At 60.9% G+C, this 55,542-nt stretch carries 57 protein-coding genes and 3 tRNA genes (1 of these 60 cut by a window edge); 36 read left to right on the top strand and 24 right to left on the bottom strand.

The genetic code is table 11. The annotated features are described in order from the left end of the window. The first annotated feature begins 8 nt into the window (after positions 1-8). Complete coding sequence (locus tag ACYQ1P_RS11480) at positions 9-2,120, top strand: HD domain-containing phosphohydrolase (RefSeq protein ID WP_460020494.1); 2,112 nt, start codon at positions 9-11, stop codon at positions 2,118-2,120. Here ACYQ1P_RS11480 and ACYQ1P_RS11475 read toward each other — a convergent pair. The 4 genes from ACYQ1P_RS11475 to ACYQ1P_RS11460 form a co-directional block, all read right to left on the bottom strand. Further along, positions 2,117-2,779, bottom strand: a complete 663-nt coding sequence (locus ACYQ1P_RS11475; RefSeq protein WP_460020493.1) for a hypothetical protein — start codon at positions 2,777-2,779, stop codon at positions 2,117-2,119. The genes ACYQ1P_RS11480 and ACYQ1P_RS11475 overlap by 4 nt on opposite strands. 43 nt (positions 2,780-2,822) lie before the next feature. Continuing rightward, a complete protein-coding gene (locus ACYQ1P_RS11470; protein WP_460020492.1) occupies positions 2,823-3,512 on the bottom strand; it encodes a YkgJ family cysteine cluster protein in 690 nt (229 codons plus the stop codon). A 180-nt stretch (positions 3,513-3,692) separates the two neighbouring features. Then, positions 3,693-4,244 (bottom strand): phasin family protein, encoded by a 552-nt coding sequence (locus ACYQ1P_RS11465; protein WP_460020491.1) that lies wholly within the window; start codon positions 4,242-4,244, stop codon positions 3,693-3,695. 199 nt (positions 4,245-4,443) lie between these two features. Further along, a complete protein-coding gene (locus ACYQ1P_RS11460) occupies positions 4,444-5,121 on the bottom strand; it encodes a hypothetical protein (protein ID WP_460020490.1) in 678 nt (225 codons plus the stop codon). Between the two features lie 182 nt (positions 5,122-5,303). Here ACYQ1P_RS11460 and ACYQ1P_RS11455 point away from each other — a divergent pair, with 182 nt between their 5' ends. After that, positions 5,304-6,485 carry a serine hydrolase gene (locus tag ACYQ1P_RS11455; RefSeq protein WP_460020489.1) on the top strand — a complete coding sequence of 394 codons (1,182 nt, stop codon included), beginning with the start codon at positions 5,304-5,306 and terminating at the stop codon, positions 6,483-6,485. Here ACYQ1P_RS11455 and ACYQ1P_RS11450 read toward each other — a convergent pair whose 3' ends face one another. Next, a complete protein-coding gene (locus ACYQ1P_RS11450; RefSeq protein ID WP_460020488.1) occupies positions 6,486-7,049 on the bottom strand; it encodes a TadE/TadG family type IV pilus assembly protein in 564 nt (187 codons plus the stop codon). It lies immediately after the preceding gene. Then, positions 7,046-7,633, bottom strand: a complete 588-nt coding sequence (locus tag ACYQ1P_RS11445) for a TadE/TadG family type IV pilus assembly protein (RefSeq protein ID WP_460020487.1) — start codon at positions 7,631-7,633, stop codon at positions 7,046-7,048. The genes ACYQ1P_RS11450 and ACYQ1P_RS11445 overlap by 4 nt, the downstream gene beginning before the upstream one ends. Positions 7,634-7,804: 171 nt before the next feature. Here ACYQ1P_RS11445 and ACYQ1P_RS11440 point away from each other — a divergent pair, with 171 nt between their 5' ends. Continuing rightward, positions 7,805-8,650 (top strand): fumarylacetoacetate hydrolase family protein, encoded by an 846-nt coding sequence (locus ACYQ1P_RS11440; protein WP_460020486.1) that lies wholly within the window; start codon positions 7,805-7,807, stop codon positions 8,648-8,650. Position 8,651: 1 nt separating this feature from the next. On the opposite strand, the gene otnI is transcribed toward ACYQ1P_RS11440, so the two are convergent. Continuing rightward, entirely contained in the window at positions 8,652-9,443 is a 792-nt protein-coding gene (gene otnI / locus ACYQ1P_RS11435) for a 2-oxo-tetronate isomerase (RefSeq protein ID WP_460020485.1), read from the bottom strand. Positions 9,444-9,535: 92 nt separating this feature from the next. Between otnI and ACYQ1P_RS11430 the strand changes: the two genes are divergently transcribed. Further along, a complete protein-coding gene (locus ACYQ1P_RS11430) occupies positions 9,536-10,378 on the top strand; it encodes a phosphodiesterase (protein ID WP_460020484.1) in 843 nt (280 codons plus the stop codon). A gap of 281 nt (positions 10,379-10,659) precedes the next feature. Here ACYQ1P_RS11430 and ACYQ1P_RS11425 read toward each other — a convergent pair whose 3' ends face one another. From ACYQ1P_RS11425 to ACYQ1P_RS11410, 4 genes are all read right to left on the bottom strand, one after another. Continuing rightward, complete coding sequence (locus ACYQ1P_RS11425; protein ID WP_460020483.1) at positions 10,660-11,067, bottom strand: hypothetical protein; 408 nt, start codon at positions 11,065-11,067, stop codon at positions 10,660-10,662. A gap of 211 nt (positions 11,068-11,278) precedes the next feature. After that, positions 11,279-11,410, bottom strand: a complete 132-nt coding sequence (locus ACYQ1P_RS11420) for a hypothetical protein (RefSeq protein WP_460020482.1) — start codon at positions 11,408-11,410, stop codon at positions 11,279-11,281. 218 nt (positions 11,411-11,628) lie between these two features. After that, a protein-coding gene (locus tag ACYQ1P_RS11415; protein ID WP_460018929.1) for an IS3 family transposase occupies positions 11,629-12,758 on the bottom strand; the annotation gives its coding sequence in 2 pieces (ribosomal slippage) (positions 11,629-12,497 and positions 12,497-12,758; 1,131 coding nt in all). Positions 12,759-12,791: 33 nt separating this feature from the next. Then, a complete protein-coding gene (locus tag ACYQ1P_RS11410) occupies positions 12,792-13,892 on the bottom strand; it encodes a PDDEXK family nuclease (protein ID WP_460020481.1) in 1,101 nt (366 codons plus the stop codon). A gap of 775 nt (positions 13,893-14,667) precedes the next feature. Here ACYQ1P_RS11410 and ACYQ1P_RS11405 point away from each other — a divergent pair. From ACYQ1P_RS11405 to ACYQ1P_RS11385, 5 genes are all read left to right on the top strand, one after another. Continuing rightward, complete coding sequence (locus tag ACYQ1P_RS11405) at positions 14,668-15,633, top strand: hypothetical protein (RefSeq protein ID WP_460020480.1); 966 nt, start codon at positions 14,668-14,670, stop codon at positions 15,631-15,633. A 174-nt stretch (positions 15,634-15,807) separates the two neighbouring features. Then, positions 15,808-16,911, top strand: coding sequence for a polyamine ABC transporter substrate-binding protein (locus tag ACYQ1P_RS11400; RefSeq protein WP_460020479.1), 1,104 nt, complete (start codon positions 15,808-15,810; stop codon positions 16,909-16,911). Further along, complete coding sequence (locus ACYQ1P_RS11395) at positions 16,908-18,047, top strand: ABC transporter ATP-binding protein (protein ID WP_460020478.1); 1,140 nt, start codon at positions 16,908-16,910, stop codon at positions 18,045-18,047. The genes ACYQ1P_RS11400 and ACYQ1P_RS11395 overlap by 4 nt, the downstream gene beginning before the upstream one ends. Beyond that, positions 18,044-18,937, top strand: a complete 894-nt coding sequence (locus tag ACYQ1P_RS11390) for an ABC transporter permease subunit (protein ID WP_460020477.1) — start codon at positions 18,044-18,046, stop codon at positions 18,935-18,937. The genes ACYQ1P_RS11395 and ACYQ1P_RS11390 overlap by 4 nt, the downstream gene beginning before the upstream one ends. Beyond that, positions 18,934-19,731, top strand: a complete 798-nt coding sequence (locus ACYQ1P_RS11385) for an ABC transporter permease subunit (RefSeq protein WP_460020476.1) — start codon at positions 18,934-18,936, stop codon at positions 19,729-19,731. The genes ACYQ1P_RS11390 and ACYQ1P_RS11385 overlap by 4 nt, the downstream gene beginning before the upstream one ends. 22 nt (positions 19,732-19,753) lie before the next feature. Here ACYQ1P_RS11385 and ACYQ1P_RS11380 read toward each other — a convergent pair whose 3' ends face one another. Next, positions 19,754-22,303: an ABC transporter substrate-binding protein gene (locus tag ACYQ1P_RS11380; RefSeq protein WP_460020475.1), complete on the bottom strand. Its 2,550-nt coding sequence runs from the start codon at positions 22,301-22,303 to the stop codon at positions 19,754-19,756. Between the two features lie 167 nt (positions 22,304-22,470). Then, positions 22,471-22,545: transfer RNA gene (locus ACYQ1P_RS11375), tRNA-Val, on the bottom strand. Between the two features lie 165 nt (positions 22,546-22,710). Between ACYQ1P_RS11375 and ACYQ1P_RS11370 the strand changes: the two genes are divergently transcribed. The 12 genes from ACYQ1P_RS11370 to ACYQ1P_RS11315 all read left to right on the top strand — a co-directional run bounded on the left by ACYQ1P_RS11370 (position 22,711) and on the right by ACYQ1P_RS11315 (position 31,242). Further along, positions 22,711-23,598 carry an N-formylglutamate amidohydrolase gene (locus ACYQ1P_RS11370; RefSeq protein ID WP_460020474.1) on the top strand — a complete coding sequence of 296 codons (888 nt, stop codon included), beginning with the start codon at positions 22,711-22,713 and terminating at the stop codon, positions 23,596-23,598. 66 nt (positions 23,599-23,664) lie between these two features. Further along, a complete protein-coding gene (hisG, locus tag ACYQ1P_RS11365) occupies positions 23,665-24,333 on the top strand; it encodes an ATP phosphoribosyltransferase (RefSeq protein WP_460020473.1) in 669 nt (222 codons plus the stop codon). Further along, positions 24,317-25,621 carry a histidinol dehydrogenase gene (gene hisD, locus ACYQ1P_RS11360; protein ID WP_460020472.1) on the top strand — a complete coding sequence of 435 codons (1,305 nt, stop codon included), beginning with the start codon at positions 24,317-24,319 and terminating at the stop codon, positions 25,619-25,621. The genes hisG and hisD overlap by 17 nt, the downstream gene beginning before the upstream one ends. 1 nt (position 25,622) lies before the next feature. Next, positions 25,623-26,099 carry a UPF0262 family protein gene (locus tag ACYQ1P_RS11355; protein ID WP_460020471.1) on the top strand — a complete coding sequence of 159 codons (477 nt, stop codon included), beginning with the start codon at positions 25,623-25,625 and terminating at the stop codon, positions 26,097-26,099. Between the two features lie 6 nt (positions 26,100-26,105). Then, complete coding sequence (locus ACYQ1P_RS11350) at positions 26,106-26,531, top strand: arsenate-mycothiol transferase ArsC (protein ID WP_460020470.1); 426 nt, start codon at positions 26,106-26,108, stop codon at positions 26,529-26,531. A 137-nt stretch (positions 26,532-26,668) separates the two neighbouring features. Further along, a complete protein-coding gene (locus ACYQ1P_RS11345) occupies positions 26,669-27,361 on the top strand; it encodes a cytidylate kinase-like family protein (protein WP_460020469.1) in 693 nt (230 codons plus the stop codon). Positions 27,362-27,455: 94 nt separating this feature from the next. Then, positions 27,456-27,674 carry a translation initiation factor IF-1 gene (gene infA, locus ACYQ1P_RS11340; RefSeq protein ID WP_046023280.1) on the top strand — a complete coding sequence of 73 codons (219 nt, stop codon included), beginning with the start codon at positions 27,456-27,458 and terminating at the stop codon, positions 27,672-27,674. Between the two features lie 26 nt (positions 27,675-27,700). After that, complete coding sequence (locus ACYQ1P_RS11335) at positions 27,701-28,288, top strand: Maf family protein (RefSeq protein ID WP_460020468.1); 588 nt, start codon at positions 27,701-27,703, stop codon at positions 28,286-28,288. Further along, positions 28,289-29,662, top strand: coding sequence for a ribonuclease E/G (locus ACYQ1P_RS11330; protein WP_460020467.1), 1,374 nt, complete (start codon positions 28,289-28,291; stop codon positions 29,660-29,662). 4 nt (positions 29,663-29,666) lie between these two features. Then, entirely contained in the window at positions 29,667-29,888 is a 222-nt protein-coding gene (locus ACYQ1P_RS11325) for a DNA gyrase inhibitor YacG (protein ID WP_460020466.1), read from the top strand. Positions 29,889-29,956: 68 nt separating this feature from the next. Then, positions 29,957-30,032 (top strand) — tRNA-Phe (locus ACYQ1P_RS11320). A gap of 262 nt (positions 30,033-30,294) precedes the next feature. Then, complete coding sequence (locus tag ACYQ1P_RS11315; RefSeq protein ID WP_460020465.1) at positions 30,295-31,242, top strand: glycosyltransferase family 2 protein; 948 nt, start codon at positions 30,295-30,297, stop codon at positions 31,240-31,242. Here ACYQ1P_RS11315 and serA read toward each other — a convergent pair. Both serA and ACYQ1P_RS11305 read right to left on the bottom strand, forming a co-directional pair. Next, entirely contained in the window at positions 31,235-32,470 is a 1,236-nt protein-coding gene (serA, locus tag ACYQ1P_RS11310; RefSeq protein WP_460020464.1) for a phosphoglycerate dehydrogenase, read from the bottom strand. The two genes, ACYQ1P_RS11315 and serA, sit on opposite strands and share 8 nt — an antisense overlap. Before the next feature lie 80 nt (positions 32,471-32,550). After that, positions 32,551-34,413, bottom strand: coding sequence for an SLC13 family permease (locus ACYQ1P_RS11305; RefSeq protein ID WP_460020463.1), 1,863 nt, complete (start codon positions 34,411-34,413; stop codon positions 32,551-32,553). A gap of 144 nt (positions 34,414-34,557) precedes the next feature. On the opposite strand from ACYQ1P_RS11305, the gene ppk2 reads away from it, so the two are divergent. The 3 genes from ppk2 to ACYQ1P_RS11290 all read left to right on the top strand — a co-directional run bounded on the left by ppk2 (position 34,558) and on the right by ACYQ1P_RS11290 (position 36,161). Continuing rightward, positions 34,558-35,619 (top strand): polyphosphate kinase 2, encoded by a 1,062-nt coding sequence (gene ppk2 / locus ACYQ1P_RS11300; RefSeq protein ID WP_460020462.1) that lies wholly within the window; start codon positions 34,558-34,560, stop codon positions 35,617-35,619. Next, complete coding sequence (locus tag ACYQ1P_RS11295) at positions 35,616-35,990, top strand: Rap1a/Tai family immunity protein (RefSeq protein ID WP_460020461.1); 375 nt, start codon at positions 35,616-35,618, stop codon at positions 35,988-35,990. The genes ppk2 and ACYQ1P_RS11295 overlap by 4 nt, the downstream gene beginning before the upstream one ends. Before the next feature lie 95 nt (positions 35,991-36,085). Further along, a tRNA-Ala gene (locus tag ACYQ1P_RS11290) sits at positions 36,086-36,161 on the top strand. Positions 36,162-36,171: 10 nt separating this feature from the next. On the opposite strand, the gene ACYQ1P_RS11285 is transcribed toward ACYQ1P_RS11290, so the two are convergent. Then, on the bottom strand, positions 36,172-36,750 hold the full coding sequence (locus ACYQ1P_RS11285; RefSeq protein WP_460020460.1) for a histidine phosphatase family protein: 579 nt from the start codon (positions 36,748-36,750) through the stop codon (positions 36,172-36,174). A gap of 185 nt (positions 36,751-36,935) precedes the next feature. Next, positions 36,936-37,088 (bottom strand): hypothetical protein, encoded by a 153-nt coding sequence (locus ACYQ1P_RS11280; RefSeq protein WP_460020459.1) that lies wholly within the window; start codon positions 37,086-37,088, stop codon positions 36,936-36,938. Positions 37,089-37,298: 210 nt separating this feature from the next. Here ACYQ1P_RS11280 and ykgO point away from each other — a divergent pair, with 210 nt between their 5' ends. The 6 genes from ykgO to ACYQ1P_RS11250 all read left to right on the top strand — a co-directional run bounded on the left by ykgO (position 37,299) and on the right by ACYQ1P_RS11250 (position 43,921). Next, positions 37,299-37,424 carry a type B 50S ribosomal protein L36 gene (ykgO, locus tag ACYQ1P_RS11275; RefSeq protein WP_460020458.1) on the top strand — a complete coding sequence of 42 codons (126 nt, stop codon included), beginning with the start codon at positions 37,299-37,301 and terminating at the stop codon, positions 37,422-37,424. A 130-nt stretch (positions 37,425-37,554) separates the two neighbouring features. Continuing rightward, a complete protein-coding gene (locus ACYQ1P_RS11270) occupies positions 37,555-39,042 on the top strand; it encodes an FAD-linked oxidase C-terminal domain-containing protein (protein ID WP_460020457.1) in 1,488 nt (495 codons plus the stop codon). Between the two features lies 1 nt (position 39,043). Next, positions 39,044-40,237 (top strand): glycolate oxidase subunit GlcE, encoded by a 1,194-nt coding sequence (glcE, locus tag ACYQ1P_RS11265; protein ID WP_460020456.1) that lies wholly within the window; start codon positions 39,044-39,046, stop codon positions 40,235-40,237. A gap of 1 nt (position 40,238) precedes the next feature. Next, complete coding sequence (gene glcF / locus ACYQ1P_RS11260; protein ID WP_460020455.1) at positions 40,239-41,516, top strand: glycolate oxidase subunit GlcF; 1,278 nt, start codon at positions 40,239-40,241, stop codon at positions 41,514-41,516. Between the two features lie 60 nt (positions 41,517-41,576). Then, a complete protein-coding gene (locus ACYQ1P_RS11255) occupies positions 41,577-42,902 on the top strand; it encodes a UDP-glucose dehydrogenase family protein (protein ID WP_460020454.1) in 1,326 nt (441 codons plus the stop codon). A 17-nt stretch (positions 42,903-42,919) separates the two neighbouring features. Next, on the top strand, positions 42,920-43,921 hold the full coding sequence (locus ACYQ1P_RS11250) for an NAD-dependent epimerase/dehydratase family protein (RefSeq protein ID WP_460020453.1): 1,002 nt from the start codon (positions 42,920-42,922) through the stop codon (positions 43,919-43,921). On the opposite strand, the gene ACYQ1P_RS11245 is transcribed toward ACYQ1P_RS11250, so the two are convergent. Together ACYQ1P_RS11245 and ACYQ1P_RS11240 are read right to left on the bottom strand one after the other, a co-directional pair. Next, the gene (locus ACYQ1P_RS11245; RefSeq protein ID WP_460020452.1) at positions 43,918-44,937 is read right to left on the bottom strand and encodes an aldo/keto reductase; all 1,020 of its coding nucleotides are present in this window, start codon (positions 44,935-44,937) and stop codon (positions 43,918-43,920) included. The two genes, ACYQ1P_RS11250 and ACYQ1P_RS11245, sit on opposite strands and share 4 nt — an antisense overlap. Before the next feature lie 117 nt (positions 44,938-45,054). Then, positions 45,055-45,384 (bottom strand): TusE/DsrC/DsvC family sulfur relay protein, encoded by a 330-nt coding sequence (locus ACYQ1P_RS11240; protein WP_460020451.1) that lies wholly within the window; start codon positions 45,382-45,384, stop codon positions 45,055-45,057. A 203-nt stretch (positions 45,385-45,587) separates the two neighbouring features. Here ACYQ1P_RS11240 and ACYQ1P_RS11235 point away from each other — a divergent pair, with 203 nt between their 5' ends. Both ACYQ1P_RS11235 and ACYQ1P_RS11230 read left to right on the top strand, forming a co-directional pair. Then, positions 45,588-46,043 carry a DUF2141 domain-containing protein gene (locus ACYQ1P_RS11235; protein WP_460020450.1) on the top strand — a complete coding sequence of 152 codons (456 nt, stop codon included), beginning with the start codon at positions 45,588-45,590 and terminating at the stop codon, positions 46,041-46,043. A 244-nt stretch (positions 46,044-46,287) separates the two neighbouring features. After that, the gene (locus ACYQ1P_RS11230) at positions 46,288-47,244 is read left to right on the top strand and encodes a hypothetical protein (RefSeq protein WP_460020449.1); all 957 of its coding nucleotides are present in this window, start codon (positions 46,288-46,290) and stop codon (positions 47,242-47,244) included. Between the two features lie 166 nt (positions 47,245-47,410). Here the strand turns inward: ACYQ1P_RS11230 and ACYQ1P_RS11225 are convergent, their stop codons facing one another. Further along, positions 47,411-47,830, bottom strand: coding sequence for a rhodanese-like domain-containing protein (locus tag ACYQ1P_RS11225; protein ID WP_460020448.1), 420 nt, complete (start codon positions 47,828-47,830; stop codon positions 47,411-47,413). A gap of 102 nt (positions 47,831-47,932) precedes the next feature. Here ACYQ1P_RS11225 and trmFO point away from each other — a divergent pair, with 102 nt between their 5' ends. Continuing rightward, positions 47,933-49,300, top strand: a complete 1,368-nt coding sequence (gene trmFO / locus ACYQ1P_RS11220) for a methylenetetrahydrofolate--tRNA-(uracil(54)-C(5))-methyltransferase (FADH(2)-oxidizing) TrmFO (protein ID WP_460020447.1) — start codon at positions 47,933-47,935, stop codon at positions 49,298-49,300. A gap of 103 nt (positions 49,301-49,403) precedes the next feature. Then, positions 49,404-49,949, top strand: coding sequence for a response regulator (locus tag ACYQ1P_RS11215; protein WP_460020446.1), 546 nt, complete (start codon positions 49,404-49,406; stop codon positions 49,947-49,949). A 1-nt stretch (position 49,950) separates the two neighbouring features. On the opposite strand, the gene ACYQ1P_RS11210 is transcribed toward ACYQ1P_RS11215, so the two are convergent. The 3 genes from ACYQ1P_RS11210 to ACYQ1P_RS11200 are packed head-to-tail and all read right to left on the bottom strand — an operon-like array spanning position 49,951 to position 52,672. Continuing rightward, entirely contained in the window at positions 49,951-50,832 is an 882-nt protein-coding gene (locus ACYQ1P_RS11210; RefSeq protein ID WP_460020445.1) for an alpha/beta hydrolase, read from the bottom strand. Positions 50,833-50,868: 36 nt separating this feature from the next. After that, positions 50,869-51,654 carry a squalene/phytoene synthase family protein gene (locus tag ACYQ1P_RS11205; protein ID WP_460020444.1) on the bottom strand — a complete coding sequence of 262 codons (786 nt, stop codon included), beginning with the start codon at positions 51,652-51,654 and terminating at the stop codon, positions 50,869-50,871. A 46-nt stretch (positions 51,655-51,700) separates the two neighbouring features. Further along, entirely contained in the window at positions 51,701-52,672 is a 972-nt protein-coding gene (locus ACYQ1P_RS11200) for a calcium/sodium antiporter (protein WP_460020443.1), read from the bottom strand. A gap of 179 nt (positions 52,673-52,851) precedes the next feature. Here ACYQ1P_RS11200 and ACYQ1P_RS11195 point away from each other — a divergent pair, with 179 nt between their 5' ends. Further along, positions 52,852-54,582, top strand: a complete 1,731-nt coding sequence (locus ACYQ1P_RS11195; RefSeq protein WP_460020442.1) for a SulP family inorganic anion transporter — start codon at positions 52,852-52,854, stop codon at positions 54,580-54,582. Positions 54,583-54,760: 178 nt separating this feature from the next. Next, positions 54,761-55,360: a superoxide dismutase gene (locus ACYQ1P_RS11190; protein ID WP_460020441.1), complete on the top strand. Its 600-nt coding sequence runs from the start codon at positions 54,761-54,763 to the stop codon at positions 55,358-55,360. 67 nt (positions 55,361-55,427) lie between these two features. Here the strand turns inward: ACYQ1P_RS11190 and ACYQ1P_RS11185 are convergent, their stop codons facing one another. Then, positions 55,428-55,542: the 3' portion of an L-lactate MFS transporter gene (locus tag ACYQ1P_RS11185; protein ID WP_460020440.1), read on the bottom strand. The gene runs 1,280 nt beyond the window's last position; 115 of the gene's 1,395 nt are visible here — the last part of the coding sequence; its start codon lies off the right edge, out of view — the gene reads right to left on this strand; its stop codon occupies positions 55,428-55,430.

The raw sequence follows: 55,542 nt of genomic DNA, 5'->3' as shown, positions 1-55,542 counted from the left end.
ATCGATCCATGACTGAAACCGTTTCCGCACCCTCGCGGTCCGGCGGCACCCGCGCCGGGGTTTTTGTCGTCGGAGCCCTGGGATTGCTGGCCGTCTTGATGGTGGTCGGCCTGTTTGCCGTCAACAGGTTCATTGATCAGGAGCGGCAGCGGGATATCCAGGCCTGGCAGGTCCGTCTGGGGCTGATTGCCGACTCGCGCGCGGCGGCGGTGCAAAAATGGCTGGATTCGCATTTCGATCTCATGCGCGGTCTGGCAGAAAACGCCTCCCTGCAACTGTACATGACGGAAATGACCGGGACGACCAACGCTCAACCCGAGGCCGAATATTTGCAGAGTTTGTTGCTGGTCACCGCGCAACAAGGTGGCTTTCTGGCCGAGACTCCCGGCCTCGCGGTGCGCGCCAACGTGGCCCGGACGGGACAGGCGGGAATCGCCCTGACCGATGCCGAGGGGATCTATCTGGCCGCCACCCAGGACATGCCGCCGATGACGCCCCGACTGCGGGCGGCCATGGACGAGGCGGCACAGGGTCACCCGGTCCTGATCGACATTTACCAAGCCCCCGCCGGGCCGAGTCTCGGATTCGTGGTCCCCGTCTATGGTATTCAGGAGGAGGCCGCTTCGGCCAACAACCTGGGTTTCGTGGTCGGCATCAAGCGGCTCGGTTCGGACCTGTACGATGCCCTGGTGCAGCCCGGCGACGCCTCCACCAGCAGCGAGACGTTGCTGGTGCGCCGGAATGGCAACCTGATCGACTACCTGTCGGCCCTGAGTGATGGCACGCCGCCGCTGAAGCGCCAACTGGCTGCCGACACGCCCGATCTGGCCGCCGCCTTCGTGCTCCGGGAGCCGGGCGGTTTTGGTGAATATCGGGACTACGCCCAGACCCCGGTGCTGGTCACCGGACGCGCCATCTCCGGCACCCCCTGGGTGGTCCTGCGCAAGATCGCCAGCTCCGAGGCCCTGTCGGCCACCGACAGCCGCTTGCAGACCATGCTGGTGGTATTTGTCCTGTTGATCGTCGGCCTGGGCGTGGCGGTGATTGCCGTGTGGCGGCACGGCACCTCGGTGCGCACCGCCCGCGCCCTGGAGGAGATGAGCGTCGCCCTGGAGCGTTTCCAGAATTTCTCCAAATTCCTGACCGTGGTCACCGATGGCCATCCGGCGATGATCGCCGCCGTGTCCGGGGAAACCAAGTATACCTTCGCCAACCGCTGGCTGGCGGAGACGGCGGGCATTTCCAAGGAAGACGTGCTCGGCAAGACCATGGCCTCGGTGATCGGCCCCATGAAAGCGCGCCAACTGGAACCGATCAACGATCACGTCTTGAAGCATTTCGAGCCCCTGACCAAGACCCTGACCTTCGAGGAAGAGGGCGGGCAGCGCCGCATCTATCACGGCTATTTCCTGCCGTTGCGGGGTGACCGGGATTATCCACCCGCCGTGCTGCAAATTCTCCAGGACATCACCGAGGTGGTGGACGAACGGGAAAAACGCGAACACACCATGCGCAGGCTGGTCACCACCCTGGTCACCCTGGTCGATCGTCGCGACCCCTACTCCGCCCATCAGTCGGCGCGGGTGGCCGAGGTGGCGCGTCTCATCGCCGAGGAAATGGGCGAGTCCGACGACATGGTGCGCACGGTCGATCTGGCCGGCAATCTGATGAACCTGGGCAAGGTGCTGGTGCCGCCGGAGTTGCTCACCAAGACCGGTCGCCTGAGCGACGACGAAGTGCTGAAAATCCGTGAATCCATGCTCAGCAGCGCCGACCTGCTCGATGGACTGGATTTCGACGTGCCGGTGGGCACGGTGGTCCGCGACCTGCAAGAGAAATGGGACGGCTCCGGCTATCCGGCGGGCAAGCAGGGGGTGGAAATTCACCCCGGTGCCCGCATCATCGCTGTCGCCAATGCCTTCGTCGGCATGGTCAGCCCCCGGGCCTACCGGGAAGCCATTCCCCTGGACCGGGCGGTCACCATCCTGCGCGAGGGCGTCGCCGTCGCCTATGACCGACGACCGGTTTCAGCCCTGGGCAATGTGTTGGACAATCGGGGCGGCCGCGAGGCGCTGGCCCATTACATGGAGCGGCCGACGGATATTCCAGAGGAGGCTTAGACGCTGGGTCGGTCGGCGTTGGTCATGCGGGCCTGAACGGCGGCGATCAGGTAGTCTTCCACATCATGCAGGCGGCCCCCGGTGAGTAGATCCACCGGACGCCCCTCCAGATTGCCATTGGACTCCATGAGCCAGGCCCGGCGCTGTTCGGCGGTCTGGGTGAAGCCGACCAGCGCCCGATGAATGCTGACCACGGACTTCAGTTGGTTCATCACCGAGGCCGTCATGGTGCTCGGCAGTTCCAGGCGCCAATCGGCCAGAACTTCCCCCGCGACGCCGATCATTTGCGTCTGCTCGTCACGGGAAATCCCCAGATCATCCACCGCTTCGTGGAAATATTGCACGAACTGTTGCAGCCCGACCCGTTGCCACAGAGCCTTGCGCTCCGCTTCCACCAGACATTCATAGAGCGGCGAATGGGCCCGCAGCAGGCCGCCAGCGGGGCTGTTGGACAGAACCTCCGGGGCGATCCGCTCCAGCCCCCCCGCCAACAGTTCGGCCCAGCGGTCCCAGGTGCTGGCGTAGGTGGCCTGCCGTTGCCGCAGCTTGTCCAATTCCTCCCGCGCCCGCCGCAGCAGATTGGGGGTTTCGACCATCTGGTGGAGCAGGACCCTGTGGAAATGCAGCGTCTGCGCTTCGGAGAACATGAAATCAGCCATGGGAGAAATGTAGGTACGCCGGATGGAATGTCAAAAAAAAAGCTCACCCCCGTCGTGATGCGGCCTGCCCGAAGGCATGACGACCGGCCAGCCAGTCCGCCAGGGGAGCCGGTCCAGACAAGGCAATATCCAAGGCCGGAGCCAAATCCAGAAGCTGGGTCTCGTAGCCCATCTCCTCCAGTTCCAGTCCTATGACATTAATGGAAAGCTGGGCGATTTTCTGAGTATGGATATAGCCGAAAACCGACACCCGGGCCGCGCAGGTCCCGGCATCGAAGGAGGTGAAGCCACGACAGACAAACGGTCGAACCGCATAGGCGATACAGCGATTCTCAACCAGCATCGGACAGGAAAATAGATCTTTTGCCTTCCGTTCGGCAGCCTGGGTCTTGGCTTTGACGCACGCCCTCAGAAGCACTTTCAGATCACCAATTTGCACATCGGAATAATGGGACCGCATGAAGGCGGCCATCACCAGTACCTCCAGGGGAGACAGATTGACCTCGTTCCACGAGCAGCAAAACGCGCAGCCCGGCGCACAGGCCAACAGTCTGGGGGGCGGCTGGTGCCGACCGACTTCCGCATGCAAGGCGTCGGTCAATTTGAGAATCACTTCATAGAGATCGGTCAGACTCGCGGCATCGCGAAACCTCAATGCGGCAAGATGAATCACCCGACGCAGGGACTCCGTCATGGGCTCCTCGTAGTCGGCGCGATCCGTTTTTTCGATCAAGCTGTTGCTCGCACCTGTGGGAAACGGGACAGGCCAACCCGGAGGACTGGCAGGATACGCCATCTACGCCATTTGGATAGCCCCCATCTTACGGCACAACGAAAAACGCCCGGCGGAAGAGTCACAGGGACGTCTCCACCGGGCGCAGTTTGGAACCTAAACGCGGAAGGATGAGGTCGTTCAGGCGCCGAAAGGCTTACCGAAAGCGGCCAGGGTCGCATTGGCCCGCTCGGCCAACGGCGCGAAAGCCTGTTCCGTCACACGAACCGACATTTCGGCCAATTTGCGGCTGTCGGCCAACAGGGATTCATAGCTGCTCCGGGTCACGGAAGCTTGCAGGTCGACCAGTTCCTTGACGTCCTTGCAGGCAAACAACGCCTTGGTGTTGGCCAAATTCCCGTCCATGGCGGTCTGTGCCATCTTCATGCATTCCTGGGCCACCTGCTGGCTGCCCTTGACGAAGATATTGGAGGCGACGATCCAGGCCTGAAGCTGGGCCTGACCGAATGTCATCATATCTTCATAGCCCTTGACGGCCTCACCTTGCATCTTGCTGGCGTTATCGACGCCTTCCTTGGTCATGGCGACGGCTTTTTCATAGGACTTGGCGGCCACGTCGGTGCCGGCCTTGACCACAACTTCGACGGTTTCCTTGCTCACGGCAACGGCTTCCTCGACCTGATTGGCCGGGGTTGGCGGAACGAGGACGGCGGCTTTTTTCACGGCAGGCATGGGACTCTCCCTGAAATTCGGATCCAATCAGATAATGGTGCAGTGCAGCATCCGTCATCAGACTTATCCCTGAAATGGCACGCTGTCAATATATTTTTGTGCACCGCACAATCAATTATTAATTACCATAAATATAATTTTTCAATGTGTTGCATAAGCTTTATCAGTGAAATTTTTCTATATATCGCACATGCGATATTCACAAGCCCTGCCCCAGAGTCCACAGTCCATTTTGGCCGATGCGCAGTCTGAACCGGGCGTTGGGATCAATTCCCCGCTTGGCCTTTTCCTGAATGTCGGGAATCGGTGGATGGGGCAAGGCGACGGCAATATCGGTAAAATCCCAGCCCCACAACAGGTCGTCGAAGGCAAGGGACTGAAAGCGTTCCGAAGGCCACAGAAACGCATTGAATTGATAGGTGCCGTCCAGGCACCGCCCGGTGATCCAGTAGAATTGCTCGGAGGTCATCTCCAATCCTTCCGGGGCCGGGCCGGAGTCCCAGGCGGCGCGGAGACGCTGCACATCCTCCGGCCGCAGTTCCACCTGAGCCGATTGGCCTTTCCAAGGCGCCATGAGATCCGTCGCTCCCGTCTCGACCGAAATCTGCGCCACGGTGGCCGGGCCGAACACATGGATCGACAACCGCCCGCCGCCATCGGGCCGCACTTCCAGGTCATAGGTCCGAACCTGGTTCTCATAATCGGCATTGTAAACAAAGCGATAGACTTCCTGACCCGAGCCGCAGGCGGGCCGCAGATCCTCGCCGTTCAGGTATCCGAACCACCCCAGCTTGCGGGACAGGGGATTGTCCAGATCCGCCGTCACACAGCCCGACACCACAAAGGCCAATATCAAGATTACGGACGGCAGCTTCATCTTTTTCATCCGGTTAACAATTTCTTCAAGAGCCTCAAGGCTACAATGGGTCAGGCCAAACCCCAAGGGGAAAGCCTGGGCATGGATCAGGATTCGTTGGACTTGACTCCAGCGCTCCCCTAGACTTCAGGGGCCGTTCCACCCTTCACAATGCGAAACGACATGACATCGAGGCGTGGAATATGATGGATTTGGAGGCACGTGTGATCGGTCGCTTGATCGGACTTCTGACCCTGATCGCCCTGGGCACCCTGCTGCTGGTCCCCACGCCGGCGGCGGCGAAGTATGCCTCCCTGGTCATCGAGGCCGACAGCGGTCGGGTCCTGCATTCGACCAATGCCGATACCCGCAACTACCCTGCCTCGCTGACCAAGCTGATGACTCTCTATATCCTGTTCGAGCGCCTGGAACAGGGTAAATTGCGTCTCAACAGTCCCTTCACGATGACCCGGCGCGCCTCTCGCCAGCCGCCCTCGCGGCTTGGGCTGGCGGCGGGTCATACCCTGACCGTCGATCAGGTCATCCGGGCCCTGGTGGTCAAATCGGCCAACGATATTGCCGCCGCCGTCGCCGACAACATTTCGGGCAACCCCAAGGCGTTCGCCAACTTGATGACCGAGACCGCCCATCGCATCGGCATGAGCAACTCCAATTTCCGCAACTCCTCAGGATTGCCCCACCGGGCGCAGATGAGCACGGCGCGGGACATGGCCACCCTGGCCCGCCGCATCATGATCGACTTTCCGCAGTTCTATCATTATTTCAGCCTTGAGGAGTTCACCTTTCAGGGCAAGACCCATCGCACCCATAACAAACTGCTGAAAAAATATGTCGGCATGGATGGACTGAAAACCGGCTATATCTCGGCCTCCGGGTTCAATCTGGTGACCTCGGCCGTGCGAGGCAACAAACGGTTGATCGGAGTGGTGTTCGGCGGTCGCACCGCCAAGGCCCGTGATCAGCATATGGCCCAGTTGCTGGACAAGGGCTTTGCCCGCCTCGGCATCGGCAAGGACGAACCGCAAGTGGCCGCCGCTCAGCCCCGCCCCCGGTCCGCCCCGCCGACCAAATCCAGCCGCGCCTCGCAGGACCAATGGGGCATCCAGGTCGGAGCCTATGCCGCCCACAGTCCGGCTCGGGACATGGCCGTCAAAGCCATCGAGAAAGCCCCCACGCTGCTCTCCAAGGGTCGCATCGCCGTGGTGCCACTGCGCAAATCCAACGGTCGCGTGCTCTACCGGGCGCGTATCGTCGGCCTCGACAAGACCACCGCCTACGCCGCCTGCCGGGCTCTCGAGCGCCGCAAAATGGATTGCATGGAATTGCGGGTCAAGACCGGCGTCCAGGTGGCCGCCGCGCCTTGATTACGGTGTATAGGCAATGACATTGGTGAAGCGCGGACGGAACAGCGCCGAATTGTAGAGCTGTACGTTACCGACCACCCCTTCCACCAGATCGCCGCCCATGAACATCGGCGTATAGTCGTAGAAAACCTCTGCGACGACGACGCTTTCCCCGCTTTCGATGGCGAATCCACTCGGCAGAACCGCGCTGCCGCCCGCCGTCCCGAAGCGGCTGCCGCCCGTCCCTCCGCCATAGGTGCGCTGCCAGGCCACGGTCGCCCCGCCGGCATTTCCAACGAGGGAGGAGACGATCACCTGCCCGTCCGTATTGATGTCGAACGGTTCCATCACGAAGTCTCCAGCGACGAACAGATTGTCCACTTCGGCTCCGGTCAGGGTTTCGGCCTGTGAGACCAGATCGGCGACGGTCATGGTGGTGCGTTCGATTTTCTGATTGAGCAGCACATATCGGGTGATCTCGACGCCGGACAGAATGAGTCCCAACAACAACGGAATGGCAAAGGCGATTTCCACGGCCAGCACGCCGCGTCGATCGGCGACGAACTTTTCCCAAGAGCCGGTCATGTTCCACTCCCGATGCCGGTATCCCAGGGCTCGTTGCGCACCACCAAAGAGGCCCCGATGTCCAACTGACCACCGGTCCCGATGAATTGGGTCGCCAGCGGGGTCCAGACCGACCAGGGATAGGTGATTCGATAGACTACGATCTCCCCGGAGCCGCCGACCCCGGCCGTGCCCACGTCGTCGTCCCAGGCCCCGTTGCCGTTCTCGTCGGTGAACGTCTCCCCGGCATCGAAGGCGCCGTTGCCGTTGCCGTCCACATAACTCTCGGCGCGACCGATATCGGCAAAGCCCGGATAGACCATCACCTCCACCTGGGCCTGGGCCATATCCAGCAAATTCAGGGTCCGCTGGTCGATGATCTCCATGATCCGGTCCAAGCGACTGCCCGTGGTCGGTTCCTGGCCGGTGATGCCGAAGCGCGCCGCCTCGCGCAGGCCGCTTTCCATCAAGGTGGTGGTCAACATGATGGTGCCGAATTCAATGGCCCCGATGCTCATGGTGATCAAAATGGGAGCCGCGAAGGCGAATTCCATTACCGTTGAGCCACATTGGCTGCCTCTGAACCGCTGGAAAATATCACGCATCAGTTTAGACCTTATTTTTATTTGATGACGAGATCATCAAGATCATTTTATTCTAAACATAATGCACTTTACATTTATTTATATTTCGGCAAATTTATATAAAGTTTTATAGACCTTGATCCCCCCAACCCCTTCGGCTAAAGAAATCCCACACAAATATGGAGCCGCCCCATGCGTTTGGTACGATATGGCCCCCCCGGGACCGAGCGTCCCGGCCTGCTGGACCCTCACGACGTGCTGCGCGATTTGTCGGCCCATGTGCCGGACATTGCTGGGGATGTGCTGTCCCGGAAGGGGCTGGCCCGGTTGGCGGCGCTCGACCCGAGCAGTCTCCCCGAGGTGCAGGGCGCTCGGCGACTGGGGCCGCCGGTGGGCGGTGTGGAGAAGATCCTCGGCATCGGCTTGAATTACGCCGACCATGCGGCGGAAACCGGGCTCCCCATTCCCACGTCGCCGCCGGTGTTTTTCAAATCCCCCACTGCCCTGAACGGTCCCGACGACCCGGTCATTCACCCTCCGGGCTCCAAAAGGATGGATTGGGAAGTGGAACTGGCGGTGATCATCGGCGAGCGCGCGGCCTACGTCAAAGAGTCGGCGGCCCTGGATTATGTGGCGGGTTACGCGGTGGGCAACGACATCTCCGAACGGGATTATCAGTTGAACAGCGGCGGCCAATGGAGCAAGGGCAAGGGCTGCGATACGTTCGCGCCGTTGGGTCCCTGGCTGTGCACGACAGACGAAGTGGCCGACCCGCAGAACCTGGATCTGTGGCTGGAGGTCAACGGCGAACGGATGCAGAGCGGCAATACCCGCACCATGATCTTCAGCGTCGCCCAACTGATCGCCGACCTCAGCCGTCACATGACGCTGATGCCCGGCGACGTGATCTATACCGGCACCCCGCCGGGTGTCGGCATGGGCCGCAAACCGCCGCAGTTTCTGCAACCGGGCGACCGCCTGCGACTGGGAGTCGCTGGATTAGGGGAACAGACTCAAGTGGTGATCGCGCGTCCGTAGGTCACGCCGCGTGACCGATTCCATAGGCCCGCGCCCAGCCCAGGCCTTCCTGGGTGCCGTGGCGCGGCTGATATTCGCAGCCGACCCAACCGCTGTAGTTGAGTTGGTCCAACAACGCGAACAGGCGGTCAAAATCCAGGTCCGCATTGTCCGGCTCGTGACGGTCCGGCACCCCGGCCACCTGGATATGGCGGATCCGCCGCAGATGACGGCGCAGCACGTCCTCGGGCTGCTCGGCCATGTGCAGGGCATGATAGATGTCATATTGCATATATAGGCTGCTTGACCCGACGGCTTGCAGCGCCTCCAGGGCATAGGTAGTGGAGGACAGAAGATAACCGGGCACGTCGGTTTCGTTGATCGGTTCGAGCATGATTTCGACGCCAGTGCCTTCGACCAGCCCTGCCGTCCAGAACAGATTCTCAAGATAGGTCTGCCAGTAGCGTTGCCGCGACTCGCCCTCGGGCACCCGTCCGGCCAGCAGATGCAAGCGGCGGCATCCGATTTCCGCCGCATAATCCAGCGCCATATGCATGCCGTCGCGGAACGCCTGGCGCCGTCCGGGCAGAGCCGCCAATCCGCGCTCGCCGCTCTGCCAATCCCCGGCCGGGGTATTGATCAGAACCTGGGTCAATCCGTTGGCATCAAGCCGCTCGCGCAGGTCCTGGACATGCCAGGCGTAGGGAAACAGGCACTCGACGGCCCAGAACCCGGCCTCGGCGGCGGCATCGAAACGCTCCAAAAAAGGCAACTCGGAAAACATCCAGGAAATGTTGGCAGCGAATCGCGGCATCGGATTTCTCCAAAAACAGGGTTTGTTCGACCTTGCGTATCGGCTATGTAACACCAACTTTTCAACTTTGGCTGTGATGGCGGTCTCACCCCATGCTGATTGTACAAATTTCCGACCTACACCTGCGCACCGACGGCGTGCCGATCAAAGATCTGGTCAATGCGGAAGCGGCCCTGGCCGCCTGCGTCGATCATATCCAACATCTGACGCCGACCCCGAACATTGTCCTGGTTACCGGCGATCTGGTGCAAAAGGACGCCCCGGAGCTCAATTACCGGGAGGTGCACCATATCCTCGATGACCTGCCCTGTCCCTGGGTGGCCATTCCGGGCAATCACGACGAACGGGTACCCATGCGCGAGATTCTGTCTCCCGGCGGCCATGTGCCCGCCGAGGGGACGTTCTTGCATCAGGTCATCGAGACCTACCCGCTGCGGCTGATCGGCCTGGATACCAAGCGTGACGACGCCAATGAGGGCCGACTCTGCGCCGAACGGCTGGACTGGCTGAAGGCCCGCCTGGACGAACAGCCCGACCGCCCGACCCTGATTTTCATGCATCATCCGCCGTTTGCCACCGGGGTCGAATTCCTCGACGGCCATTTTCACAAGTTCGAGGGGGCGGCAGAACTCAAAACCCTGCTCAAGGGCTACAGCAACATCGCCGGTGTCATCTGCGGCCATGTGCATCGGCAGGTGCAGACCTGTTTCGCCGGTACCTTAGCCACCGTCGCCCCGGGCGTTCAGTTCCAGATGGGCCTGGACTTCTCCCCCGGCGCCCAATCGAGTCTGGTGCTCGAACCCTCCTCCGTCGCCCTCTACCACTGGTCCGAGACCGGCGGCCTGGTCGCTCACCTCAGCCCCATCGGCGACTTCGGCCCGCGCTATCCCATTGATACGAAAGCACGGGGGATTATGCTGACGCTGGGGATGTGAGGCGCAATGGCACAGCAAGCGGGTGTGGTTGGCTTCGTTCAGTGGCGCGTCGCTGAAATACCGCGCCATGCGCCGAATAGGACAACCTCATGCTGAGGAAGCCCGACGATCTGACTCGAAGTATGGGGTTATGTTTTTCACCCCCCAGACAACCCTGCGCCCATCTGGTGACGTCTCCGGAATCCTGGAAACCGATAAAATGCAGCATCACCGTAATCCGTACGTAATCCTAAATGGAGGTAGCGCACAGGCCCTCTCATGGACGGCCTTGCCCCGAGCGCTCAGGCCTCGTCATCGTCGCTGAACATCCATGCAACCAGCGCGGTGCCGGTCAACAGTCCGAGCAGTCCCCACCTGCCGGCACCGCCTTTCCCACGAGGCACGGATTGCGGTTTTTCAGCTTCGGCAAGTTCGCCAAAGACGATCAGGAAGACCAACAGCCCGATCCAAAAGCTGTCCACCTTGAAACCGACCCAGGTCCCGACTCCTCCTGCAATGAGCAGGAGGCAGATCGGAACACGAGCCTCCCTTTGCAAGGTTCCGTCATCCGAAGTCGAGCACCGAAGTCCCTCTCCCCAAAAATGCTCATACAGACCGCCGAGCACCAGGGCCGCGCCCAAACCGACCCATCCGCTGTCGAAAGCAAACCCCAGCCAGACAGCGGCACCCATGGGAATAAGCAGGCACATCACCGCCGGTCCATCGTGATCATCTCCCACCACATATCAAGGTCATTCCACCGGTCGGCCCGGACCCGGGTCAGGGTCGCCACGACACGGTAGCCTGCGTCGCGCAAGTGACATGTTCTGTCCCTTTCAGATCCCCTTTATGCATTTGCACGAGCATCAGCATAGGCGCTAAGGACTGACCATTTTGGTCATATACTGAGATTTGGATCAATCATTCTGGCGCGGCACTTTGCCGATCATTGGCTTTTTGCACGAGGAAAAGCGCCTCTTTCAGGATGTCCAGCCATTCGTCCTGGTGGTTGAGGAGGGTGTTAACGGGGGGAAGCTTGCCGTTCACAGCCACTCGCCATGTCCAAGGTTTGCCTGTGCGGATCACTGTCGCACCAGGTATCAGCGCGGCGATGCTCTCCAGGTATCGAGAGCTGGCCGGGATTGTTCAGACAGTTTTTGGCGTTGGATAAGTGGAGCCTCTGCCGGTTGCCGTGTTGTATCGCCGATGCGGGGCCTCACGCAGGGAGGGCGTAGCCCGACTGGAGTGGGGCCCCGCATCGGCAGTGAACGTCATGCTGCCACCGCCTGGGGCTGGTTGTCAAAGTAGATCCTATCCGGCGGCACCCGACCGAGGCTCGAATGTGGCCTCTTGCCATTGTAGAAGTCAAAATAGCGGCCGAGCGAGGTCCGCGCCTCGCCAACGCTGTCGTAGGCCCGAAGATAGACCTCCTCGTACTTCACCGAGCGCCACAGCCGTTCGACAAAGACGTTATCCCGCCAAGCTCCTTTGCCATCCATGCTGAGGGCGATGCCGTTGTCCAGCAGCAGGCCGGTGAATGGGGCACTGGTGAACTGGCTGCCTTGGTCGGTGTTGAAGATCTCCGGCTTGCCATACTTGGCCAGCGCGTCTTCGACCGCTTCCAGACAGAAATCCACGGTCATGGTGATCGACACCCGCCAAGACAGAACCCGGCGGCTGCACCAGTCGAGCACCACACAGAGATAGACGAACCCCCGCGCCATGGGGATGTAGGTAATGTCCATCGCCCATACCTGATTGGGACGCAGGATGGGTAGGCCGCGCAGCAGGTACGGATAGATCTTGTGTCCCGCTGCTGGTTTTGACGTGTTTGGTCGCCGGTACAAGGCCTCGATCCCCATGCGCCGCATCAGCGTGATGACATGATCGCGGCCGATCTCAACGCCCTCGTTGCGCAGGAAATCGCGCAGCATCCGGCTGCCTGCGAACGGAAAGTCCAGGTGCAATGCGTCGATCCGACGCATGATGGCCAGATCGGCGGCAGACACCGGTCGGGGCTGGTAATAGAGGCTGGCGCGACTAAGCCGCAGCACCTCCGCCTGCCGTTTCAGCGGCAGGGCATGGTCACGGTCGATCATCGCTTTACGCTCAACATGCCGGCCTTGTCGAGCGCACCGGCCAAAAAATCATTCTCCAACGTCAATTGGCCGATCTTGGCATGCAACTCCTTCAGATCAACCGGCACCGTCGCCTGGGATCGGCTCGCGCCGAAAACCCCCGATGCCCCCTCCAGCAATTGCCCTCGCCAGGTCGTGATCTGGTTCGGATGCACATCAAACTGCTGCGCCAACTCGGCCAGCGTCTTGTCTCCCTTGATCGCCGCCAAAGCCACCTTCGCCTTGAAAGCCGCTGTGTGGTTCCGCCGTGTACGCTTCGTCATGGTTCCTCCCGATCAACGGCATCATCGCCGCTCTCAGGCAGAAAATCCACTTAACCCCCTGTCTGAATTTCCCAGGCCACCTCTTCGTTCGGCAGCCTCAACCCCTCCCGCCTTGACGAGCGCGTCCGGGAGAAAATACGTGTTCAAATTTCCCTCCAGATCGACGGACCCGAAGTTGACCGGCGGCAGCCCATGCTCCAACCAATGTATAATCAATGTCCGTCGGCTGGTGATCTGAAACCCAATTTCCCGGCACTTCGCCAGGAAGGTGCGCAACTGCCGCACCATCTCCGAATCTTTCTCGGCCAAGGTTTGAAGGATTTCCTCTTCCGTCAACGTTGGCAGTCGCCCTCGCGACACCGCCTCTCCTCGAGGGGAAATAGGACTCGGAGAGTCCACCCGAACCCCGTCATCGCTCCGTCGGACGACCGCCCGTTCGATCTCCACTGTCCGAGCCAAAACGCGGGGTTGCAAGATGTACCCACCCGGTTCCGGTTTCGGCATCTGGTAAAGGGCCAATTCCACCAGGGAAAATGTGAAGTGGAGTCCGGCGTGGGATTGGAGGAAGGCCGTGATGGATTCCACATCCTCGCGGATGCCGTCCCCGACAATCATCAAAAGGAAGCGGCCCCGCTCCAAATTGCGCGCCACGTCGTCAATAAACACCGGTTGCTCGACGGTATCATCTTGTCGGGAAACCATTTCGTAAACAGGATCGGCTCCGCCTCCGGCAGCTCGCCGTACCGCACGGCAAAGATCGTCGTAGGTCCATCGGCTGACCTCTTTGGCGTAGTCGAGAATTTGCCCAACGACTTCCCTCCGAGCCTCCGGATTTCGCCACAGTTTGCATTCGACGAGGGTCAGTTGTCCGTTCGGGGTGACATAGGCGATATCTATCGGCCCCGCAGCCGTCGGCATTTCCCTGCAAATGGGGATGGCTGGCGCATAGGACGGATCAATCTCCCCAAACGGAAGGATTTCCGGGTGCCGATATAACAGGTCCTGCATCCAGCCTTCATCGTAATCGTTCCCATTCCCGCGCTGAAAGGCGATCCGCTCCAGCGAAAGGCTTTCTTGTATAATATCCAGCTCCGCAAGGTACATGGGTGGTGCATAACGGCTTCTTCGAGCCATCGGAATCTCCTGAAACGAGGGAGGATCGCGTACTCTTCGTGACATGCCAAAGCTAGGCGTACCCAGCAGTAAGCGCATTGAGCCGCGCCCACAACCGCTCGATTTCTATACATGCTTCAATCCACGCGGCAAGCTTGGCAGACAGAGGCGACAGATATCGCCCCGCTGAGGGTTGCAGGAACGAAGGCCGTACGGATTCCCGGATGATGTCGCTCAATCCATTCTCGGACTTCTCCGTTTTTCATACCCCTCGGATCCCCGCCAAAAATCCGCATGGATGGGCGTGGCGACGGCATGGCCAAACCGCCCACGATTTGGGCATTTTTCAAGTGTTTTTAGGGATTACGGTGACGCTGCATTTTTTATCGGGGATTACGGATTAGATTACGGTGACGCTGCATTTTTTATCGGATTGCGGAGACGTCAGCAGATGGGCGCGAGGCTGTCTGGGGGGTGAAAAAACTTGACCCCATACTTCGAGACAGCCCTTCGGGCTTCCTCAGCATGAGGCTATCCTTTTGGGATAATGCAATAGGAAATTCCATTGTCCGCTCCTGGCAAAAATGAGGCTCTCCCAGCATCCTGCAAGCATATCTGTAATCAGGGTCAAGAGCGGAAGTCGAATGTCCGGGACTGCACCCGGTCATAAAGTTTCATTTGCATATCGACCAATCAGCAACTAATAATATTGCATATTTTTTAAATTGCTACCGTGAGACCGCCTTTCGGTGCCTCGCACACGATCCGAATCGAACAGGGGAAAAGGAACCGACCCATGGCCAAACAAAAGACACGACATAGGATTCGCCGATTCCGCGTTGCCTTGATGGCGTCATGGGGACTTGCTCTTTCCTTCGGTGCTCCTGCTCAGGCAGTCGAGTCCAATTTACCGTTCCATTGGCCATCGAATACGAGCGTTCCAGTCCATTATAGCGGACTGAAGAAGGGCAATACGTTTGAGGCAGCTTTCGAATTACGTATCGGGATAAATTCGGAAGACAAAACCTATTCGATCTCCCGCCAAAATTTCGAACTCAAGAAGCTGAACGGACAGGCGTTGACTAAAGCTGAAATCAAGGCTGCGCTCGCACCGGTTCAAGCGATAATGGGGTATACCCCCACCTTCCGGATTTCCGAAGATGGCACATTGACTGCCATTGAGGATTTTGATTATGACGCCATCTTGGACTGGCTGGGCAAGACAACGGCCGGAACCGAAAAAAGCGACTCGGACGGCCAGATGAATAAGATTTTCGAGCAGATGAAGACTCCGCAAATGCGCCAAATGATCAATGCGAAGATCGCTGAGGAATGGAGCTATTGGGTTGATCTGTGGCGCTACGGGCCGACCGTGGAGGGAACCGCTCAGGTTTTGCCGATGCAGATCAACATATACGATTCCGAAGTGGATCAGCAGATCACCATTCGGCACAAGGGCACCGCGCCCCAATGTCCGACTTGCGCCCGCTTCGTCGCCGAAGTGGAGACCGACAAGCAGCAACTGCGCGCGGCGATGATTGATATGATGTTGAGCATCGCGGGGGCTCCATCGAAACGGGCAGAAATCGAAGCGGCCTTCATCGATATCGATCAAATCAACCACATGGAAGCCGTCATAGACACCAAGACCCTACAGCCCTACGCCGTATCGACCTCCCAGCGTACCGTGATTACGGGGAAAGATAATCAGCCGCAGGAGAAGATTGAGGAGAAATCCTGGATCTTCGATTGGCCGAAATAGCCTATAGAGCGCGACCCATGGTGTTTTAAGATGGTCACTCCGCCCACGAATTAGGCAACTTAAAATGTGATCGTCGGGAAATAACTCGGCACGCAGAAATCCGATTGACAGAAGGGAAAAGCGATCCAAATACTCCGCGATCATTTCATTCCGGACTTGGGGAGGCTTCCATCCATGCGTACCTTGCTGCTTGCTGCGGCCACGGCTTCGGCCCTGGCGATCCTTGGTCTCCACGGTGCCCGCGCCGATGAGGAAAAGGTCCTGAACGTCTATAACTGGAGCGATTACATCGCCGAAGATACCCTGGCCCGCTTCACCGCCGAGACCGGAATCCAGGTCCGTTACGACGTCTACGATTCCAACGAAATCGTCGAAGCCAAGCTGATGGCCGGACATTCCGGCTACGACGTGGTCTTCCCCTCCGCCCAGCCGTACCTGGCCCGCCAGATCAGCGGCGGGATCTATGCCGAACTGGACAAGACCAAGCTGCCCAAGCTCGATCAGATGGAACCGGCGGTGATGAAAAGCCTCGCCTCGGCCGATCCGGGAAATACCCACGCGATTCCCTATATGCTGGCCGCCACCGGGGTCGGTTACAACGTCGCCAAGGTGCAGGAATTGGCGCCCGGCGCACCGACCGATAGCTGGTCGCTGATTTTCGATCCCAAATGGTCGGAATTGCTGAAGGGCTGTGGCGTCACCCTGCTGGACGACCCCAACGAAGTCATCCCGGCGGCCCTGGCCTGGCTGGGCAAGGACCCCAATTCCACCGACGAGGCGGACCTGAAAACCGCCGCCGCCGTCATCGAGGCCATTCGCCCCAACCTGCGCTACATCCACTCTTCCAGCTATATCAATGATCTGGCGAACGGCGACATCTGCGTCGCCCATGGCTACGGCGGCGATTTGATCCAGGCCCGCGACCGCGCCATCGAAGCCAAGAACGGCGTCGAGATCACCGTCATGCTGCCCAAGGAAGGGGCGCAGATCATCCTCGACGTGATGGCCATCCCGGTCGATGCGCCGCACCCGAACAACGCCCATACCTTCATCGACTTCATGATGCGCCCCGATGTGGTCGGTCCGATCACTGACGCGGTGGGCTACGCCAACGCGGTTAAGGGGGCCGAGGCCTTCGTCAGCGCCGAGCGGCGGGCCGACCCGGTGATTTATCCGCCGCAGGAAGTGCGGGATCGCTTCTTCTCGGTCGGAGTCAAGCCACAGGCCTACGAGCGGCTGCGCACCCGGCTGTGGACGCGGGTCAAAACCGGCCAATGATCCGGTCCGCCGCGCCGAGCCCGGAACCCTGGAAAGACCCCCAGGCCAGGCCGTTCATCCGCATTGAGAATGTCGCCAAGGTTTTCGATGGCGAAATCGCGGTGAACGACCTGAGCCTGGACATCTATCAGGGGGAACTGTTCTCGCTGCTCGGCGGCTCGGGCTGCGGCAAGACCACACTGCTGCGGATGATCGGCGGCTTTGAGGAACCTACAGCCGGGCGGATTCTCATCGACGGGGTGGACATGACCCATGTCCCCCCCTACGAGCGTCCTGTGAACATGGTGTTTCAGTCCTACGCCCTGTTCCCCCATATGAGCGTGGCGCAGAATGTCGGCTTCGGCCTGCGCCAGGACGGCCTGCCCAAGGCGCAAATCACCGATCGGGTGCGCGAGATGCTGCATATGGTGCAGCTCGACTCCTACAGCGAACGCAAACCGCATCAGTTGTCCGGCGGCCAGCGGCAACGGGTCGCCCTGGCCCGCGCCCTGATCAAACGGCCCAAGCTGCTGCTGCTCGACGAGCCGCTGGCCGCCCTCGATCAGAAACTGCGCGAACGGACCCAGTTCGAAATCGTCAATTTGCAGGAGCAATTGGGCATCACCTTCATCATGGTCACACACGACCAGGAAGAGGCCATGACCATGTCCGGGCGTATTGCGGTGATGAATGCCGGGTCGCTGCAACAGGTGGGCACGCCGGGCGAGATCTACGAATACCCGGCGACCCGATTCGTGGCCGACTTCATCGGCGTCGCCAACATGTTCGAGGGCGTGCTGATCGGCGAAACGGACGAAGGTCTGATCGTTCAGTGCCCGGAACTGAACCAGGACATCCGGGTCACTCGGCGCGGTTCGGCGGCCGAGGGCGCGCCGGTCCAGGTCATGGTCCGACCGGAAAAACTGTCGATCCAACTGGACGGCGAGCCGTCCCCTTCCCTCAACAGCCTGCGCGGCCAAGTCTCGGATATCCGCTATTTCGGCGACATGTCCACCTATTACGTGGTGCTGGACGGCGGCAAGACGGTGCAAGCCTCGCAACTCAATTATCAGCACACGGCGGAACGCAAGATCACCTGGGAGGACGAGGTGATTCTGTCCTGGCACCCGGACAACGCCGTGGTGCTCGCCCAATGACCCGGCGGCGCTGGAAACGGGCGCTGGTCCTGGCCCTGCCGTTCGGTTGGATGAGTCTGTTTTTTCTGCTGCCGTTTCTCATTTTGCTCAGGATCAGTTTTTCGGAAAGCCGGATTGGCATTCCGCCCTACACGGATATCATCCAATGGGGCGGCGAGATGTGGGTGCAGATCAACGCCAACCTGAGCAACTACGCCTTCCTGCTCGATGATTCGCTGTATGCGTCGGCGGTCCTGAGTTCCCTGCGCGTCGCCGCCCTTTCGACACTGATCTGCCTGTTGATCGGCTATCCCATGGCGCTGGGCATCGCGCGAACCGCACCGCCTTGGCGCAACCTGTTGCTGATGCTGGTGATTCTGCCGTTCTGGACGTCGTTCCTGATCCGCGTCTATGCCTGGATCGGACTGCTGAAGAACGAAGGGCTGTTCAATCACCTGCTGATGAGTCTGGGGGTGATCGACCAGCCGCTGCCCCTGCTCCATTCCGCCTTCGCCGTGCATCTGGGCATTGTCTATTCCTATCTGCCGTTCATGGTGCTGCCGCTCTATGCCACTCTGGAGCGCATGGATCATGCGCTGATCGAAGCGGCGGCGGACCTGGGATGCCGCCCGTTTCGCAGCTTCCTGTCCATTACCCTGCCGCTGTCCATGCCCGGCGTCATCGCCGGCTCGATGCTGGTGTTCATCCCGGCCATCGGCGAGTTCGTCATCCCCGACCTGCTCGGCGGATCGAGCACCTTGATGATCGGCAAGGTGCTGTGGACTGAATTCTTCAACAACCGGGACTGGCCGCTGGCCTCGGCGGTGGCGGTGGTGCTGCTGATTTTGCTGGTGGCACCGCTGACTCTGTGGCAGCGCCGTCAACTGGCGGCCGAGGAGAAGCAGTCATGAGACTCCGACGCCCCGGTTTTGTCGCCAGTCTGACCATATTCGCTTACGCCTTTCTCTATGGGCCGATTATCTCGCTGGTGATTTACTCGTTCAACCAGTCGAAACTGGTGACCGTATGGGGCGGTTTTTCCACCAAATGGTATGGCGAACTGTTCCAGAATGCGCAACTTCTCTCGGCGGCCTGGCAGAGTCTGAAAATCGCCACCCTGTCGGCCAGTCTGGCGGTTGTGCTCGGCACCCTGTCCGCCCTCGCCCTGGTGCGTTTCGGGCGGTTCGGCGGGCGGACCTTGTTCCACAGCATGTTGACGGCCCCGCTGGTCATGCCCGAGGTGTTGTTGGGGCTATCCATTCTGCTGCTGTTCGTGGCCATGGAGCAGTTCATCGGCTGGCCCCAGGGGCGCGGCATGGTGACCATTTCCATCGCTCATATCACCTTTTCCGTCGCCTATGTGACGGTGGTGGTGCAATCGCGACTGTCGCAGGTGGATCGCACCATCGAGGAGGCCGCCCTCGACCTGGGAGCCAGGCCGCTGAAGGTGTTTCTGGTCATCACCCTGCCGATGATCGCGCCATCGCTGCTGGCGGGCTGGCTGCTCGCCTTCACCCTGTCACTGGATGACCTGGTGATCGCCAGCTTCACCTCCGGGCCGGGGGCCACCACCCTGCCCATGGTGGTTTTCTCCAAGGTTCGACTGGGTGTCGACCCACAGATCAATGCCCTGGCCACCCTGTTACTCATTCTGGTGACCGTCAGTCTGCTGCTGGTCATGCGGCTGACCCGGGCCCGCAAGTAAGCCGTCGCCCAACCGTGGCCGATCAGGATTCCGAAGCAAACAGGGTAAAAAAGAAAGAACTCCCCTTCCCGGGCGTGCTTTCCACCCAGATGCGCCCGCCATTTCGTTCGACGATTTTCTTGCACACGGCGAGGCCGATGCCCGTGCCCCCATATTCTTCCCGACTGTGAAGCCGCTGAAAGATCAAAAAGATCCGCTCAAAGTACCGCGCTTCCATGCCAATGCCGTTATCTTGGACGCAAAACGTCACCATGCCGTCCTTAGTCGACGCGCTTATATGGATTTGGGGGGGCCGCTCCTGCGACCGATACTTCAGCGCATTGCCCACCAGATTTTGGAACAGTTGTATTAACTGCGAGCGGTCCGCGACCACCCGCGGAAGATTTTCGAAAGTAACAATACCCTCGGATTCGGAAATGCTGACCTCCAGGTTGTCGAGGGCTTCTTCAAGAACTTGCTCGGAATCCACCTCGGAAAGACTCCCTTCTGCAGTCTGCAGACGGGAATATTGCAGGAGCCCCTTGATGAGCGCGTCCATGCGCTGGGCACCACCGACGGCAAAGCCCACATAATCGTGGGCATCCTGGTCCAATTGATTTCCGTAGCGTTTAATCAACAACTCCAGATAACTGGAAATCATCCGCAACGGTTCACGCAAATCATGGGAGGCGACATAGGCGAAGCTATCAAGTTCCGTATTGGTTTGCTTCAGGCGGATCAAGGTCTGATGAAGCTCCGAATTGGTCACCTCCAGAGCCTGACTCTTTGTCGTGAGGGCCTTTTCCGCCCTTTCCGCACGACGCTTGGCTCGGAACATCCACATAAAAACCAAAGAGGCAAAAATCAACACGGCAAAAAAATATGGAAGATATTGTACGTAATCATAACCTTTTTCATATTTCACATTGATCCATCTATTGAATATCTCCTGCCTCTTTTCAATGGAAACTCTTGAAATAACCTCGTTCAGTACCGTTACAAGCTGAGGATAATCATCCCGCACCATGATCCGTAAATCGAAATTGAGGCCCGTTTCTCCAGATATTTTTAAATTCGTATATCCATAATGATTGATCGAAAAAGAGAGCACGGGAAGAATATCCACGAAAGCATAGGCCTCGCCGCGCGAAACCGCCTCAAGACCCTCCTTGACGTTTTTCACCGGAAGGTAATCCAAATGGGGAAAGGCCTCGCGCATCATCCCATGGGCCGTGAAATTGTTTCCAACGGCAATTTTCCTGCCGCTGAGATAGGACGGGTCCGGGATGAAATTCTCGTCCTTGGAGGTCACGATGGAAATGGGAAAACTGGCGTAGGGATTGGTGAACAAGGCGTAGGCCAACCTGTCTTCCGTTTTCCCCACGCTGTAAATGACATCGACCGTTTTGTCGCGTACCGCATCCAGTTCCGCCTTGAAACTTTTAAAGGGCGTCACTCTGACCCGCAAACCGGCCGCCTTGGCGATTTCCATCCAGAAGTCGTGCCCGATCCCCAGAGGCACCGCGGTCTCAGGATCGACGAATGAAATTGGGAACCAGTTGGTCGTGGTCGCGGCCGTGATAGCGGTTCGTTGGATGAAGGCCCGTTCCGCCTCGGTGAAGGTAAGGGGCGCTTTCGCCAGCAAGCTGTCTTGCCACACAAATGCCGCAAGCGGGCGGTCCGACAAACGTATGCCCATGAGTCGATAGGCATCCGAAGCTTTTTCGAGTTTGCGATAATCAAGGTCTCCGAGTGGAATACCCGGTTTGATCGCCAGGGTTTTCAGCACATTGGCTTCATAGAGCAAGGCTTCATAGGATTTGCGCTGTTCGTTGTACTTTTCCTGAATGAGACGAATGGTTTCATCAATATGGTCAAAGGCATAGCGCCACCCTTCCAGGGACGCTTCCACAAAGGCCTGGGTTCGCTTGGGATGGTCACGCACCTGCGCCTCGGATGAAAACAGCAGGTCGCCATAGAAGGAAATGCCATTCTCCTTGGGGTCGAAGATCCGATAGCCGTACCCGCGTTCCCGCATATGGAACGGTTCATTGCTGACGTAGGCGGTCATGGCATCGGTCCGCCCCTGGGCCAGATCTTCGATATCGTAGGAATGGTCCTGCCTGACGATGTCGTTGCGCAATAAGCCGTGACTGAAGAGCAGCGCCATGATCGAGGCTGAATCCAACGCGTCGCCGCCGATCATGACCCTTTTGCCCCGAAGGTCTTCCGGCGTCTTCATATCGTCATCGTCACGTCCCATCAAGACGAGGGGCGAATCCTGAAAAACGGCCGCCAGAGCGACGATAGGCTTTCCTCTGAAATAATCGGCGACCAGCGACGAATAGCCCACGCCGAACTGCGCCCGACCGGAGATGACCGCGCTGACAACGTCGGTTTTGTTTCTTTCATAGGGAAGGATCGTCACCTCCAGGCCCGCCTCGGCGTAGAATCCCTTTTCCTTCGCCATGTAAAAACCGGCGAATTCAAACTGAGGCAGCCAATGAAACTGGATTGAAACCGGTTCGAGAGGTTTCGCCGCGGCATCGGCGCTCATTAAGACAGCGAACAGAAGAGTCCACAGAATTTTCATTGACAAGGATTCCGAACTCCATACATTTCACACATTCTATTTGTGCAAAACAAGCTGCCTCATGACTTTCAAAGAAACGGGAATCATTATCGCCAATGAGGGAACGGCAGGCAACCAACCATTCCATAGCAAAAGGGGCCGGAGCCATGGCTCCAACCCCTTCGAATTGGTGGGCGTAGCTGGGATTGAACCAGCGACCCCTGCGATGTCAACACAGTGCTCTCCCGCTGAGCTATACGCCCTCACATGCGTCCCCCGGCGACGGGATGCCCGGAGACCGGCCTTTTAGCGCCAATCGTCGGTCCATGCAATAGTTCTGTGGGCTTTTCCGTCGGCCTTGGCTTGCGCAACGGACGGACAGGGGGTAATCCCATAAGTCTCTTCGATGCCCGCTTGGGAGCCGCCTGTTGTTTCACCCCGATTCCGACCTCTCCCCCCTTGGCGATCCAAGGATCGACCCGCCCCTGGAGTTGCTTGACGCCGACCCGCCGCGCGGGCCGCTGATCCTCGCCTCGCCGCACAGCGGACGGATCTATCCCCCGGCTTTCGTCCGCGTGGCCAAGCTCGACCCGACCGCGCTGCGGCGCTCCGAGGATGCCTTTGTGGAGGAATTGTTCGAGGCCGCTCCCGGCCTCGGCATTCCACTGCTCAAGGCGCATTTCCCGCGGGTGTATCTGGACCCCAACCGGGAACCCTGGGAAATGGACCCGCTGATGTTCGACGGTCCTTTGCCGGCTTATGTCAACACGGCTTCGCCCCGGGTGGCGGCAGGCCTGGGCACCGTGGCCAAGGTGGTGACCGATGGGGCGCAGATCTACGGCACCGCCCTGCCCTTCGACGAGGCCCGATGGCGGGTGAAGACCTACTACGAGCCCTATCACGCCGCCTTGCTGTCGCTGATCGAACGGACCCGCGACGCCTTTGGAACCTGCCTGCTGGTGGATTGCCATTCCATGCCCTCGGTGGGCGGCTCCATGGACCCGGATCGCGGACGGCGACGGGCTGATTTCGTGCTCGGCGATGGCTTCGGAGAGACCTGTGCCCCGTCGGTGCTGCGTCGGGTGGAAACGGTGCTCGGCGACCTGGGCTATCGGGTCGTCCGCAACATTCCCTATTCCGGCGGCCATACCACCCGCCATTACGGACGCCCCGAGGACCGGGTTTATGCCTTGCAGATCGAGATCAACCGCGATCTCTACATGGACGAAGCCCAGATCCTGCGCAGGGACAATCTGCCGCGCCTGCGGGAGCATCTGACGACCCTGATCGACAGCCTGGCCGATCTAGAGATTTAGCATATTCCCTGGAATCCCCCCTTCAGACCCGCTAAGAAGTAACACCCCTTCAGGAGACGTCCGCCGGTGCCCGATCGCGATAAACTTGTCCTTGCCCTGCCCAAGGGGCGCATTCTCAAGGAAGTCATGCCCCTGGTGCGCGGTGCCGGGATCGAGCCGGAAGCTGCCTTCGACGACCCCAAGTCGCGCGCCTTGCGCTTTGCAACAAATATCCCCGACATCGACATTGTGCGGGTGCGCAGTTTCGACGTCGCCACCTTCGTCGCCTTCGGGGCGGCGCATCTGGGAGTCTGCGGCAACGACGTGCTGATGGAATTCGATTACCCCGAGATTTATGCCCCGCTCGACCTGGGCATTGGATATTGCCGCATGGCGGTGGCCGAGCCGGTGGAACTGAGCGCCGAGGACGATCCGTCCCGCTGGAGCCATGTGCGGGTGGCGACCAAATATCCGCATATCACCGCCCGTCATTTCGCCGCCCGCGGCGTGCAGGCGGAATGCATCAAGCTCAACGGCGCCATGGAACTGGCTCCCAAGCTGGGGCTATGTCGGCGCATTGTCGATCTGGTCTCCACCGGCGACACCCTGCGCGCCAATGGGTTAGTGGAAGTAGAACAGATTGCCGAGATCACCTCCCGGCTGGCGGTCAATCGGGCCGCCCTGAAAACCCGCCCGGAGGAAATGACCCACTGGATCGACCGTTTCCGGGAGGCCCTTAATGCCCGTTCGTCTTGACAGCAAATCCGCCGATTTTGAAACCGCGTTCACCGAAATTCTTGCCGCACAACGGGAATCCGATGCCGATGTCAATGAAACCGTGGCGGCGATTTTGGCCGATGTGCGGGCGCGTGGCGATGCGGCAGTTCTCGACTACACAGCCCGCTTCGATCATCAATCACTGAGTCCTGAGCGCCTGCGCATTTCCAGCAACGAGATTGAGGCCGCCACCGCACAATGCACAACCGAAACCCTTGACGCGCTGACTGAAGCGGCCAATCGCATTGAATCTTTTCACGCCAAGCAATTCCCCGAGAACCTGGAATACTACGACGAAGCCGGGGTACACCTGGGCCTGCGCTGGACCCCCATCGCCGCCGTGGGTCTCTATGTTCCCGGTGGATTGGCGGCCTACCCCTCCTCGGTGCTGATGAATGCCCTGCCCGCCAAAGTCGCGGGGGTGGCCCGGGTGGCCATGGTGGTGCCGACACCGGGCGGCGTGCTCAATCCGCTGGTCCTGGCCGCGGCCAAGATTTGCGGTATTGACGAGATTTATCGGATTGGCGGCGCGCAGGCGATTGGTGCCTTGGCCTATGGTACCCCGAGTATCGCGCCGGTGGATAAGATCGTGGGACCCGGCAATGCCTATGTGGCGGCGGCCAAGCGTCAGGTGTTCGGCACCGTTGGCATTGATATGATCGCCGGGCCGTCGGAAATCCTGGTGGTCGCTGACGGTCAGAACGATCCGGCCTGGATCGCCATGGACCTGTTATCCCAGGCCGAGCACGATCCGAGCGCCCAGTCGATCCTGATCACCGACGACGCGGCCTTCGCCGATGCGGTCGAAGTGGCGATCCGAGGCCATCTCCAAACTTTGCCCAAGGCCGATATTGCCGGTCAGAGCTGGGAAAATCACGGAGCAATCATCACCGTTTCCGATTTAAAGGACGCCTATTCCCTGGTCGACCGCATTGCACCTGAACACCTGGAATTGGCGCTGGAATATCCCAATGCTTTCGCGGCCCATATCCACAATGCCGGGGCCATGTTCCTCGGGCGCCATACACCGGAAGCGGTCGGCGACTATGTGGCCGGACCGAACCACGTCCTGCCCACATCCCGCTCGGCCCGCTTCTCCTCCGGGCTCGGGGTGCTAGATTTTATGAAGCGTACCACTTTTATTCAGTGCGACGCCGAGTCACTGGGACGGATCGGTCCGGCGGCGGTGACCCTGGCTCGGGCCGAGGGATTGGACGCGCACGGCGATTCGGTCGCCCTGCGCCTCAACCTGCCGCGAGGAGGATGACATGGAAGGGGACAGCACCGCCAAAATCGTCCAGGTCTATCTCGATGAAAAGACGGTGGTGCGGCGCAGCCCTCAGGTCGAGCATGAACGGGCGGTGGCCATCTACGACCTGCTGGAGGACAACCTGTTCGATGTCCTCGGCGAGGAAGGTCCGTTCAACCTGCATCTGGCCATTCAGGACAACCGGATGGTCTTCGACGTGCGCTCCCAGGCCGACGACCCGCTATGTCAATTCACCCTCCCCACCTCGATCTTCCGCGCCCTGATCAAGGAATATTTCATGGTCTGCGAGTCCTATTACTCGGCCATCAAGAGCGCCGGGACGCAGCAGATCGAAGCCATCGACATGGGACGTCGGGGCCTGCACAACGACGGTTCGGAAATGCTCATTGAACGCCTCGCCGACAAGGTCCGGATCGACCTCAATACGGCGCGGCGGCTGTTCACTCTCATCTGTGTATTGCATATTCGGGGATAGGCCCAGATGGAGTCCCTGCCCTCGGCCGTGCTGTTTTGCTGCACCATGAATTCCATACGTTCGCCAATGGCCGAGGCGATCCTCAAGTATCTGTATCCCAATTCCATCTTCGTGGATTCCGTGGGTGTGCGGGCCGGCGAGGCGGACGGCTTCGCCATTTCCGCCATGGATGAAATCGGCCTCGATATTTCACGCCATCGCAGCAAGACCTTCGAGGATCTGGAAGACAGTTCCTTCGATTTGATCATCTCCCTGTCGCCGGAAGCCCAACACAAGGCCGTGGAGCTGACCCGCTACATGGCCTGCGAGGTGGAATTCTGGAACACCCTCGATCCCTCGATCATCGAAGGAAACCGGGAAGCAAGGCTCGAAGTCTATCGGCAGGTCCGCGACCAGTTGATGCGCCGAATACGCGCCCGCTTCCCCCGCTGATTCCCTGCCACGCGCATGAAAACAAACCAGACTTTCCCGATTGTCACTACCGAAAGCCGTCCGGCGATGGTAGAATCCAGGATAGAGTAACAGCGTCGCCTTCTGCGGCGGCACACCAGAATGGAAGGGAGAGGCGAATGACCTTCAATATCCAGGGCGTCATCCAGGCGATGGTGCGAGCTCAGGATCTGGAGCCGGATGCGGACCAGGGCGGCAAGCCGGTCATCACCATTTCGCGCACCATGGGTTCCGGCGGCAACGAAATCGCCAACCTGCTGGCCAAGCGTCTGGGGGTCCAGCACTTCGGGCGAGAGGTCCTCGACGCCATTGCCAAACAGACCCAGGTCAATCCCAGCCTGATGAACAAGCTCCACGAATCGGTGGCCAGCGCCAGCGATGCCTGGCTCTATTCTGTGGTTTTCGGCAAGAAAGTCTCGCGGGACGACTATCAGCGTCATCTGGTGACCGCCACCCGCGCCCTGTACAAAATGGGCGGCGTCATCGTCGGACGGGGCGGACATATCATCCTGGCCGGTCGCGACGTATTGCGGGTGCGCATTATCGGCAGTCCCGAGGTCTGCGCCAAACGCATCGCCGTGCAGGAGCAAAAGGACTATGCCGACGCCCTGGCAATGGTCAAGGAAAGCAATAAAAAACGCAGTTCCTTCATCAAGGAACAATTCTCGCACAAGTCCGACGACCCGCTGGATTTCGATCTGGTGATCAATACGGACCACTTTGCTTCCTATGAACAGGTCGTCGATCTCCTTGAACAGGCGGTCAAAAGCCTGTGCAAATCGGGGACCGTGACCGGAACGACGCAAAAGTAGGCCTGTTATTTGGTTGCGGATTCCAGGAAAAGACTTGACCGGGAAGGCGCTCGTGCGCACCTTACGGCGCTAGTTCACCGACTCCGAGGACCCGATGGCCAAAGAAGACCTAATTGAATTCAGCGGCACCGTGACCGAACTGCTGCCCAACGCCATGTTCCGCGTCAAGCTGGACAATGACCACGAAATTTTGGCCCATACGTCCGGCAAAATGCGCAAAAACCGTATTCGTGTGTTGGCTGGCGATCGGGTCAATGTGGAAATGACCCCCTATGATCTGACCAAGGGCCGGATCACCTTCCGCTTCAAGTAAGCGGGACTGGATCCGCCACAGGCCCCATGTCGCAGCCCGGATCTCCCCCTTTCATTCTTGCTTCCGCCTCCCCCCGTCGCCGCGACTTGTTGGCGCAGGTCGGCATCACGCCGGATGGCATTCATCCGGCGGAGGTGGACGAATGCCCGTTACAGGACGAACTGCCCCCCGCCCTGGCCTCGCGGCTGGCCGAGGCGAAGGCCCGTGCCGTGGCCGTAGGGCATCCCGATGCCCTGGTCCTCGGGGCCGATACGGTGGTTGCCTGTGGTCGCCGCTGTCTGGGTAAACCGGAAGACGCCACCGAGGCCCGACGGATGCTGCACCTGCTGTCCGGGCGCCGCCACAAGGTTATCGGCGGCCTGTGTCTGGTGACGCCCGGGGGTCGGGCGTTCCACAAACGGATTACAACATCCGTCGCCTTCAAGGTCCTGCATCCTGACGAGATTGCCACCTACCTGGACAGCGACGAATGGCGGGGCAAGGCCGGGGCCTATGCCATTCAGGGCCGCGCCGGGGCCTTCGTGCGGCAAATCGTCGGCTCCTATACCAATGTGGTCGGATTGTCCCTGCTGGAAACGCTGGGGCTGTTGCGCGGCCACGGGTATCGGCCCTGAATGCGCCGCCTGCTGGTCAGCCGCCTGCCCGGCGAAACCCGTGTGGCGCTGCTGGAAGAGGAGCGGCTGATCGACTTTCGCTATGAAAGGTCCGGCACAGCGAGCCAGGTAGGCGCCCATATACTGGGACGGGTCACAGCCCTGGCAGCCAACAACAGCGGGGCCTTTGTCGCTCTGGGGCGCGGTCCCGACGGCTTTCTGCCATTGCGCAAGGGCGACAGACTGACCGAGGGACAGGCGGTTCCGGTCGTCATCACCCGTGACGCAGAAGCCAACAAGGGGCCGCGCCTGAGCCGGGAACTTCGACAGGCCGGACGGTTCATCATTCTGCTGCCGACGAGCCCCGATGTTCGGGTTTCCCGCCACATGGCCGACAAGGCGCGGCGCACCGCCCTAACCACCTGGGCCAGATCAAAAGGGACGGGCATGATCCTGCGGCGCTGTGCCGCCCATGTGCCGCTCGAAGGGCTGGAACGGGAACTGCATGCGTTATTGACGGATTGGTCAGATCTCCAGAAAGCGCTGGAGGCCGTCAAAGCCCCGGCGCTTCTGAAGGCGGCCCCGGATGTGGTGGAGAGTGCCCTGATCGACGCCGCGCATCTGGATGAAATCATTGCCGATGACGCCGAAGTCCTCGGACAATTGCGCCGCATCTGCATCGAGCGGGCCCCCGACCTGGCCCTGCGCATCGTGCCCCATGGGGAGTCCGAACCGCTGTTCGACCACTTCGATCTGGAACCCCGCATCGAGGCCCTGCTCGACCCGGTGGTTTCCTTGCCCTCCGGGGGTCGCCTGATCATCGAGCGCACCGCCGCATTGACCGCCATCGACGTGGACAGCGGCAGCACCACGAGCCGTGGACCGGGCGGAGCGGTCCATCAGGCCAATCTGGAAGCGGCGGACGAGATTCCCCGGCAGATGCGGCTGCGCAATCTGGGCGGTGCCATCGCGGTGGATTTCGCGGGCGAGTCCCGGGCCGGACAACGCCAGGAGGTGGACGCCCGCCTGAGCCAGGGTCTGGCCGACGATCCGGTGCCGGTGCATGTGATGGGCCGTGGCCCCGCCGGATGGCTGGAACTGATCCGCGAGCGCCGCCAGCCTGCCCTGGAAGAACTGATGCTCACCCCCGGCCTCCCCCACCGCAACGGGGAGTCCATGGCCTACGAGATCATCCGTCACCTGCTGCGCGAGGCCCGCCACCCGCCGCGTGGCGGACTGACCCTGAGCCTCTCCCCCCCTGTGGCCCAGGTCCTGAGCACGACGGCCAAACCGGCCCTGGACCTGGCCCGCCTGCGTTTGGGGTGTGCCCTGCGCCTGCAAACCGATGACCGGCTGCCCGCCGAGCGCTTTGACCTGAAACCGACCCAGGAGTGACCCGATGAGCGATCCCGACCCCTCTGCTTCGGCCCATGTGCCCCTGGCCGGTCGCCGCTGTCCCCGGTGCGGCAAACCGGCGGTGCACGGCTACCGGCCCTTCTGCTCCAAGCGCTGTGCCGACCTGGATCTAGGGAAGTGGCTGTCCGAGGATTACCGCATTGCCGCCGAAGAGGCTCCCGGAGAAAACGATTATGCGGAAATCGAAGAAGAACCAACCTCCTGAGGGCTGGACAGCCTTTCTGAATTCCTCTATACACCCCTCCGGTCGTGAGGCATTGTGCCTCACTTCCTGCCCAGGTAGCTCAGTTGGTAGAGCACATGACTGAAAATCATGGTGTCGGTGGTTCGATTCCGCCCCTGGGCACCATTTCTCCTTCCGTCGAAATGCCGCCCAGCTTTTGGTTCGATGTCGCTCCGCAACGGGGCACCATTTCTCCTTCCGTCGAAATGCCGCCCAGCTTTTGGTTCGATGTCGCTCCGCAACGGGGCACCATTTCTCCTTCCGTCGAAATGCCGCCCAGTCTTTGGTTCGATGTCGCTCCGCAACGGGGCACTGTCTGCCTTATGGTCGGCATCATGTTGTGTCACGACGAGGCCCCCTCTCCCCCCCTGCACTTTGGTGGATCGTGATGCCGCAAGTATCCGTCATCCTCCCCTGCTATAACGCACGGGACACGGTCGCCGAGACGATCCGCAGTGTCTATGCGCAAGATCATAAGAACATCGAACTCATATTGGTGGACGACGGCTCTACTGACGGGACAGGAGAGGTCCTCCGTGAACTGGTCGCTGATCATCCACAAACCCGGATCATCACCACTGAAAACCGCGGCGTCTACAGCGCTCGCAACACTGCCCTGGCGGCCTGCAACGGCGACTTCATCGCCTTCATTGATGCGGACGACGTCTGGTTTCCAGACAAGATCTCACGCCAGTTGGCCTGTCTGGCGGAGGCTCCCGCAGCCGGCATGTGCCACACGGCGGCGACCAAGATCGACGGCAACGGCATCCCCTTCGGTACCCTTGAAATCCAGGAGGCCTACCAGGGGAATTGCTTTCTGACCCTGCTCCGCCAGAACGGCATCATTCTGTCCTCGGCAATGATTCGCCGCGCGGTCCTGGAGAAGGTTCACGGTTTCGACGACAGCTTCCGTTCGGTAGCCGATTGGGAGTTCTGGATACGGGTCTCCCAGGACTTCGCCTTCGCCGCCCTCGCGGCACCGTTGCTCAATTACCGCTATCATCCCGGCAACATGAGCCGCAACATTCCGCAAATCGCCCTCAACCATGCCCGGATCATCGCCAAATCCCGCTATGCCTTCGGCGGACAAGGCCCGGAGATCGACAAGGCCCTACGAGAAGCCGAATACCGGATGAACCTGATCTACGGGCGGGCGCATGTCGTTCGCGGCGACCGTCGTCTGGGACGTCGCATGCTTTTCTGCGCGCTCTGTCAGGGGCCGCTGACCGTGTTCCTGCTGAAATCTTTCCTACGCGGCATCATCCCCCGCGCCCTCGACCGCATGCTGCATCGAAGCCATGGCCTGCATAGTCACGAGGACGCCGCGCCTACTTGAGGAATCGGGTGCGGATGGTGCCGTCGATGGATTCCAGATCCCGCCGCACGCCGAGGCCCGCCGGAAGCTCGCCGGTGATGTCCACCACCACATAGCCGACCGCACCGTCGGTCATCAGGTACTGACCAGCAATATTCAGATTGCGGGACGAGAAGACTTCGTTGATATGGGCCAACACGCCGGGCACGTTGCGGTGGATATGCAGGAAGCGGGTCACCCCGGCCTGCACCGGCAACGAGACCTCGACCATATTCACCGCCCCCAAGGTGGAACCATTATCCGAGTAGCGCACCAGCTTGTCAGCCACCTCGTTGCCGATGTTGGCCTGCGCCTCCTGGGTCGAACCGCCCACATGGGGGGTGAGGATGACATTGGGCAGACCCCGCAAAGGAGAAACAAATTCCTCGTCCTTGGAAGCCGGTTCCTTGGGAAACACGTCGATGGCCGCGCCGCTCAGGTGGCCGTCGTTCAGCGCCTCGACCAGGGCATCAATATCGACCACGTTGCCGCGCGCCAGATTGAGCAGAATGGCCCCCGGCTTCATGGCCCGGATCTGTTCCCGGCGGAACATGTTCTTGGTCTGCGGTGTCGCAGGCACCTGAAGCGTCACATAGTCGGACATCTCCAGCAGCGCCTCCAGGCTCGGGACGGGCTGAGCATTGCCCAGCGGCAGTTTGTCGACAATATCGAAATAGCGCACCTTCATGCCCATGGACTCGGCAAGCACCGAGACCTGACTGCCGATATGGCCATAGCCGATAATGCCCAACACCTTGCCGCGCACCTCGTAAGAGCCTTCGGCGCTTTTCAGCCAGCCCCCGTTGTGACAAAGCTTGTCCTTGTGCGGGATGCCACGGGCCAGCATGATGATCTCGGCGATTACCAGTTCGGCCACCGAACGGGTATTGGAATAGGGCGCGTTGAATACCGGCACCCCCTTGTCCCGCGCCGCCGCCAGATCCACCTGATTGGTGCCGATGCAGAAACAACCAATAGCCATCAGCTTGTCCGCCGCCGCCAGCACTTCGGCGGTCAGTCGGGTGCGCGAGCGGATGCCGATCATATGGGCGTCGGCGACCTTGGCCTTGAGTTCGTCGCCATCCAAGGCACCGGGCAGCAGTTCCACGTTCTCATAACCATGGGTCCGGAAACTTTCCACCGCGTTGGGATGAATCCCCTCCAGCAACAGAATTTTGATTTTATCCTTGGCCAGCGACAGATTGCTCATGGGGGTTCTCCATTCTATGAGACGCGGCAAGGTGGCGCATTGGGCTCCCGCAGGTCAAGCAAAAGTCCAAAACCGGCGAATCACCCGGTCACGATGGCCACATATCCGGTGAATGTCAGCCACAACAACAGGATCAACGGCCCTCCGGCGCGGGGGAAATCAATGTATTTATAATGCCCCGGCCCCATCACCAGCAGACTGGTCTGATAGCCGGTCGGCGTGGCAAAGGCACAATTGGCGGCCATCACCACGGCAATGGCATACAGATGCACATCGCCGCCCATTTCCCGGGCCAGTCCGATGGCGATCGGGGTGAACAACACCGCCGAGGCGTTGGAGCCGATGATATTGGACAGCAGGGCCATGACAATGAAAAAACCGGACAGAACCGCTACCGGCCCGGCCCCGCGCACCAGATCAATCAATCCGTGGGCAACTAGGGTCGCTGCGCCGGTCTCCTGCAAGGCCACGCCCAGGGCCAGGGTGGCCGGAATGACGGTGATGATCCGTGCGTCCAGGGACCGCGAAGCCTGTTGCAGACTCAGGACCTCCAAAATGGTGACCGCCGCCGCGCCGCTCAGGGCGGCCACCGCGACAGGCACAATGCCGGTCGATGCCGCCACGATCACCGCCAGGAACACCAGCAAGGCTCGACGGGCCCCGGCCTTATTGGGCAACCGCTCGCGGGACCCTGACATAAGCACCACATCAGGATCGTCACGCAGCCGTTCCACATCCTCGGCGCGCCCTTGAATGAGCAAAACATCACCCACTTCCATGGGAATTTCCGAAAGACGGCTGCGAAACACCACGTCGCGACGCCGGATTCCCAGCACCGCGCACCGGCTGCGCACCTGAAACCCGGCCCGCCCGACCCGCCTGCGCAACAGACTGGAGCCGGGCGGAATCATGATCTCGGCCAATGCCCGGTCCGCATCGTGCAGGACTTCCTCAATGGATTCGGGGGGCTCGTGGTCATGAAAGCCGGGGGGGCGCAACAGCCCGGGCTCCTTGCCCTGCACTTCTGTCAGAGCCTTCCGTGACCCGGCCACCACGACCAGATCCCCGGCTTTCAGGCGCAGGCTGTGATAGGGCGGGCGGAACACCTGATCGTCGCGAATCACCATGCGCAAGCGGACCTGCGGCAAGTCCTTGAGCACCGCGCCGACCGCTTCGCCGCCATCCAGGCGTCCGCCGGAGATCACGGGAATCTGAGCCAGGAAATACTTGTGGGAATGGGCCATGATGCGATCCGCCAACGATCCCCGATCGGCCAACAGACGCGGCATGACGGTCACGACGTAAATCAGTCCGACCAGCGCAAGGAGCCCTCCCGGAACGGCGAATTCAAAGAACCCCAACGGTTGCTCGCCCAGGGCGACCAACTCGCCGGACACCAGCAAGTTGGAGGCCGAACCGATGAGTGTCATCGAGCCTCCCAAGGCGGCGGTAAAACTCAATCCCATCATGATCTTGCCCGGTTTGATCTTCATGCGTTCGGCGATGGATTGCAGGATGGGGATGAAGATCACCACCACCGGCACGTTGTTCATGACCCCACTGATCAGGCTTACCGCCACCATGGCCAGGGCGACGGACAGCCAGGCCGATCCACCGGCCAGACGCAGCAGCATCTGCGCCCCCAGTTCCAGCACCCCGGTCCGCACCAACGCTTGACCGACCACCAGCAGCCCGAGCACCGTCATCAGGGCCGGATTGGCAAACCCCGCCAACAAACGATCCACCCCAAGTTTGTTGGAGCCAGAACCGTCCTCAACGGGGAAAAAATGAAACAACGCCATCAACAGGCAGATGGCCCCGATGGAGGTGATCTCCATGGGCAGGCGCTCGGTCACATAGAGCGCCAACACGCCGATGACCAGGGCCAGAACGGCCCATATCCGGAAATCCAGAATCTGGATTGGGAGTAGATTGCCGTCCATGACCCCTCCGTGATTGAGAGTCATGGTCGCCTAGAATTCAGTTGGCTGCAAGCCGTGAAACCGTCACGGATCGACTTGAAGATTTTGCCCAGTCATGCAACGATATTACAGAAGTCGGAGGTCCAGAAGAAAATGGGGAGCGCCATGAGTGACGACAAGGAAAACATCCCTCAATTGATCGAAGACGCCGCCCAAGCGGCCCTGAAAGCGGAACTCACCCCGCCCCAACCGGACAAGCCCGCCGCCAAAAAGGCACCCGCAAAACCAACCACGGGCCGACGTGGGAAACTCGTGGAAATCGAATCCGAAGCGGTGGATAAAGCCAGCACCTCCGCCAAGACGTTCAAGGTCAAACTCAAGGGGACCGACGCCGAAACGGCGAAAGTGAAAAAAGTCATCAAACGGCGCGCCGGGAAACCGGTGGTTCAGCCCGATGACCGCGAGGACAACCTGGGCAAGTTGCAGATCGACCGCTATCTGGCCGTCATGACGCCGTTGCAGATCGAACTGCTGAAAATGCAGAACCACGTCAAGGAAAACGGCGACCGCATCCTGGCCATCTTCGAAGGTCGTGACGCCGCCGGCAAGGGCGGCACCATCAAGCGCTTCATCGAGCACCTCAATCCGCGCGGCGCGCATGTGGTGGCCCTGGAAAAACCGACCGACCGCGAACGTTCCCAATGGTATTTTCAGCGTTATGTCACCCACCTCCCGGCGGGCGGCGAAATCACCCTGTTTGACCGCTCCTGGTATAACCGGGCCATGGTTGAACGGGTCATGCATTTCGCGACCAAGGAAGAGATCAAGGAGTTCCTGCGCTCGGTGCCGGAATTCGAACGCACCCTCATCCGCTCCGGCATGAAGATGTTCAAGTTTTATTTCTCGGTCAGCAAGGAAGTGCAGCGGGCGCGTTTCGAAAGCCGGACCGACGATCCGCTGAAGCAATGGAAGCTCAGCCCGGTGGACCGGGAATCACAGGGCCTGTGGGATGACTATACCCAGGCCAAGGAGGACATGTTCTTCTACACCTCCACCGCCGACGCCCCCTGGACCATCATCAAATCCGACGACAAGAAACGGGCTCGGATCAACACCATCCGCTACTTCCTCAGCAACATTGATTACCCGGATCGAAACCTGGATCTGATACGCTACGACAGGCGAATCATCCGCACGGTCCAGGAAGAACTGGGGGTCGAGGATTGATCTCTCTACCCACCCGCCTCCGGGTGGCCTGTGTGCTATTGGGTATCCTTTGCGCCGCGCCGGTCGGGGCGCAACAGGCCGATGATCGGACGCTCTCCGGCTTGGATATCCTGGAGATGTGCGGCAGCGCGGTCCTGGCCGACCAGAATTATTGCAAGATCATCTATGAGGGCGTGATTTGGGGCGCGCAGATCATGGCCCCGTCGGCGGACGGGCATCGCCGCATCTGCCTGCCGGAGGACGCCACTTCCGACACCCTGAAGCGGGTCTATGAGACCTACATGGAAAACCATTCCCGGGAACAGGACCGCACCTTCAAGGACACCATGGCCGACGCCTACGCCGAAGCCTTCCCCTGCCCCACCCCCTGACCGGGCCGTTTCCACTTTCTTGGATTTCAGGGGGGCGAAACGTCGCCCTTTTTCTTGACAGACGCTCGGACCCAACCCATTATCCCGCACCTCGTGGGGCCGTAGCTCAGTTGGGAGAGCGTCGCGTTCGCAATGCGAAGGCCAGGGGTTCGAATCCCCTCGGCTCCACCAAATTCTCACTTCATGGCATTGTTCGGACCAGCGGCAGATTCACCCGCTTCAGGTGGATGTGGTCCCCTGTCATTTCGTATAGGTGGGCATGGCCGTCCAACAGCCTGTCCGGTGCATCGCCGTGCATGTCCCAGCCCGTGGCAACCGCATAAACCGCCTTTAGCACCCCGCCATGGCAGACCACAGCGGTCGGCCGGGTCAGGGCGGCGAGGACGGGACGCACCCGGGCGAACAGATCGAGCAGACTTTCGCCGCCGGGCGGGCGGAAATCCAGCCCCCTGCGGTCCAGCGGACGACCGAGCAGCATCGACACCTGATCATGGGTCTTGCCTTCCCAGTCCCCCCAACTGGCTTCGCGCAACCGATCGTCGGCCGGAACGTCGTCACGACCGGTCAGCAGGGCGGCGGTTTCCCGGGCCCGGACCAGGGAACTGCTGATCCAATCGACCCCCGCGAGCGGCTCGGGGATGCGCCAGGACCGCACCCATTGCCGCCCCACCTCGGATAGCGGAATGTCCGTGTGCCCCTGAATGCGGCTCTCGGCATTCCACGAGGTCGGCCCGTGGCGAATCAAGGCAAAGGAGATCATGGCACCTCGCGAAAACAATCGGGATCGCCCGAGACTCCATGTCCTCGCCCTCCTCTCAAACTTCATATCACCCGAACGGGACAGAAATGTGACAGGTCGAGGAGCAGCGTAATCGTCAGCGCGGATCGGTCACCGAGCGCAGCGCCCCGCTCTCACGAGGCGCAAAAAATGAACCGCGTTATGGTCTATGGTATCGCCGTTGGCTGCGGCCCAAAGAGCTTGCCGACCTGCCGCACCGTGCCGACCAGCAACAGGCCGACCAGCATTGATTCGAACAGCAACGCGGCCAGCAGCCACAGGCCGATAAACCCCAACAACACCATGATTAACATTTCCATGATACACCTCTGTTTCTGGCTTGGCTGTGGAAGGGTCAAGCTCATTATATGAAATATTATAACATTACATGAGATTCGGTGACAATGGAATTTTCAAACCAGCGCTCAAACCAGGGATCAGAGCGTTGACACGGCGGGTCTGTCCCTCTATGGTCCCGGCTCTCGCGTTCCGGACAGGGTTGGAGCGCACCGGAATTCGAGGTGAGTGACATGAAAGTTCGCAATTCATTGAAGACCGCCAAGCTGCGTGACAAGGCCTGCCGTATCGTGCGCCGCAAGGGCCGGGTATTCGTCATCAACAAGGCCAACCCGCGTTTCAAGGCCCGCCAGGGCTGATTTCGGGTTTTCCGGCTTATCGGTCGGAGCTCTTTCGAAAAACCGCACCCTTGGGCGTGCGGTTTTTTGTTTTTTCAGATTTCTATGTTTAGACTGGCTCGCAACGAATCTGCGCTCAGGAGCCTGTTTCATGCGCCTTCCCCAGTCGGACCCGGACATCATCGCCCGGCGGCGGGATATTGTCTCCGCCATGCGGAGGATCGTGCCGGGGGAAGGGGTGATCGTCGACGAGCAGGAACTGAGAGCCTACGAATGCGACGGCCTGACCGCCTATCGTCAACTGCCGTTGATCGTCGTCCTGCCGGACACCACAGCGCAAATCTCTGCAATCCTTCGTTATTGCCATGAGAACGAAGTCAATATCGTGCCGCGCGGGGCCGGAACCTCGCTGTCCGGCGGGGCGATTCCCCGGGGCGACGCCCTTACCCTCGGGCTGGGCAAATTCTCACGCATACTCGACATTGATTACGACAACCGGTGCGCCGTGGTGCAGCCGGGGGTGACCAATCTGGCCATCAGTCAGGCGGTGGCCGAGCGCGGCTTCTATTACGCCCCCGACCCATCGAGCCAGATCGCCTGCACCATCGGCGGCAACGTGGCCGAAAATTCCGGCGGCGTGCATTGCCTGAAATACGGCCTGACCACCAACAATATTCTGGGTCTGGAAATGGTGCTGATGGATGGCGAAGTGATCCGCCTCGGCGGCAAGCACCTGGATGCCGAGGGCCTGGACTTGATGGGCGTGGTCTGCGGCTCGGAAGGGCTGTTGGGGGTGATTACCGAGGTGACCGTGCGCCTACTGCGCCAACCGGCCAGCGCCCGGGCCTTGCTGATCGGCTTTCCCACTGTGCAGGCGGCCGGGGATTGTGTCGCCGCCATCATCGCCCGGGGCATCATCCCGGCGGGCATGGAAATGATGGACCGCCCGGCCATCGCTGCGGCGGAGAATTTCGTCCATGCGGGCTATCCGTTGGATGTGGAGGCGCTGTTGATCGTCGAATTGGACGGACCTCAGGCCGAGGTCGAGGACCTGTTGGACCGCTGTTCGGAGATCGCCCGCGTGCGGGGCGCGACCACCCTCCAAGTCAGCCAAGACGATGCGGAACGGCAACGCTTCTGGGCCGGACGCAAGGCCGCCTTTCCGGCCATGGGCCGCATTTCGCCGGACTATTACTGCATGGACGGCACCATCCCGCGCCACCAGTTGCCGAACGTTCTGACCAAAATGAACGAGCTGTCCCAAAAGCATGGTCTCGCCATTGCCAATGTGTTTCATGCCGGGGACGGCAACCTGCATCCGTTGGTGCTCTATGACGCCAATATCCCCGGACAATTGGAAACGGCGGAGACTTTCGGGGCCGACATCCTGCGCCTCTGCGTGCAAGTGGGCGGCGTGTTGACCGGAGAACACGGGGTCGGCCTGGAAAAGCGCGACCTGATGCCCGAGATGTTCAACGAGACCGACCTGGCGCACCAGGAACGGCTGAAATGCGCCTTCGATCCCGAAGCCCGGCTGAACCCGGGCAAGGTGTTCCCGACCCTGCACCGCTGCGCCGAACTGGGCCGCATGCACGTCTCACAGGGAAAGGTCCGCTTTCCCGACATCCCCCGGTTCTAACATGACCACCTTCCGTCCCACCGACGAACAGCATGCCCTGGAGGCGGTCCAATGGGCCGCCGCCTCTGGGCAAGCCCTTGAAATCACCGGCGACGGCAGCAAACGGGACCTGGGCGCGCCGGTTGAGGCCACAAAGTGGATCGACACCCGGGGCCTGCAAGGGGTCACCCTCTACGAACCCGCCGAACTGGTGCTGACCGCCCGGGCGGGTACGCCCTTGCGCGACATCAAGAAACTGGTCCGGGCCGAGAGTCAGCATCTGGCCTTCGAGCCGCCGGATCTGGGGCCGTTGCTGGGACAACCCGCAGGGCAAGGCACCCTGGGCGGTACCGTTGCCTGCAACCTGTCCGGCCCCCGTCGTCCCATGGCCGGGGCGCTGCGTGACCACCTGCTTGGCCTGCGCGGGGTCAGCGGTCGCGGGGAGATTTTCAAAGCCGGGGGTCGGGTGGTCAAGAATGTCACCGGCTTTGATCTGGCCAAACTGATGGCCGGGTCGTTCGGCACCCTGGCCCTGTTGACGGAATTGACCCTCAAGGTTCTGCCGCGCCCGGAAACCACCCGCACCCTGTTGATCCACGGGCTCGACGAGGCCACCGCCGGACACGTGCTGACCGCCGCCCTGGCGTCTGGACATGACCCCAGCGGCGCGGCCCATCTGCCCGCCGATCTGCCGCACGGCCCCGGTCATGCGGTCACGGCGCTGCGTCTCGAAGGCACCGCCCCCTCCGTGGCGGCTCGACACGCGGCACTCGGCGAGATGCTGGAGACGCAGGGCGAGATGGAGACGCTCAGCGATGCCGCCGCCCGCCTGTTCTGGCTCGATGTGCGGGACGTGGCTTTTTTCACCGGGCAGGACTCCCAGGTCTGGCGGCTGTCCGTCCCGCCGAGCCAGGGGGCGGCTGTCTGCGCGGCCCTGCGTCGGCTCCCCGGGGCATGCCCCTATATGGATTGGGGCGGCGGCCTGATCTGGCTCTCCCTACCGCCCAGCACAGACGCCAAGGCCACGGAAGTGCGTGCCACCCTTTCCCCCTGCGGAGGTCACGCCACCCTGATCCGGGCCAGTGCCGAGATCCGCAAACAGGTCCCCGTGTTTCACCCCCAACCCGCCCCCCTGGCCGCCTTGCAGGAGCGGGTGCGGGCGGGGTTCGATCCCCGGGGCATTCTCAATCCCGGTCGCATGAAGGGAATGTCCTGACATGCGCACCACCTTTTCCCCACAACAGCAAGCCGATCCCCTCATCCGCGAGGCCGAGCGCATCTTGCGGGCCTGCGTCCATTGCGGTTTCTGTACCGCGACCTGTCCCACCTACCTGTTGACCGGTGACGAGTTGGATGGACCGCGCGGGCGCATTTATTTAATCAAGGGCCTATTGGAAAACGCCGCACCGCCCTCGGCCCCGGTGGTCCGCCATCTGGACCGCTGTCTGGGCTGCCTCGGCTGCACCACAACCTGCCCATCCAGCGTCGACTTCATGCATTTGATGGATCAGGCCCGCGCCCAGGTCGAGGCCCGATACCGGCGCCCCTGGTGGGAGCGCTCCCTGCGCAGCGCCCTCGCCGCCACTCTGCCCGATCCCCGGCGGTTCCGGGGAGCCTTGCGGGTCGGTCAAGCGGCCAAGCTCTTTCAGACATTACTACCCTCGCCGTTGAAATCTTTACTTTATGCCTTGCCCGCAAAGATCCCCTCGGCCCCCTCCGAGTCCCCGCACCCGGCTGTCAATGGCGGCCTCCGCATTGCCCTGTTGTCCGGCTGCGTGCAGCAGGTTCTCGATCCGGCCATTGACGCCGCGACCCGTCGCCTATTGACCCGACATGGGATTGAGGTGGTCAGTCCCGACGGCGCCGGATGCTGCGGTGCCCTGGCCCTGCATCTGGGCAAGGAGGCGCAGGCCGCCGAACAGGCGCGACGCAACATCGAGGCCCTCGAAGCCTGCCAGCAGCAACACGGCCCCATCGACCATGTGATCCTCACCGCCACCGGCTGCGTGCCGACCCTGAAGGACTATGAGCATCTGTTCCACCACGATCCTATATGGCGGGAACGCGCCGCCCCCTGGGCCGCCAAGGCCAGGGACCTGTTGGAGGTCCTCGACAAACTGCCGCTGGTTCCCGTCCCGATCAAAGACCTGCCGCCTCTGGCTTGCCATGAACCCTGCTCGCTGCAACATGGGCAGAAGTTGGGAGGGCTGGCCGAACAGATTCTGACGACCTGCGGATTCGAGGTTCGTCTGCCTAAAGAGAGCCATATCTGTTGCGGCGCCGCAGGCACCTACAGCCTGTTGCAGCCTGCGTTGTCGCGGCAACTCAAAAACGCAAAAACCGCCACCCTGAAGGCCACGAATGCCCCTATTGTCGCCAGCGGGAACATGGGCTGCCTGCACCATCTGGAACGCGACAGCGGCCTGATCTGCCTGCATTGGGTGGAACTGATCGACTGGGCCACCGGCGGCCCCAAACCGGGCCGCTTAACCTGATTTTAAGGGAAGCTTTCCATGCTGGAAGCCTTGAAATAATAACAATATTCAGGGGCGATCATGGATATTTCGGTCATTGGCCTGGGCAAGCTGGGCTCCCCCATGGCCGCCGTCATGGCGAGCAAGGGACATCGGGTGATCGGTCTCGACTTCAACCCGACCTACGTGGCCGATCTGGCCGCCGGACGGGCCCCGGTGGAGGAACCGCAACTCCAGACCTTGATCGACCACGCCCACGCGAACCTGACCGCCACCACCGATTACGCGGAAGCCATCGCCCGCACCTCGGTCAGCTTCATCATCGTCCCCACGCCGAGCACCGAACAGGGGGAGTTTTCCAACGACTATGTGATTCAGGCCCTCGATTCCATAGGGGCCGCCCTCAAGAACAAGCCGGGGCGGCATCTGGTGGTGTTGACCAGCACGGTGATGCCCGGCAGCAGCAGCCAGACCCTGATCCCGGTTTTGGAACGGGCGTCCGGACGGCGCATCGGCCCGGATCTGGGCTATTGCTACAGCCCCGAATTCATTGCCCTGGGCACCGTGGTGCGCGACCTCCTGAACCCCGATTTCCTGCTTCTGGGCGAGTCCGACCGCCTCTCCGGCGATGAACTGGAAACCCTCTATCACGGCGTCTGCGACAACGACCCCCCGGTTGCCCGGATGAATCTGGTCAATGCGGAATTGGCCAAGATTTCGGTCAACGCCTATGTCACCATGAAGATCTCCTTCGCCAACATGCTGGCCGATGTGTGCGACCGTTTGCCCGGTGCCGATGTGGATCAGGTCACGGCGGGGCTCGGCCTCGACCGGCGCATCGGCCCCCATTACCTGAAAGGCTCCATGGCCTTCGGCGGCCCCTGTTTCCCGCGCGACAACAGGGCATTCGGCGTGCTGGCCGACCGTATCGGGGCGCGTGCCGACCTGCCCCGCTCCAGCGACCTGCTCAACCAGTATCAGTCCCGGCGGCTGATCGACATCGTCCGCAAGATCGCCCCCTCCGGCTGCACCGTCGCGGTGCTCGGCTTATCCTACAAACCGAATACCTATGTGGTCGAGGAAAGCGCCAGCCTGCGTCTGGTCAGCGACCTGCACAGTGGAGGCTATCGGGTCATTGCGCACGATCCGCAGGCCCTGGACTCTGCCCGCGCCGTCCTGGACGCCCCGGTTACCTTGCAGCCGGATTTGCGCCGGGCCTTGGACGCGGCCGAGGTGATCATCATCGCCACGCCCTGGGCCGACTACAAGGCTCTGCCGTTGGATTTGTTGGCGGGCAAGGCGGTGATTGATTGCTGGCGGCTGCTGGATGACGCACAATACGGCAGCGCTTGCGCGTTGCACCACATCGGCTCCGGCACCCTGGCCTCCAGACCACCACATTATTGATTTTGAAAGGCTATACCATGTTCGACTTCTTCCAGGTGGCGGACCGTGACGATTTGATTGTCGTCACCGGCGGCGGCGGCTTCATCGGTGGCCATATGATTGCCGACCTGCGACGGGCCGGATACCGCCGCCTGCGCGCCGTCGACATCAAGCCGCTCGATCAATGGCATCTGTCCTTCGATGACGTGGACAACCTGATCCTGGATCTGCGCGAAAAACCGGCCTGTCTGAAAGCGGCCCGGGACGCGGTATGGATCTACAATTTCGCCTGTGACATGGGCGGCATGGGATTCATCGAGTTCCACAAGGCCGATTGTATGCTCTCGGTGCTGATCAACACCCACATGCTGATGGCAGCCCGTGACGTGGGGGCCAAACGCCTGCTCTATTCTTCCTCGGCCTGCGTCTATGCGGCCGACAAACAGACCGACGCCAATGTGACAGCGCTCAAGGAAAGCGATGCCTACCCGGCCATGGCCGAGGACGGCTACGGCTGGGAAAAGCTGTTTTCCGAACATATGTGCCGTCATTTTCGCGAGGATTACGGCGTCGATACCCGGGTCGTGCGCTACCACAATGTCTATGGCCCCGACGGCTCATGGAACGACGGTCGCGAAAAGGCTCCTGCCGCCATCAGCCGCAAGGTGGCGCTGGCCAAGCTCACCGGCGACCACAATATCGAGATTTGGGGCGATGGCGAACAGACCCGCAGTTTCATGTATATCGACGACTGCCTGGAAGGCACCAAGATGATGATGGCCAGCGACGTGCTGGAACCGCTTAACGTAGGCAGCGACGAACTGGTCAGCATCAACGGACTGGTGGATCTGGTCGAGGGGTTTGCCGGGATCAAACTTCAGCGGCACTACAATCTGGACGCCCCCAAGGGGGTGCGCGGCCGCAATTCGGACAACACCCTGATCCAGCAGAAACTCGGCTGGGCGCCCTCCATTCCCCTGGCCGTCGGCATGGAGAAGACCTACCGCTGGGTCTACGATCAGGTCAAGGCGAGTCTCTAAGTCACCCGCCCGCGCACCGGATAGGCCGGGTCCGTATAGCCCGGCGTCGAGCAATGGCCGGGCGTCACCAGGCTGTCCACCAGCATTTCGTCTTCCTGGGTCAGCAGCTGGGCCAGCGCCCCCATGTATTCGCTCCATTGATCGAAGGTGCGCGGCCCGGCGATCACCCCGGTGATCAGGCGATTGTTGAGCACCCAGGCCAGGGCAAACTGCCCGGCGCTCATGCCGCGCGCCGTCGCGTGGCTGCTCAGTTGCTGGGCCAGGACCAGGGACTCCGGACGGAATTCGGTTTGCATGATCCGCCGATCCTTGCGTCCGGCCCGAGAGTCCACCGGAGGCGGACTCCCGGGGGGATACTTGCCGGTCAGCACGCCGCGCGCCAGCGGGCTGTAAGCCATCACGCCGATCCCGTGATACTGACAGACGGGCAGCACTTCCACCTCCACCTGCCGATTCAGGATGTTGTACAGGGGCTGCAAGGCGATTGGCCCGGGCACCCCCAACCGTTTGGCCACACTCACATATTCGCCGATCCGCCAGGCGTGGAAATTGCTCATTCCCCAATAGCGGATTTTCCCGTCGCGAATCAGATCGGCCAGCGCCAGCACCATCTCCTCCACCGGCGTCGCCTCGTCATCGCGGTGCAAATAGAGCAGGTCGATATAATCGGTCTTGAGCCGTTGCAGGCTGGCCTCGACACCCTGAATCATCCATTTGCGGCTGAGTCCGCTCTGATTTGGCCCCGGCCCCACCGGCAGGCCGGTTTTGCTGGCCAACACCCAGGAGTCCCGGCCCGGGTTCAGCAGCCCGGAAAGCACCTCCTCGGAGCGGCCTTCCTGATAGACGTCCGCCGTGTCGATGAAATTGATTCCCGCATCCCGTGCCGAGCCGATGATCCAATTGCAGTCCTCGGGTTCCGCCGGACCACCGAACATCATGGTCCCCAGACACAGACGCGAAACCTTCAGGCCGCTGGCCCCCAGGCGCACATGCTCCACATAGTCTCCCAGGTTCATCGTCCGGCCCTCTACAGCTACGGGAGAAGGCAGTTTAACCCCGCAACAGCTTGAAACACAATGCCCCCGGGAATCAGACGACTCCCGGGGGCAACGGCATTTTCGCGGAAATCCGGCTCAGTAGCCGCCCTTGCGCTTGGTTTCCGGCAATCCGGCAATGCGGGTCGCCTGCTTCGAGGGCTGCATGGGGAAGAGATCGTAGAGATCCTTGGTACCGATCTTTTCGCCCCAAGCCTCCGACATGGCCTTCACCATGTTGCGCTCGTTGGGCTGCGACCCAGCATTATCGAAATACTCTGAACGCAGAAAATTGATCAGATCCCAATGACGCTCGGTCAATTCGCCGAGGCTTTCGGCGGCGGCCATCTCGCGGGCCAGATCCTCGGACCAGTCCTCCGTATTGACCAGATAGCCGTTGGCCGTCACTTCCACATCCGCAATACCCATTTGTCGTTCTCCTCCTGCTCGTAAACACACACGCAACGGGACTGAATTTCGTTGATCCTGCCCGGTGACTGTTGGAACATTGTCTATAATCGGAGTGCGGAAGCGGAATTTCAATGGGGATCGTGATCAACCCAGCGGCTTTCTCTTGCCCGGCGCGCCGTGTCCGCATATGACAGGCCCCAATTCCAAGGATTTCCGCGCCCATGTCCGTCCTTCAATCCCTGTATGACCGTTGCCTTTTTCTGCTCCTGGTGGCCGGCGCGGGGGCCTGGGGGGCGGCCTGCCCGGCGGCGGAACGGGCAACCCTGGAAGTGGTGGTGGAACAGGTGGACTCCACGGAAGGCCGGGTGGTGGTCGCCCTCTATGACAGCCCCGAGACCTTCCTGGAACAGGCCCTGACCGAGAGCGCCGTCCCCATTGCCGAGGGGCGCGCCACAGCCCTGTTCGAGGATTTACCCCCCGGGACCTATGGGGTCTCGGCCTACCATGACCGCAACGGCAACGACAAAATGGACCGCAACCTGTTCGGCTTTCCCCTGGAGACCTACGCCTTTTCCAATCAGGCCCCGGTCCGCATGGCCCCGCCGACCTGGGAAGACGCACAAATCACCCTGACCCCGGACCGCAAATCCATTGTCATCCGACTGGGCGACCACTGATTTCTGCCTCCTTGACCTTTCATGCGGAATTGCCCGCCCCTAAAAAGGGGACATTCGACTGCCGCATTGCGTAGGGACGCGGACCTTTTCAGGGGGGCTGGAAGCTTTTGTTTATTGCCAGGAGGCGGACGCTACTGGCATCCCGTCATCACCGACTCAGCTGTCTGACCGGCGGGCGGGCACAAAGTCTGGGGTGATATCACCGCCCTTATGCTAGGCTTAAAGCGGAAGCAGGAGGGGCGCGATGGGGCTGAAAGAGTGGGTGCCGATCCAAAGCCGTCTCAGTGAACTCTTTAGCGGGGGCACATACGATGTGGTTGGAGGCAAACGGCTCGCCCCGGTGGTCGATGCTGAACGCGTCTACGGTGAGTTTCTTGTAAACACCTATCACGGGTTTGACGTTCTGATTCGCGCGTTCCTCGACTTCTATATCGAGACACTCGAAGTGGCGTGGGCAAACAGTGCCTTTGGGCAGCTTCCTGAGAAGGTACGTTCGTATTCAATCGTCTATCTGCACTTCCTGTCGGCATTCAGGAGATTCCGGGCCGCCGATGTTTTATGGTGCTCCGGGTACACGTTTGCAGGTTACAGCCTCCTCCGAGACTTGAAAGACCTAACCATCCATTTGGGAGCTATAGCGAACGGCGAAATCCATGTTCTCGAACTTCTCGGGATCGACCCCGCGAACCCTGATGAGCAGGTTAACCGCACAGGGAAGGAATATAAAAAGCGCAAGGAGAATGCAAAGAAGGTGAGAACTCGCGCGATGTGCATTATGGTCGGGAAACAATCGGGTCTAGATGAAGCAGATCAGGCTGAGTTGAAGCTCTGGCGGGACCTTTTTCACGAGGAGCTCCACTCGGCGAGGTTCAGTTCTGCAGAGGACTCTAGGATCATATTTGGTGAGGGGCGACGTCCTCCCTTTGGTCCGGAGCCGCACGAAGAGAACCGGGACGCCGCGATGTACATGAACCGAGCAGTCGAGATCGGGTGGATGCTGCTTCGGACCTTTCCCTTCCTACAGGTTCAACCTCGCGCCTTCGGCGAAGAATGGGCGGAAAAGTGGGAGCTTCTTGATACGGCGTTCCGGATGCAGGTCACCGATCTCGCCGAAATTGGAAAGTTTATCGGCGAAGTCATCCCTCGCCTCATCGAAAAGAGGTTCGCCCACTCACCGGACACCTGCTACGCTGAAGATTAGAATGGGACAGGCAGGTACGCAACGGATCACAAACCAACCTTTTACCGACACGCAATGACTTCCGCTCTGCCCCCAAAAGCAAACATTCACCTTGCCATAGGCCTGAACTACTGCACCTGAACGCCGCAAGAATTCCACTTGTCGTGTCGCAGCGCCTGATTTTTGACTACTTTTCCAACGGATACTTGGAGCGTGTCCAGGCCGAGACGCCGCCGGATACCACTTTCAGATTGGCGAAACCGGCCTTCTTGAGGGTCCGCGCCGCGTTGGCCGAGCGGTTGTCGGTGCGGCAGATGGCGTAGACTGGATGATCCTTGTAGGCCCCCAGGGAATCGCCCAGCTTGGTGAGCCGCGTCCGCAGGTCACCCAGCGGCAGATTGACCGCGCCGGGCACCCGGCCCTCGGCAAACTCGCGGGGTGTGCGGACATCAATCACCACCACGTCCTCCCCCTGATCGAGCTTGCTCTTCAACTCGCTCACCGGCACGAACGGCGCCCCGGCCAGGATACGCGGCAAATAGCGCATGGCGAGAAAAGCCGCAGCAATCAGCGCAAAGGAAATCAGCATGTTGGTATCGAGTTGCATCGGAAGTCCTCAAGAGGTGTCCATCCGACGCATGAAAGGTTTTGCATCCCGTTCTGTCAAGAGAGACGTGACTTTTGCCGACGTTCCGCCTAAAGATCCGCCATGATCACCGATCTCTCCTCCCCCTCGCCCGTCCATGTCATCGGCGGCGGCCTTGCAGGCAGTGAAGCGGCCTGGCAACTGGCCGTGGCGGGCATCCCCGTGGTGCTGCACGAAATGCGCCCGCTGCGCCGCACCGAGGCCCATGCCACCGACGGTCTGGCCGAGTTGGTCTGCTCCAATTCCCTGCGTTCGGACGATGCCGACACCAGCGCCGTCGGCCTGCTGCACGAGGAAATGCGCCGCTGCAACTCGTTGATCCTGAGCCGCGCCGACCGTCACCGGGTCCCGGCGGGCAGTGCCCTGGCGGTGGACCGGGAGGCCTTTTCGCAGTCCATCCAGGCGGCGCTGGATAGTCATCCCCTGGTCACCATCTTGCGGGAAGAAATCCGCCACATCCCGTCCGAGGACTGGGACAGCGTCATCATCGCCACCGGCCCGCTGACCTCGCCCGAGCTGGCGTCGGCCATCGTCGGCCTGACCGGTGAAGACTCGCTGGCCTTTTTCGACGCCATCGCCCCCATTGTGCATCGGGACAGTATTGATTTCGACAAGGCCTGGTTCCAGTCCCGCTACGACAAGGGCGACGGGGCCGATTACATCAATTGCGCCCTGGACCGGGATCAGTATCAGGCTTTCATCGACGAACTGCTGAATGGCGAAAAAACCGCCTTCAAGGACTGGGAACGCGACACGCCCTATTTCGAGGGCTGCCTGCCCATTGAGGTGATGGCGGCGCGCGGCCCCGAGACCCTGGCCCATGGCCCCATGAAGCCGGTCGGCCTGACCAATCCCCGCGCGCCCGACAAGCGCGCTTACGCCGTCGTGCAACTGCGCCAGGACAATGCCCTGGGCACCCTCTACAACATGGTCGGCTTTCAGACCAAGCTGACCTACGGCGCGCAGCAACGCATTTTCCGCACGATCCCCGGCCTGGAACGGGCCGAATTCGCCCGCTTGGGAGGACTGCACCGCAATACCTTCCTCAACGGCCCGCGCCTCCTCGATCCATTGCTGCGCCTGAAAAAACGTCCGGCGCTGCGTTTCGCCGGTCAGATCACCGGCTGCGAAGGCTATGTGGAGAGCGCCGCCGTCGGCCTGCTGGCCGGTCGCTTCGCCGCCGCCGAACGGTCCGGGAAATCTCCCTTGCGGCCCCCCCCGACCACCGCCCTGGGCGCCTTGCTCGATCACATCACCCAGGGGGCCGACGCCAGCACCTATCAGCCCATGAACGTCAATTTCGGCCTGTTTCCCGAATTGACCGAAACCGATGCCAAGGGACGACGGCCCAAGGGGCGCGACCGCAAGGCGGCCTACGCGCGGCGTGCGCGGGCCGATCTGACCCCCTGGATCGACGCCCAGAAGCTGTAGAAAATTCCCAATGCCCTCCTTTTCTGGCTTCTGCCTTTTGAGTCAGTTGAGTACACTCGCGGCTGAAAACTGATCTAACTGTTCTCGTGGATTCGCCCAGCGCATGTGGAACGACCTTCCCGCCTATAATCTGTCTCATTTGTCGTTCCTGGTGGTGGACGCCAACAAGCACATGCGGACCATCATCCGTCAGACGTTGAAGGCGCTGGGAACCCGCAGTGTTTTCGAGACCCGGGACGGGGCCGAGGCCTATCAGGTGATGAAGGCCATGAACCCGGATATCGTCATGACCTGCCTGATGATGGACCCGGTCAATGGGCTGGAATTCTCGACCATGATCCGCAACGCCATGGACAGTCCCAATCCCTATGTGCCGATCATCATGGTCAGCGGCCATACCGAGGAGCGGCATGTGTTCAACGCCCGCGACGCCGGGGTCGACGAATTCCTGGCCAAGCCGGTTTCCGCCCATTCCATCTATTCGCGGATCGTCGAGGTCATCCGACACCGACGCCCCTTCGTCAAGTCGGCCAGTTATTTCGGTCCGGATCGACGCCGCAGGGAGGATCCCTCCTACACCGGCGTCCGCCGCCGGGCCGCCGACGAGATGGACGAGGACGTGGTGGTCTATGGCGGCGAGGAAGCCTGATCTACTTCAGGAACTCGGCCACCAGATCGGCCAGATCCTCGGCGTACAGATCGGGAAAGAAATGCCCGGCCCCCTCCATCACTTCCATCCGTGTCCCGGGGTCGGCCACTTGATTGACCGCCTCGATCAGTTCCGGCACCACCGGATCATCATTGGAGACGATAATCAACTTCGGTTGCTTGATCTTCTTCAATAGGGCGGGCGTATCCTTGCGCATGTCACCATGATAATAGGCGAGGAAGCTCGACGCCGCCACATCCGCTTCGGCGCAATGCAGGAAGGGCACGGCCGTTAACATGTCGTCCCGGCCGCCATCCTGGATGCGCATGGCCTGATCCATGTTGGCCAACAGTTCCTTGCCGTATTGTTTACGATAGGATTTGGCTTCGGCCACAATACCGTAGGTCATGGGAGCAACCATGACCACTTTGGTGATGTCTTTGCCCGCCTCTGTGGCGGCGAACCAGGCCACCTGATTGCCGCCGCGCGAATGACCAAAAAGGGCGATGGGCCCCGCCCCCTGCTGCTTGAGCCACCCCACCCAGTCGCCGATCTCATCGACGGCATCCTCGTGGGCATGGTGATGGGGCACCTTGCAGTCGTACATGCCGTGACGGTCATCGAGACCCAGGCTCAAATTGAGGGCCAGACTGTTCACGCCGCGCGCGGCCAACAGGGTCTGCATGCCGCCGATGATTTCCATGTCCTTGTGCGCCATGGTGCCATGCACCATCAGCAACACGCCGTCTTTCAAGGTCTTGCCCTCGGCCAGCACGAGGTCGGCGTTCAGTGTCAGATCCTGAGGTTTGATGGTCACTTCCTCGGCCAGGGCCGGAAAGGCCAGGGACAGGGTCATCAATAGAGCGAGCAGCCGCGGGGCCATGGAATCCTCCCGATGTTTTTCATTATCAGAAGGAATTCAATACCGTCCGAGCAATCCATGCAAGAGCAGAGACCCGCGCCGCCGCCCACGCCCCGGTCGGTGCAGCGCCGGATGGTCGGGATCGAACCCCACGGACTCCAGGTCGCGTATATATCCTCGGGCCAGAACCGATGGCAGCAGCAACGGTTTGGCCGGGGAAACGACCCGTTGCCGCCGGGCACGGGCCAGATGCATTCGGGCCCGGACGAGCACGCCCACCACCACCGCCCCATCCCCAGCCGGAGGATCGGGCAGCGGCAGCAGCCGCCGCCCCTGAGCCCGGTGAAAAGGCAAGGCCCGCACCAGCCCGAGCAGCGCCCAGGCCAGGGCCAGACTCTCCACCGCCTGCCGGGACACGGGATCGGTGATCGACAGCACATCCAGCGATGCCCGGGCCAACGGCGCCGAGGTCGCCGCCGCATAAGCCTCCAGCGCCGCCAAATCGGCCAGCGGTCCCGGCTCCATATCCCGTTCGCGGGCCTCGATCAGGGCCATCAGTTCGGACAGCGGCCAGAGTCCCCGTTCCCGCAGCGCCCCTAACTCGCGCAACAACTCGTGATCTCCAATTTGCCCACGTTCCAGGGCGTCGAGAGACTCGCGCCACCATTGCAGACGGATACGGCCCAGCATCGGCTCGCGCACCCGCTCGCGGATGCTGGCGATTTCCACATTGAAAGCCAGCACCGCCAGCAAGGCCCGCCGCCGCTCGGCAGGCACGAACATGGCGCAGAAACAGCGGTCGGGATCGTGGTCGCGAACCTGGGTCAGGCAATAGCTTTCCATGGGCGTCAGTATGCGTCGGCTTTTGAACCCGGCAAGCGAAATCGGATCAAGGGTTCAAAACGGCATGCACCAGCAGAACCATGTAGGCGACGTAGGAGACCAACAGCAGCCCGCCCTCCAGGCGGGTGATCCGGCGGGCTCTGCGCAGACTGAAACCGAGAACGAACAGCGATCCGGTGAGCAGCGCCATGACCGGGATGTCCCGTGTCAGAACCTCCGGCACCACCGCAATGGGATGAATTGCCGCCGCAATGCCGACCACCATCAAGGTGTTGAACAAATTCGACCCCAGCACGTTGCCAAGGGCGATGTCATGCTGTCCCTTGCGGGCGGCCATCAGGGACGAGGCGAGTTCCGGCAACGAGGTGCCGACGGCAACGACGGTCAGGCCGATGATGAGGTCGCTCACCCCCAGCCCCTTCGCCAATTCCACCGCCCCCCAGACCAGCAGTTGCGAACTGGCCAACAGGGTCAGGAGTCCGACCGTCAACCACAGAACAGCGCGACCGACCGGCATTTCATGCGCGTCGAGTTCCTGCGCCATCTGCTTGCCCATGGGCTCCCGTTTCCGCCGCAGGCCCACCCACACCGTCCAACCCATCAGTCCGGCGAATAGGGCCATCAGACCCACGGCATCGAAGCGACCGACCTCGCCATCCCAGGCCTGCCAGGCGGCAAAACCGGTGACCAGAGCCAGAATCGGCAACTCGCTTTTCAGGACCTGCGAATTGACCAGGATCGGACTCATCAGCGCCGTCAGCCCCAGGATCAGGGCGATATTTGCGATGTTGGACCCGTAGGCGTTGCCGAGGGCCAATCCCGAGTCCCCCTGCGCGGCGGCCAGGGCGGAGACCATCATTTCCGGGGCCGAGGTTCCAAAACCGACAATCACCATGCCGATCAGCAGCGGCGGCACGCCAAAATTTCGGGCCACGGCGGCGGCCCCCTCGACAAACCGATCGGCGCTCCAAACCAGCAGCGCCAGTCCGAACACAATTGCCACAAGGGCGAGACTCATGATGATTGGCTTTCTTTGATACGGGATGGGGCCATCATAGGCGTTCCCGAGAAAGGTGAATATCGGAATATCGCTTTCGGATCTCCACCGGGAAGGCCCTTTTCTCCTGAAGATTTTATGACGTTTTTCCAGCAGCGGCGTGATATACGGTTCGCCTCCCTTCCGGCAGGCATGACGCAATGACTCGCCCCCCCTCGACCCCGTGGCATCTGTTCATCCCAAAGACCTATACGGTGCTGCGGGAAGGTTATGGCCTGGACGATCTGCGCCGCGATGCGATAAGCGGCTTCACCGTCGCCGTCGTCGCCTTGCCGCTGGCCATGGCCCTGGCCATCGCCTCGGGCGTCGGGCCGGAACGCGGCCTCTATACCGCCGTGGTTGCCGGTTTTATCATTTCCCTGCTGGGCGGCAGCCGGTTTCAGATTGGTGGACCCACCGGGGCCTTCGTGGTGGTGGTGTTCAACGTGGTCGCCCAGTTCGGCTATGACGGACTGGTCATCGCCACCCTGATGGCTGGCGTCATGCTGCTGGTGGCGGGCGTGGCGCGCCTGGGCACCTACGTCAAATACATCCCCCATCCCGTCGTCACCGGATTCACCGCCGGCATTGCGGTGATCATTTTCTCCAGTCAAGTCAAGGATCTGCTGGGCCTTCGCCTGGACGATGTTCCGGCCGAGTTCCTCGACAAATGGGCTGCCTACGGGACTCATTTGGGCAGTCTGAATCTGCAAACCACCGCCGTGGCCGTCGCCGTGCTGGTCACCATCGTCCTGCTGCGCAAATATCGCCCCAAATGGCCGGGTTTTCTGATCGCCGTCGTCGGTGCCACCCTGGCGGTGTGGGCGCTGAACCTGGACGCGGAAACCATCGGCCAGCGTTTCGGGGAGATTTCCCACGCCCTCTCCCTGCCGCGTCTGCCGGACCTGAGTGGAATTACCTTGTCGTATCTCATGGCGCTCGCCCCCAGCGCCTTCACCATCGCCTTTCTGGCCGGGGTGGAATCCCTTTTGTCCGCCGTGGTGGCCGACGGTATGACCGGGCGGCGTCATCGCTCGAACTGCGAGTTGGTGGCCCAGGGAGTGGCCAATCTGGCCTCGGCGACCATGGGCGGTATTCCGGCAACCGGGGCCATCGCACGCACGGCGACCAACGTCCGTTCCGGCGCGCGGTCCCCCGTTTCAGGGATGCTGCACGCGCTTTTCCTGCTGCTGTTCATGCTGGTGCTGGGGCCATTGATGGGGGCCGTGCCGCTGGCGGCGCTCGGGGCCGTGCTCGCGGTGGTGGCCTGGAATATGAGCGAATACAAACACTTCATACATCTCATGCGGGCCCCTGCCGGGGATCGGCTGGTCCTGCTGCTGACCTTTGCCCTGACCGTTCTGGCCGACCTGACGGTGGCCATCGAGGTCGGGGTGGTGCTGGCCGCCATCTTGTTCATGCACCGCATGGCGCTGGCCGTGGAGATCGAAACCCAGACCCGGCTGATCGACGAGGACATTGACGACCTGGAAAACCCGCTGCCGGAGCCCTATGCGGGATTCCAGACCCTTCCCGAGGGAGTCGAGACCTATCAGATCAACGGGCCGTTCTTTTTCGGGGCCGCCGCCAAGTTGGGCGAAGTGCTGGAGCTGATCGGACATGCGCCAAAAGTGCTGATTCTGCGCATGGGCAACGTGCCGCTGATCGACGCCACCGGGGTCACCGCCATGCTCAAATTCATGGAGCAATGTCGGGCCATGGGCACCCATGTCATCCTGAGCGACGTGAGGCCGCAACCGCGCGCGGTGATCGCCAGCATGAGCACCGACACGGCCCGCTGCATGGTGGAATTCGCCCCCGACTTCACCCGCGCCCGCACCCGCGCAGAGAAAATTCTCAGCCAGCAGGTTTCGCACAGCGCACGGGCCTGAGCCTCAGGGGGACAATCCCCGATCGCCTCAAGGCGTTCTTATCCCAGCAGGGGGGGGCTGTGGCGACTGGAACCAAAAATTCTTTTGCCAGCGCTCCTTTGCCCCTTCAAAACCATGCCCGAAACCCCTATGTGAGGGGGACCGAATTTCATTGACCCCTTTAAGGAGGATTCTTTCCATGGCATTTGAACTGCCCGCCCTGCCTTTCGCCAAGGACGCCCTTGAGCCCCATATGTGCGCCGAGACCTTCGAGTTTCATCACGGCAAGCACCACAACACCTATGTGGTCAATCTGAACAATCTGACCAAGGACAGCCCGATGGCCAGCCAGTCCCTGGAAGAGATCATCAAGGCGACTGCCGGTGATGCCGCCAAGGCCGGGATCTTCAATAATGCCGCCCAGGTTTGGAACCATACCTTCTTCTGGAATTGCCTGAAGGCCAATGGCGGCGGCACGCCGACCGGCGATCTGGCGGCCAAGATCGACGCCGCCTTCGGCTCGTTCGACAAGTTCAAGGAAGACTTCACCCAGGCCGCGCTGACTCAGTTCGGCTCCGGCTGGGCCTGGCTGGTGGTTGACAATGGCAGCCTGAAGATCGTCAAGACCGCCAATGCCGACACCCCCATTGCTCACGGCCAGACCCCGCTTTTGTGCATCGATGTGTGGGAGCACGCCTACTACATCGACCACCGCAACGCGCGGCCGAAGTTCGTCGAGACCTTCCTCGGCCATCTGGCCAACTGGGACTTCGCGGCGGCCAATCTGGCCAAAGCCTGACTATTCCAAGACAGCCCCAACGGAAAAGGCCCGGCCAAATGGTCGGGCCTTTTTCATAGTTCGGCGTTCAGGCGGCGTGATGGCGCTCATCGTTGGCCGAACGCACGCTGGACGCGCGCCGGAAATGCTCCGGATGGAGGGCAAATTCCACCACATCTTCCACATGATCCAGATGCAATTGA

The organism is Magnetospira thiophila, from assembly GCF_054657015.1.
The sequence above is the reverse complement of the archived record's forward strand: the minus strand, read 5'-3'. Positions and strand labels throughout refer to the sequence as shown.

What these genes read in the sequence shown, in the direction of transcription:
- ppk2 (WP_460020462.1), top strand. Translation starts at nt 34,558, where the DNA reads ATGAGTGACGACAAGGAAAACATCCCTCAATTGATCGAAGACGCCGCC.
- ACYQ1P_RS11380 (WP_460020475.1), bottom strand. Translation starts at nt 22,303, where the DNA reads ATGAAAATTCTGTGGACTCTTCTGTTCGCTGTCTTAATGAGCGCCGAT.
- ACYQ1P_RS11305 (WP_460020463.1), bottom strand. Translation starts at nt 34,413, where the DNA reads ATGGACGGCAATCTACTCCCAATCCAGATTCTGGATTTCCGGATATGG.
- ACYQ1P_RS11455 (WP_460020489.1), top strand. Translation starts at nt 5,304, where the DNA reads ATGATGGATTTGGAGGCACGTGTGATCGGTCGCTTGATCGGACTTCTG.
- ACYQ1P_RS11200 (WP_460020443.1), bottom strand. Translation starts at nt 52,672, where the DNA reads ATGAGTCTCGCCCTTGTGGCAATTGTGTTCGGACTGGCGCTGCTGGTT.
- ACYQ1P_RS11350 (WP_460020470.1), top strand. Translation starts at nt 26,106, where the DNA reads ATGGAGTCCCTGCCCTCGGCCGTGCTGTTTTGCTGCACCATGAATTCC.
- ACYQ1P_RS11425 (WP_460020483.1), bottom strand. Translation starts at nt 11,067, where the DNA reads ATGTGCCTGCTTATTCCCATGGGTGCCGCTGTCTGGCTGGGGTTTGCT.
- ACYQ1P_RS11255 (WP_460020454.1), top strand. Translation starts at nt 41,577, where the DNA reads ATGGATATTTCGGTCATTGGCCTGGGCAAGCTGGGCTCCCCCATGGCC.
- ACYQ1P_RS11450 (WP_460020488.1), bottom strand. Translation starts at nt 7,049, where the DNA reads ATGACCGGCTCTTGGGAAAAGTTCGTCGCCGATCGACGCGGCGTGCTG.
- ACYQ1P_RS11335 (WP_460020468.1), top strand. Translation starts at nt 27,701, where the DNA reads ATGTCGCAGCCCGGATCTCCCCCTTTCATTCTTGCTTCCGCCTCCCCC.
- ACYQ1P_RS11330 (WP_460020467.1), top strand. Translation starts at nt 28,289, where the DNA reads ATGCGCCGCCTGCTGGTCAGCCGCCTGCCCGGCGAAACCCGTGTGGCG.
- serA (WP_460020464.1), bottom strand. Translation starts at nt 32,470, where the DNA reads ATGAGCAATCTGTCGCTGGCCAAGGATAAAATCAAAATTCTGTTGCTG.
- trmFO (WP_460020447.1), top strand. Translation starts at nt 47,933, where the DNA reads ATGATCACCGATCTCTCCTCCCCCTCGCCCGTCCATGTCATCGGCGGC.
- ykgO (WP_460020458.1), top strand. Translation starts at nt 37,299, where the DNA reads ATGAAAGTTCGCAATTCATTGAAGACCGCCAAGCTGCGTGACAAGGCC.
- ACYQ1P_RS11235 (WP_460020450.1), top strand. Translation starts at nt 45,588, where the DNA reads ATGTCCGTCCTTCAATCCCTGTATGACCGTTGCCTTTTTCTGCTCCTG.
- glcE (WP_460020456.1), top strand. Translation starts at nt 39,044, where the DNA reads ATGACCACCTTCCGTCCCACCGACGAACAGCATGCCCTGGAGGCGGTC.
- ACYQ1P_RS11465 (WP_460020491.1), bottom strand. Translation starts at nt 4,244, where the DNA reads ATGCCTGCCGTGAAAAAAGCCGCCGTCCTCGTTCCGCCAACCCCGGCC.
- ACYQ1P_RS11475 (WP_460020493.1), bottom strand. Translation starts at nt 2,779, where the DNA reads ATGGCTGATTTCATGTTCTCCGAAGCGCAGACGCTGCATTTCCACAGG.
- otnI (WP_460020485.1), bottom strand. Translation starts at nt 9,443, where the DNA reads ATGCCGCGATTCGCTGCCAACATTTCCTGGATGTTTTCCGAGTTGCCT.
- ACYQ1P_RS11390 (WP_460020477.1), top strand. Translation starts at nt 18,044, where the DNA reads ATGACCCGGCGGCGCTGGAAACGGGCGCTGGTCCTGGCCCTGCCGTTC.
- ACYQ1P_RS11395 (WP_460020478.1), top strand. Translation starts at nt 16,908, where the DNA reads ATGATCCGGTCCGCCGCGCCGAGCCCGGAACCCTGGAAAGACCCCCAG.
- ACYQ1P_RS11270 (WP_460020457.1), top strand. Translation starts at nt 37,555, where the DNA reads ATGCGCCTTCCCCAGTCGGACCCGGACATCATCGCCCGGCGGCGGGAT.
- glcF (WP_460020455.1), top strand. Translation starts at nt 40,239, where the DNA reads ATGCGCACCACCTTTTCCCCACAACAGCAAGCCGATCCCCTCATCCGC.
- ACYQ1P_RS11405 (WP_460020480.1), top strand. Translation starts at nt 14,668, where the DNA reads ATGGCCAAACAAAAGACACGACATAGGATTCGCCGATTCCGCGTTGCC.
- ACYQ1P_RS11195 (WP_460020442.1), top strand. Translation starts at nt 52,852, where the DNA reads ATGACTCGCCCCCCCTCGACCCCGTGGCATCTGTTCATCCCAAAGACC.
- ACYQ1P_RS11215 (WP_460020446.1), top strand. Translation starts at nt 49,404, where the DNA reads ATGTGGAACGACCTTCCCGCCTATAATCTGTCTCATTTGTCGTTCCTG.
- ACYQ1P_RS11480 (WP_460020494.1), top strand. Translation starts at nt 9, where the DNA reads ATGACTGAAACCGTTTCCGCACCCTCGCGGTCCGGCGGCACCCGCGCC.
- ACYQ1P_RS11210 (WP_460020445.1), bottom strand. Translation starts at nt 50,832, where the DNA reads ATGGCCCCGCGGCTGCTCGCTCTATTGATGACCCTGTCCCTGGCCTTT.
- ACYQ1P_RS11240 (WP_460020451.1), bottom strand. Translation starts at nt 45,384, where the DNA reads ATGGGTATTGCGGATGTGGAAGTGACGGCCAACGGCTATCTGGTCAAT.
- ACYQ1P_RS11460 (WP_460020490.1), bottom strand. Translation starts at nt 5,121, where the DNA reads ATGAAGCTGCCGTCCGTAATCTTGATATTGGCCTTTGTGGTGTCGGGC.
- ACYQ1P_RS11280 (WP_460020459.1), bottom strand. Translation starts at nt 37,088, where the DNA reads ATGGAAATGTTAATCATGGTGTTGTTGGGGTTTATCGGCCTGTGGCTG.
- ACYQ1P_RS11440 (WP_460020486.1), top strand. Translation starts at nt 7,805, where the DNA reads ATGCGTTTGGTACGATATGGCCCCCCCGGGACCGAGCGTCCCGGCCTG.
- ACYQ1P_RS11430 (WP_460020484.1), top strand. Translation starts at nt 9,536, where the DNA reads ATGCTGATTGTACAAATTTCCGACCTACACCTGCGCACCGACGGCGTG.
- ACYQ1P_RS11355 (WP_460020471.1), top strand. Translation starts at nt 25,623, where the DNA reads ATGGAAGGGGACAGCACCGCCAAAATCGTCCAGGTCTATCTCGATGAA.
- ACYQ1P_RS11410 (WP_460020481.1), bottom strand. Translation starts at nt 13,892, where the DNA reads ATGGCTCGAAGAAGCCGTTATGCACCACCCATGTACCTTGCGGAGCTG.
- ACYQ1P_RS11250 (WP_460020453.1), top strand. Translation starts at nt 42,920, where the DNA reads ATGTTCGACTTCTTCCAGGTGGCGGACCGTGACGATTTGATTGTCGTC.
- ACYQ1P_RS11285 (WP_460020460.1), bottom strand. Translation starts at nt 36,750, where the DNA reads ATGATCTCCTTTGCCTTGATTCGCCACGGGCCGACCTCGTGGAATGCC.
- ACYQ1P_RS11445 (WP_460020487.1), bottom strand. Translation starts at nt 7,633, where the DNA reads ATGCGTGATATTTTCCAGCGGTTCAGAGGCAGCCAATGTGGCTCAACG.
- ACYQ1P_RS11400 (WP_460020479.1), top strand. Translation starts at nt 15,808, where the DNA reads ATGCGTACCTTGCTGCTTGCTGCGGCCACGGCTTCGGCCCTGGCGATC.
- ACYQ1P_RS11230 (WP_460020449.1), top strand. Translation starts at nt 46,288, where the DNA reads ATGGGGCTGAAAGAGTGGGTGCCGATCCAAAGCCGTCTCAGTGAACTC.
- ACYQ1P_RS11345 (WP_460020469.1), top strand. Translation starts at nt 26,669, where the DNA reads ATGACCTTCAATATCCAGGGCGTCATCCAGGCGATGGTGCGAGCTCAG.
- hisD (WP_460020472.1), top strand. Translation starts at nt 24,317, where the DNA reads ATGCCCGTTCGTCTTGACAGCAAATCCGCCGATTTTGAAACCGCGTTC.
- ACYQ1P_RS11325 (WP_460020466.1), top strand. Translation starts at nt 29,667, where the DNA reads ATGAGCGATCCCGACCCCTCTGCTTCGGCCCATGTGCCCCTGGCCGGT.
- ACYQ1P_RS11225 (WP_460020448.1), bottom strand. Translation starts at nt 47,830, where the DNA reads ATGCAACTCGATACCAACATGCTGATTTCCTTTGCGCTGATTGCTGCG.
- ACYQ1P_RS11385 (WP_460020476.1), top strand. Translation starts at nt 18,934, where the DNA reads ATGAGACTCCGACGCCCCGGTTTTGTCGCCAGTCTGACCATATTCGCT.
- infA (WP_046023280.1), top strand. Translation starts at nt 27,456, where the DNA reads ATGGCCAAAGAAGACCTAATTGAATTCAGCGGCACCGTGACCGAACTG.
- ACYQ1P_RS11205 (WP_460020444.1), bottom strand. Translation starts at nt 51,654, where the DNA reads ATGGAAAGCTATTGCCTGACCCAGGTTCGCGACCACGATCCCGACCGC.
- ACYQ1P_RS11315 (WP_460020465.1), top strand. Translation starts at nt 30,295, where the DNA reads ATGCCGCAAGTATCCGTCATCCTCCCCTGCTATAACGCACGGGACACG.
- ACYQ1P_RS11190 (WP_460020441.1), top strand. Translation starts at nt 54,761, where the DNA reads ATGGCATTTGAACTGCCCGCCCTGCCTTTCGCCAAGGACGCCCTTGAG.
- ACYQ1P_RS11245 (WP_460020452.1), bottom strand. Translation starts at nt 44,937, where the DNA reads ATGAACCTGGGAGACTATGTGGAGCATGTGCGCCTGGGGGCCAGCGGC.